General features: G+C 72.0%; 52 protein-coding genes (1 of these 52 only partly in view). 41 read left to right on the plus strand and 11 right to left on the minus strand.

Annotated features, from left to right (window positions below; translation table 11 throughout):
• Together IEJ02_RS21275 and IEJ02_RS21280 are read left to right on the plus strand one after the other, a co-directional pair.
• On the plus strand, positions 1-111 hold the final stretch of the coding sequence (locus tag IEJ02_RS21275; RefSeq protein ID WP_191066314.1) for an adenine phosphoribosyltransferase. Its footprint begins 486 nt before the window's first position; only the last 111 of its 597 coding nucleotides appear in the window; the start codon falls outside the window, past its left edge; it ends in the stop codon at positions 109-111.
• A gap of 284 nt (positions 112-395) precedes the next feature.
• Positions 396-2,930 carry a RelA/SpoT family protein gene (locus tag IEJ02_RS21280; RefSeq protein WP_191066315.1) on the plus strand — a complete coding sequence of 845 codons (2,535 nt, stop codon included), beginning with the start codon at positions 396-398 and terminating at the stop codon, positions 2,928-2,930.
• Positions 2,931-3,037: 107 nt separating this feature from the next.
• On the opposite strand, the gene IEJ02_RS21285 is transcribed toward IEJ02_RS21280, so the two are convergent.
• Together IEJ02_RS21285 and IEJ02_RS21290 are read right to left on the minus strand one after the other, a co-directional pair.
• Positions 3,038-4,267, minus strand: a complete 1,230-nt coding sequence (locus IEJ02_RS21285) for a DUF349 domain-containing protein (protein ID WP_191066316.1) — start codon at positions 4,265-4,267, stop codon at positions 3,038-3,040.
• Positions 4,268-4,478: 211 nt separating this feature from the next.
• Complete coding sequence (locus IEJ02_RS21290) at positions 4,479-5,345, minus strand: peptidylprolyl isomerase (protein ID WP_191066317.1); 867 nt, start codon at positions 5,343-5,345, stop codon at positions 4,479-4,481.
• A 152-nt stretch (positions 5,346-5,497) separates the two neighbouring features.
• On the opposite strand from IEJ02_RS21290, the gene IEJ02_RS21295 reads away from it, so the two are divergent.
• Entirely contained in the window at positions 5,498-6,214 is a 717-nt protein-coding gene (locus IEJ02_RS21295) for an MBL fold metallo-hydrolase (RefSeq protein WP_191066318.1), read from the plus strand.
• Between the two features lie 13 nt (positions 6,215-6,227).
• Positions 6,228-7,490 carry a histidine--tRNA ligase gene (gene hisS / locus IEJ02_RS21300; RefSeq protein ID WP_191066319.1) on the plus strand — a complete coding sequence of 421 codons (1,263 nt, stop codon included), beginning with the start codon at positions 6,228-6,230 and terminating at the stop codon, positions 7,488-7,490.
• Positions 7,491-7,628: 138 nt separating this feature from the next.
• Here the strand turns inward: hisS and IEJ02_RS21305 are convergent, their stop codons facing one another.
• From IEJ02_RS21305 to IEJ02_RS21320, 4 genes are read right to left on the minus strand one after another with little or no spacing between them, the layout of a single operon-like run.
• Positions 7,629-8,249: a response regulator gene (locus IEJ02_RS21305; protein ID WP_191066320.1), complete on the minus strand. Its 621-nt coding sequence runs from the start codon at positions 8,247-8,249 to the stop codon at positions 7,629-7,631.
• Positions 8,246-9,541, minus strand: coding sequence for a sensor histidine kinase (locus IEJ02_RS21310; RefSeq protein WP_191066321.1), 1,296 nt, complete (start codon positions 9,539-9,541; stop codon positions 8,246-8,248). The genes IEJ02_RS21305 and IEJ02_RS21310 overlap by 4 nt, the downstream gene beginning before the upstream one ends.
• A complete protein-coding gene (locus IEJ02_RS21315; RefSeq protein WP_191066322.1) occupies positions 9,499-10,359 on the minus strand; it encodes an ABC transporter permease in 861 nt (286 codons plus the stop codon). The genes IEJ02_RS21310 and IEJ02_RS21315 overlap by 43 nt, the downstream gene beginning before the upstream one ends.
• The gene (locus IEJ02_RS21320; protein WP_191066323.1) at positions 10,356-11,228 is read right to left on the minus strand and encodes an ABC transporter ATP-binding protein; all 873 of its coding nucleotides are present in this window, start codon (positions 11,226-11,228) and stop codon (positions 10,356-10,358) included. Before IEJ02_RS21320 ends, IEJ02_RS21315 begins: the two co-directional genes overlap by 4 nt.
• Before the next feature lie 216 nt (positions 11,229-11,444).
• Here IEJ02_RS21320 and IEJ02_RS21325 point away from each other — a divergent pair, with 216 nt between their 5' ends.
• Together IEJ02_RS21325 and IEJ02_RS21330 are read left to right on the plus strand one after the other, a co-directional pair.
• On the plus strand, positions 11,445-12,086 hold the full coding sequence (locus tag IEJ02_RS21325) for a vitamin K epoxide reductase family protein (RefSeq protein ID WP_223864203.1): 642 nt from the start codon (positions 11,445-11,447) through the stop codon (positions 12,084-12,086).
• 62 nt (positions 12,087-12,148) lie between these two features.
• Complete coding sequence (locus tag IEJ02_RS21330) at positions 12,149-13,537, plus strand: replication-associated recombination protein A (RefSeq protein WP_191066325.1); 1,389 nt, start codon at positions 12,149-12,151, stop codon at positions 13,535-13,537.
• 51 nt (positions 13,538-13,588) lie between these two features.
• Here IEJ02_RS21330 and IEJ02_RS21335 read toward each other — a convergent pair whose 3' ends face one another.
• Positions 13,589-14,353 (minus strand): DUF2470 domain-containing protein, encoded by a 765-nt coding sequence (locus IEJ02_RS21335; protein ID WP_370467097.1) that lies wholly within the window; start codon positions 14,351-14,353, stop codon positions 13,589-13,591.
• A gap of 193 nt (positions 14,354-14,546) precedes the next feature.
• On the opposite strand from IEJ02_RS21335, the gene rpsD reads away from it, so the two are divergent.
• The 14 genes from rpsD (at position 14,547) to nusB (ending at position 28,609) form a co-directional block, all read left to right on the plus strand.
• Positions 14,547-15,158, plus strand: coding sequence for a 30S ribosomal protein S4 (gene rpsD / locus IEJ02_RS21340; protein WP_046087713.1), 612 nt, complete (start codon positions 14,547-14,549; stop codon positions 15,156-15,158).
• A 295-nt stretch (positions 15,159-15,453) separates the two neighbouring features.
• A complete protein-coding gene (locus IEJ02_RS21345) occupies positions 15,454-15,900 on the plus strand; it encodes a DUF948 domain-containing protein (RefSeq protein ID WP_137980352.1) in 447 nt (148 codons plus the stop codon).
• A gap of 8 nt (positions 15,901-15,908) precedes the next feature.
• Positions 15,909-16,238 (plus strand): DUF6167 family protein, encoded by a 330-nt coding sequence (locus tag IEJ02_RS21350; protein ID WP_137980353.1) that lies wholly within the window; start codon positions 15,909-15,911, stop codon positions 16,236-16,238.
• Positions 16,238-18,910, plus strand: coding sequence for an alanine--tRNA ligase (alaS, locus tag IEJ02_RS21355; RefSeq protein ID WP_191066327.1), 2,673 nt, complete (start codon positions 16,238-16,240; stop codon positions 18,908-18,910). Before IEJ02_RS21350 ends, alaS begins: the two co-directional genes overlap by 1 nt.
• A 2-nt stretch (positions 18,911-18,912) precedes the next feature.
• Entirely contained in the window at positions 18,913-19,377 is a 465-nt protein-coding gene (gene ruvX, locus IEJ02_RS21360; RefSeq protein ID WP_191066328.1) for a Holliday junction resolvase RuvX, read from the plus strand.
• A gap of 91 nt (positions 19,378-19,468) precedes the next feature.
• Positions 19,469-21,265, plus strand: coding sequence for an endolytic transglycosylase MltG (gene mltG, locus IEJ02_RS21365; protein WP_191066329.1), 1,797 nt, complete (start codon positions 19,469-19,471; stop codon positions 21,263-21,265).
• 6 nt (positions 21,266-21,271) lie between these two features.
• A complete protein-coding gene (locus IEJ02_RS21370; RefSeq protein ID WP_191066330.1) occupies positions 21,272-22,099 on the plus strand; it encodes a shikimate dehydrogenase in 828 nt (275 codons plus the stop codon).
• Positions 22,100-22,290: 191 nt separating this feature from the next.
• Complete coding sequence (aroC, locus tag IEJ02_RS21375; RefSeq protein ID WP_191066331.1) at positions 22,291-23,475, plus strand: chorismate synthase; 1,185 nt, start codon at positions 22,291-22,293, stop codon at positions 23,473-23,475.
• A gap of 44 nt (positions 23,476-23,519) precedes the next feature.
• Entirely contained in the window at positions 23,520-24,002 is a 483-nt protein-coding gene (locus IEJ02_RS21380; RefSeq protein ID WP_137981040.1) for a shikimate kinase, read from the plus strand.
• Positions 23,999-25,102: a 3-dehydroquinate synthase gene (gene aroB / locus IEJ02_RS21385; RefSeq protein ID WP_191066332.1), complete on the plus strand. Its 1,104-nt coding sequence runs from the start codon at positions 23,999-24,001 to the stop codon at positions 25,100-25,102. The genes IEJ02_RS21380 and aroB overlap by 4 nt, the downstream gene beginning before the upstream one ends.
• Positions 25,103-25,383: 281 nt before the next feature.
• Positions 25,384-26,274, plus strand: a complete 891-nt coding sequence (locus IEJ02_RS21390; RefSeq protein WP_191066333.1) for a Pro-rich N-terminal domain-containing protein — start codon at positions 25,384-25,386, stop codon at positions 26,272-26,274.
• 136 nt (positions 26,275-26,410) lie between these two features.
• Positions 26,411-27,523, plus strand: a complete 1,113-nt coding sequence (locus IEJ02_RS21395) for an aminopeptidase P family protein (protein WP_191066334.1) — start codon at positions 26,411-26,413, stop codon at positions 27,521-27,523.
• A gap of 64 nt (positions 27,524-27,587) precedes the next feature.
• Positions 27,588-28,154 (plus strand): elongation factor P, encoded by a 567-nt coding sequence (gene efp / locus IEJ02_RS21400; RefSeq protein ID WP_037951647.1) that lies wholly within the window; start codon positions 27,588-27,590, stop codon positions 28,152-28,154.
• A 2-nt stretch (positions 28,155-28,156) separates the two neighbouring features.
• Complete coding sequence (gene nusB / locus IEJ02_RS21405) at positions 28,157-28,609, plus strand: transcription antitermination factor NusB (RefSeq protein ID WP_046087725.1); 453 nt, start codon at positions 28,157-28,159, stop codon at positions 28,607-28,609.
• Positions 28,610-28,722: 113 nt separating this feature from the next.
• On the opposite strand, the gene bldD is transcribed toward nusB, so the two are convergent.
• Positions 28,723-29,223, minus strand: a complete 501-nt coding sequence (gene bldD, locus IEJ02_RS21410) for a transcriptional regulator BldD (protein ID WP_014056259.1) — start codon at positions 29,221-29,223, stop codon at positions 28,723-28,725.
• Positions 29,224-29,445: 222 nt separating this feature from the next.
• Between bldD and pyrR the strand changes: the two genes are divergently transcribed.
• From pyrR to IEJ02_RS21480, 14 genes are all read left to right on the plus strand, one after another.
• Positions 29,446-30,027, plus strand: a complete 582-nt coding sequence (pyrR, locus tag IEJ02_RS21415) for a bifunctional pyr operon transcriptional regulator/uracil phosphoribosyltransferase PyrR (protein ID WP_137980357.1) — start codon at positions 29,446-29,448, stop codon at positions 30,025-30,027.
• 139 nt (positions 30,028-30,166) lie between these two features.
• On the plus strand, positions 30,167-31,147 hold the full coding sequence (locus IEJ02_RS21420; RefSeq protein ID WP_191066335.1) for an aspartate carbamoyltransferase catalytic subunit: 981 nt from the start codon (positions 30,167-30,169) through the stop codon (positions 31,145-31,147).
• Between the two features lie 2 nt (positions 31,148-31,149).
• Positions 31,150-32,445, plus strand: coding sequence for a dihydroorotase (locus tag IEJ02_RS21425; RefSeq protein WP_191066336.1), 1,296 nt, complete (start codon positions 31,150-31,152; stop codon positions 32,443-32,445).
• Positions 32,442-33,062 carry a PH-like domain-containing protein gene (locus tag IEJ02_RS21430; RefSeq protein WP_191066337.1) on the plus strand — a complete coding sequence of 207 codons (621 nt, stop codon included), beginning with the start codon at positions 32,442-32,444 and terminating at the stop codon, positions 33,060-33,062. The genes IEJ02_RS21425 and IEJ02_RS21430 overlap by 4 nt, the downstream gene beginning before the upstream one ends.
• Positions 33,059-34,198, plus strand: a complete 1,140-nt coding sequence (gene carA, locus IEJ02_RS21435; protein ID WP_137980360.1) for a glutamine-hydrolyzing carbamoyl-phosphate synthase small subunit — start codon at positions 33,059-33,061, stop codon at positions 34,196-34,198. The genes IEJ02_RS21430 and carA overlap by 4 nt, the downstream gene beginning before the upstream one ends.
• The gene (gene carB / locus IEJ02_RS21440; protein WP_191066338.1) at positions 34,191-37,502 is read left to right on the plus strand and encodes a carbamoyl-phosphate synthase large subunit; all 3,312 of its coding nucleotides are present in this window, start codon (positions 34,191-34,193) and stop codon (positions 37,500-37,502) included. Before carA ends, carB begins: the two co-directional genes overlap by 8 nt.
• A gap of 112 nt (positions 37,503-37,614) precedes the next feature.
• Positions 37,615-38,715 (plus strand): quinone-dependent dihydroorotate dehydrogenase, encoded by a 1,101-nt coding sequence (locus tag IEJ02_RS21445; protein WP_191066339.1) that lies wholly within the window; start codon positions 37,615-37,617, stop codon positions 38,713-38,715.
• A 176-nt stretch (positions 38,716-38,891) separates the two neighbouring features.
• Entirely contained in the window at positions 38,892-39,755 is an 864-nt protein-coding gene (pyrF, locus tag IEJ02_RS21450) for an orotidine-5'-phosphate decarboxylase (RefSeq protein ID WP_191066340.1), read from the plus strand.
• Positions 39,756-39,958: 203 nt separating this feature from the next.
• On the plus strand, positions 39,959-40,282 hold the full coding sequence (locus IEJ02_RS21455) for an integration host factor (protein WP_009713618.1): 324 nt from the start codon (positions 39,959-39,961) through the stop codon (positions 40,280-40,282).
• 48 nt (positions 40,283-40,330) lie between these two features.
• Positions 40,331-40,897, plus strand: a complete 567-nt coding sequence (gene gmk / locus IEJ02_RS21460) for a guanylate kinase (RefSeq protein ID WP_137980362.1) — start codon at positions 40,331-40,333, stop codon at positions 40,895-40,897.
• Positions 40,898-40,955: 58 nt separating this feature from the next.
• A complete protein-coding gene (rpoZ, locus tag IEJ02_RS21465; protein WP_020867048.1) occupies positions 40,956-41,216 on the plus strand; it encodes a DNA-directed RNA polymerase subunit omega in 261 nt (86 codons plus the stop codon).
• Between the two features lie 141 nt (positions 41,217-41,357).
• Positions 41,358-42,566: a bifunctional phosphopantothenoylcysteine decarboxylase/phosphopantothenate--cysteine ligase CoaBC gene (gene coaBC, locus IEJ02_RS21470; RefSeq protein WP_191066341.1), complete on the plus strand. Its 1,209-nt coding sequence runs from the start codon at positions 41,358-41,360 to the stop codon at positions 42,564-42,566.
• A 275-nt stretch (positions 42,567-42,841) separates the two neighbouring features.
• Entirely contained in the window at positions 42,842-44,050 is a 1,209-nt protein-coding gene (gene metK, locus IEJ02_RS21475; protein WP_191066342.1) for a methionine adenosyltransferase, read from the plus strand.
• A gap of 105 nt (positions 44,051-44,155) precedes the next feature.
• The gene (locus IEJ02_RS21480; RefSeq protein WP_191066343.1) at positions 44,156-46,321 is read left to right on the plus strand and encodes a primosomal protein N'; all 2,166 of its coding nucleotides are present in this window, start codon (positions 44,156-44,158) and stop codon (positions 46,319-46,321) included.
• Between the two features lie 140 nt (positions 46,322-46,461).
• Here IEJ02_RS21480 and IEJ02_RS21485 read toward each other — a convergent pair whose 3' ends face one another.
• A complete protein-coding gene (locus tag IEJ02_RS21485) occupies positions 46,462-46,977 on the minus strand; it encodes a hypothetical protein (protein ID WP_191066344.1) in 516 nt (171 codons plus the stop codon).
• 293 nt (positions 46,978-47,270) lie between these two features.
• On the opposite strand from IEJ02_RS21485, the gene fmt reads away from it, so the two are divergent.
• The 3 genes from fmt (at position 47,271) to IEJ02_RS21500 (ending at position 51,957) form a co-directional block, all read left to right on the plus strand.
• Positions 47,271-48,203, plus strand: coding sequence for a methionyl-tRNA formyltransferase (gene fmt / locus IEJ02_RS21490; RefSeq protein ID WP_191066345.1), 933 nt, complete (start codon positions 47,271-47,273; stop codon positions 48,201-48,203).
• A 177-nt stretch (positions 48,204-48,380) separates the two neighbouring features.
• On the plus strand, positions 48,381-50,441 hold the full coding sequence (locus tag IEJ02_RS21495) for an ABC transporter ATP-binding protein (RefSeq protein WP_223864174.1): 2,061 nt from the start codon (positions 48,381-48,383) through the stop codon (positions 50,439-50,441).
• Between the two features lie 43 nt (positions 50,442-50,484).
• Entirely contained in the window at positions 50,485-51,957 is a 1,473-nt protein-coding gene (locus tag IEJ02_RS21500) for an RsmB/NOP family class I SAM-dependent RNA methyltransferase (protein ID WP_191066346.1), read from the plus strand.
• Positions 51,958-52,001: 44 nt separating this feature from the next.
• On the opposite strand, the gene IEJ02_RS21505 is transcribed toward IEJ02_RS21500, so the two are convergent.
• Positions 52,002-52,934, minus strand: coding sequence for a serine hydrolase (locus IEJ02_RS21505; RefSeq protein ID WP_191066347.1), 933 nt, complete (start codon positions 52,932-52,934; stop codon positions 52,002-52,004).
• Positions 52,935-53,148: 214 nt separating this feature from the next.
• On the opposite strand from IEJ02_RS21505, the gene rpe reads away from it, so the two are divergent.
• Positions 53,149-53,823 (plus strand): ribulose-phosphate 3-epimerase, encoded by a 675-nt coding sequence (gene rpe / locus IEJ02_RS21510; RefSeq protein ID WP_137980367.1) that lies wholly within the window; start codon positions 53,149-53,151, stop codon positions 53,821-53,823.
• A 136-nt stretch (positions 53,824-53,959) separates the two neighbouring features.
• On the plus strand, positions 53,960-54,949 hold the full coding sequence (locus IEJ02_RS21515; RefSeq protein ID WP_191066348.1) for a sugar-binding transcriptional regulator: 990 nt from the start codon (positions 53,960-53,962) through the stop codon (positions 54,947-54,949).
• 354 nt (positions 54,950-55,303) lie between these two features.
• On the opposite strand, the gene IEJ02_RS21520 is transcribed toward IEJ02_RS21515, so the two are convergent.
• Positions 55,304-56,209 (minus strand): NADP-dependent oxidoreductase, encoded by a 906-nt coding sequence (locus IEJ02_RS21520; RefSeq protein WP_191066349.1) that lies wholly within the window; start codon positions 56,207-56,209, stop codon positions 55,304-55,306.
• Between the two features lie 239 nt (positions 56,210-56,448).
• On the opposite strand from IEJ02_RS21520, the gene IEJ02_RS21525 reads away from it, so the two are divergent.
• Positions 56,449-56,844, plus strand: coding sequence for a winged helix-turn-helix transcriptional regulator (locus IEJ02_RS21525; RefSeq protein WP_191066350.1), 396 nt, complete (start codon positions 56,449-56,451; stop codon positions 56,842-56,844).
• A gap of 100 nt (positions 56,845-56,944) precedes the next feature.
• Positions 56,945-57,550 carry a TetR/AcrR family transcriptional regulator gene (locus IEJ02_RS21530; protein WP_191066351.1) on the plus strand — a complete coding sequence of 202 codons (606 nt, stop codon included), beginning with the start codon at positions 56,945-56,947 and terminating at the stop codon, positions 57,548-57,550.
• Positions 57,551-57,671 lie beyond the last annotated feature (121 nt).

The following is a 57,671-nucleotide window of genomic DNA, read 5'->3' on the forward strand; positions in this document are numbered from 1 at the left end:
GCCCAGGTCGCCGGGGTCGCCGTGCTGCTGGAGCTCGGCTTCCTCGAGGGCCGCGGCCGCCTGCTGGGCTCGCTCGACAGCGCCCCGCTGGAGGCTCTGATCACGGTCTGAGCCGGGCTTACGGCCCGCGTAGCCGGGCTTACGGACCGTAGCCGGGCTTTACGTTACGGCCGGTGGAACGGCCTGTTGAAACGGCCCGTACACCGGGCCGGGGCCCGTACACCGGGCCGGGAGGACCGCCGGAGGGCGGGGACGCGCAACGCCGGGTCCCCGCCCTCCGCCATGCCGCCCCATGCCCCCGTCATGCCCGGCTTCGCGATCGAGAGGCAAGCGGAGTGGCGGGATCGATACCATGGCAGCCCGACCCTTTCGGGTCCGGACCGCTAGGAGTGCTCTTGCCAGACGAGGCCCAGCCGCTCTCGCCCAAAGTCCGTCCGGGCGGAACCCCCTCCGCACAGCCGGACGCGCCCACCGCCGCCGAGAAGCCGACGGCGGCCCCAGGCGTGCCCAGGAACAGCGGTGACGGCACGGTCCGGCGCGGCCCCGAGCAGACCAGCCCGAAGCCCGCCGCGGGCCGTGGCAACAGCCTGCCCGCCACCACGCCGCCCGCGCGCCCCGTACAGAGCCCCGCGCCCCGCTCGGGCTCGTCCAACCGGGTCCGGGCCCGGCTGGCGCGCCTCGGCGTCCAGCGCTCCAGCCCGTACAACCCGGTGCTGGAGCCGCTGCTGCGCATCGTGCGCGGCAACGACCCCAAGGCGGAGGCCTCGACGCTGCGCCAGATCGAGCGCGCGTACCAGGTGGCCGAGCGCTGGCACCGCGGCCAGAAGCGCAAGAGCGGCGATCCGTACATCACCCACCCCCTCGCGGTGACCACGATCCTGGCCGAGCTGGGTATGGATCCGGCCACTTTGATGGCCGGGCTGCTGCACGACACCGTCGAGGACACCGAGTACGGCCTGGACACCCTGCGTCGTGACTTCGGCGACCAGGTCGCGCTGCTCGTCGACGGCGTCACCAAGCTGGACAAGGTCAAGTTCGGCGAGGCGGCCCAGGCCGAGACCGTGCGCAAGATGGTCGTCGCCATGGCCCGGGACCCCCGGGTGCTGGTGATCAAGCTGGCCGACCGGCTGCACAACATGCGCACCATGCGCTACCTCAAGCGGGAGAAGCAGGAGAAGAAGGCCCGCGAGACGCTTGAGATCTACGCCCCGCTCGCCCACCGCCTGGGCATGAACACCATCAAATGGGAGCTGGAGGACCTCGCCTTCGCGATCCTCTACCCCAAGATGTACGACGAGATCGTGCGGCTGGTCGCCGAGCGGGCCCCCAAGCGCGACGAGTACCTGGCCGTCGTGACCGACCAGGTCCAGGGCGATCTGCGGGCGGCGCGGATCAAGGCGACCGTCACCGGCCGGCCGAAGCACTACTACTCCGTCTACCAGAAGATGATCGTGCGCGGCCGCGACTTCGCCGAGATCTACGACCTGGTGGGCATCCGCGTCCTCGTCGACACCGTCCGCGACTGCTACGCGGCGCTCGGGACCATCCACGCGCGGTGGAACCCGGTGCCCGGGCGGTTCAAGGACTACATCGCGATGCCCAAGTTCAACATGTACCAGTCGCTGCACACGACGGTCATCGGGCCCAGCGGCAAGCCGGTCGAGCTCCAGATCCGCACCTTCGACATGCACCGCCGCGCCGAGTACGGCATCGCCGCGCACTGGAAGTACAAGCAGGAGGCGGTGGCCGGCGCCTCCAAGGTGCGCACCGATGTGCCCCGCAAGGCGGGCAAGGACGACGCCATCAACGACATGGCGTGGCTGCGGCAGCTCCTGGACTGGCAGAAGGAGACCGAGGACCCGGGCGAATTCCTGGAGTCCCTGCGCTTCGACCTGTCCCGCAACGAGGTCTTCGTCTTCACGCCCAAGGGCGATGTCATAGCGCTTCCGGCCGGGGCCACCCCGGTCGACTTCGCCTACGCCGTGCACACCGAGGTCGGTCACCGTACGATCGGCGCCCGGGTCAACGGGCGGCTGGTGCCGCTGGAGTCCACCCTGGACAACGGCGACCTGGTGGAGGTCTTCACCTCCAAGGCGGCGGGCGCCGGGCCGTCCCGCGACTGGCTGGGCTTCGTGAAGTCCCCGCGGGCCCGTAACAAGATCCGCGCCTGGTTCTCCAAGGAGCGCCGCGACGAGGCGATCGAACAGGGCAAGGACGCGATCGTCCGGGCGATGCGCAAGCAGAACCTGCCCATCCAGCGGATCCTGACCGGCGACTCGCTGGTCACCCTCGCCCATGAGATGCGCTACCCCGACATCTCCGCGCTCTACGCGGCGATCGGCGAGGGCCATGTCTCCGCGCAGAACGTGGTGCAGAAGCTCGTCCAGGCGCTCGGCGGCGAGGAGGCCGCCAACGAGGACATCGCCGAGACCGCCCCGCCCATCCGCCGCACCAAGCGCCGCTCCAGCGCCGATCCGGGCGTGGTGGTCAAGGGCGTCGAGGACGTGTGGGTCAAGCTGGCCCGCTGCTGTACGCCGGTCCCCGGCGACCCCATCATCGGCTTCGTCACCCGCGGCAGCGGCGTCTCGGTGCACCGCGCCGACTGCGTCAACGTGGACTCGCTCTCCCAGCAGCCCGAGCGCATCCTCGACGTCGAATGGGCGCCCACCCAGTCGTCGGTCTTCCTGGTGGCCATCCAGGTCGAGGCGCTGGACCGGTCCCGGCTGCTGTCGGACGTCACCCGCGTGCTGTCCGACCAGCACGTCAACATCCTCTCCGCGGCCGTGCAGACCTCCCGCGACCGGGTGGCCACCTCGCGCTTCACCTTCGAGATGGGCGACCCCAAGCACCTGGGCCACGTCCTGAAGGCCGTACGCGGCGTGGAGGGCGTCTACGACGTCTACCGGGTCACCTCGGCCCGCGCCCGCTGAGAACGCGTCCCCACTGAGCACATACGACGACAGCGAGCACATACGACGACAGCGGCCCCCGGCGCCTTCGCACCGGGGGCCGCCGCCGTACGCGGATCAGCGCGCGCTCAGCCGCCGAACTCCTGGAGGCCCTTCAGCGCCTGGTCCAGCAGCGCCTGCCGGCCCTCGAGCTCCTTGGAGAGCTTGTCGGCCTTCGCGTTGTTCCCCGCCGCGCGGGCCGCGTCGATCTGGGACCGCAGCTTGTCCACGGCGTCCTGGAGCTGGCCGGTGAGCCCCTCGGCCCGCGCCCGCGCCTCGGGGTTGGTCCGCCGCCACTCCGTGTCCTCGGCGTCCTGGATGGCGCGCTCCACCGCGTGCATCCGGCCCTCGATACGGGCGCGGGCGTCCCTCGGCACATGGCCGATGGCCTCCCACCGCTCGTTGATCGACCGGAAGGCCGCGCGGGACGCCTTCAGGTCCGAGATCGGCAGCAGCTTCTCGGCCTCGACGACGAGCTCCTCCTTACGGGTGAGATTCTCCCGCTGCTCGGCGTCACGCTCGGCGAAGACCTCGCTACGGGCCTGGAAGAAGATGTCCTGCGCACCGCGGAAGCGGTTCCACAGGTCCTCCTCGGCCTCGCGCTGGGCACGGCCCGCGGCCTTCCAGTCCGACATCAGCTCCCGGTACCGGGCCGCGGTCGGGCCCCAGTCGGTGGAGCCGGAGAGCGCCTCGGCCTCGGCGACCAGCTTCTCCTTGGTCTGCCGGGCCTCCTCGCGCTGCGCGTCCAGGGCCGCGAAGTGGGCCTTGCGCCGCTTGGAGAACGCCGAGCGGGCGTGCGAGAAGCGGTGCCACAGCTCGTCGTCGGTCTTGCGGTCCAGCCGGGGCAGGCCCTTCCAGGTGTCCACCAGGGCGCGCAGCCGCTCCCCGGCCGCCCGCCACTGTTCGCTGGCGGCCAGCTGCTCGGCCTCGGCGACCAGGTCCTCCTTGGCCCTGCGGGCCTCGTCGGTCTGGACCGCCTTGGCCGCCTTGCGCTGCTCGCGGCGGACCTCGACCTCCCCGGCGAGCTTGTCGAGCCGCTTCCTCAGCGCGTCAAGATCTCCGACCGCGTGATGCTCGTCGACCTGGTGACGGATGTGCTCGATGGCCGCCGTCGCGTCCTTGGCCGACAGATCGGTGGTCTTGACCCTGCGCTCGAGGAGGCCGATCTCGACGACCAGACCTTCGTACTTGCGCTCGAAGTAGGCGAGGGCCTCTTCCGGCGATCCCGCCTGCCACGATCCGACGACCTGCTCCCCGTCGGCCGTACGCACGTACACGGTCCCCGCCTCGTCGACGCGGCCCCAAGGCTCGCTGCTCACAGCGCCTCCTCCACATGATGCCGGGGCGGGCGCGCGGCCCGCGGGCATCGTCCACAGTTTCTTCCGGCCGGGATACGCCCTGGCCGGTCTCACGGCAGGGTGGCGGCCACCGGGGCAGGCACCCTACACAACGCCAACATAGGCGACCGGTGCCCCGGCTGTCCGTATCCTGCGCGACCGAAATTTCGCAGTACGGGGCCGCCCGGCGACCTCAGGACTTGGTGACCGTCGCCTTGTTGATCACCACGCTGGCGTTCGGGGCGGTGTTCATCGTCTGGTCCGGCGGGGCCGCCCCGGCATCGGCGATCTTCCGCAGGACCTTCATCCCGGCCTCGTCCACGGTGCCGAAGGGCGTGTAGTCCGGCGGGAGGTCGCTCTTCTTGTAGACCAGGAAGAACTGGCTGCCGCCGGTGTTCCGGCCCTGCTTGGTCTGCGGGTTGTACTGGTTGGCCATGGCGACGGTCCCGGCCGGGTACTTGCCGCCCTTGAGCGAGGCGTCCTTGAGGTTCTCGTCCGGGAGCGTGTAGCCGGGGCCGCCCGCGCCGGTGCCCTGCGGGTCACCGCACTGGAGCACGTAGATCCCCTGGTTCACCAGCCGGTGGCACTTGGTGTGGTCGAAGTAGCCCTTGCCCGCCAGGAAGTCGAAGGAGTTGACCGTGTGCGGCGCCTTGCCCGCGTCCATGGTCACGGAGATGTCCCCGCAGGTCGTCTCCAGCTTCATCGTGTAGGAGGCCGACTTGTCGATCGTGACCGCCGGCTCCTTCTTCCACGACATCTTCTTCGGCTTCTTGTCCGCCACCGCCTTCGCCTCCTTGGCGCAGGGGTCCGGCGCCTTGCTGGTGGGGGCGGCCGAGGGGGTGGCGGAGGCGGCGGCGTCGTCCTTCTTCTTGTCCTTGTCGTTCCCGGACAGCGCGCCCGTGGCCGCGACGGCACCGCCACCGGCCAGGACCACGGCCAGCACGGCGGCGATCACCACATTGCGCTGGCGCGACTTGCGCCGCGCGGTTTCGCGCCGCTGCTGCTGCCGAAGGTACTTCTCCCGGGCGAGTTGCCGCCGCCGCTGCTCGTTACTGACCACCGGGTCGTCTCCTCATGGCGTGTGCCGTCGGTGTGCTGCTGTTGTGTACGAGGGCTCGGCCGTACCGTATACGGGTTCGCTGTGGCCGGGGCGCCGCCGGTAGGCTCTGAAGCCGCCGACAATCTTCCACCGGACGACTTGTAAGGACGATCGTGCTCATTGCCGGGTTCCCCGCCGGGGCCTGGGGGACCAACTGCTATCTGGTCGCCCCCGCCGCCGGTGAGGAGTGCGTGATCATCGACCCGGGCCACCAGGCGGCCCAAGGCGTCGCGGAGGTGGTGGCCAAGCACCGGCTCAAGCCCGTCGCCGTCGTCCTCACCCACGGCCACATCGACCATGTCGCCTCGGTCGTCCCGGTCTGTGGCGCACATGACGTACCGGCGTGGATCCACCCGTCCGACCGCTTCATGATGAGCGACCCCGAGAAGGCCCTCGGCCGCTCCATCGGGATGCCGCTGATGGGCGAACTCACCGTGGGCGAGCCGGACGACGTCAAGGAGCTGGCCGACGGCGCCGAGCTGAGGCTGGCCGGTCTGGAGCTCACCGTCGCGCACGCCCCGGGCCATACCAAGGGGTCGGTGACCTTCCAGATGCCCGAGCAGGCGGACATCCCGTCCGTCTTCTTCTCGGGCGATCTGCTCTTCGCCGGCTCCATCGGACGCACCGATCTGCCCGGCGGCGATCACGCCGAGATCCTCGAGTCGCTGGCCCGTGTGGTCCTGCCGCTCGACGACTCGACCGTGGTGCTGTCCGGCCATGGCCCCCAGACCAGCATCGGCCGTGAGCGCGCCACCAACCCGTTTCTGCGGGAGGTGGCCGCCGGCCCGGGAGACGGCGCCCGGCGCCCGGCTCCGCGACGAGGAATGTGACGAGAGACTTCCGTTGAGCACCTTCAAAGCCCCCCGGGGCACGTATGACCTGATCCCGCCGGCCTCCGCGACGTACCTCGCGGTGCGCGAGGCGATCGCCGCACCGCTCAAGCGCTCCGGCTACGGCTACATCGAGACCCCCGGTTTCGAGAACGTGGAGCTCTTCGCGCGCGGCGTCGGCGAGTCCACCGACATCGTGACCAAGGAGATGTACACCCTCACCACCAAGGGCGGCGACGAACTCGCGCTGCGCCCCGAGGGCACCGCCTCGGTGCTGCGGGCCGCCCTGGAGGCCAATCTCCACAAGGCCGGATCGCTGCCGGTCAAGCTCTGGTACTCGGGCTCGTACTACCGCTACGAGCGGCCGCAGAAGGGCCGTTACCGCCACTTCTCGCAGGTCGGCGCGGAGGCGATCGGCGCCGAGGACCCGGCCCTGGACGCCGAGCTGATCGTCCTGGCCCACGACGCCTACCGCTCGCTGGGGCTGCGGAACTTCCGCATCCTGCTGAACTCGCTGGGCGACGCCACCTGCCGCCCCGTCTACCGGGCCGCACTCCAGGACTTCCTGCGCGCCCTGGACCTGGACGAGGACACCCGGCGGCGCGTGGAGATCAACCCGCTGCGGGTGCTGGACGACAAGCGCGAGGCGGTGCGCGCCCAGCTGGCCGACGCCCCGCTGCTGCGCGACTACCTGTGCGAGGAGTGCAAGGCGTACCACGCGGAGGTCCGCGAGCTGATCACCGCGCGGGGCGTGGAATTCGAGGACGACGCGAGGCTGGTGCGCGGCCTGGACTACTACACCCGCACCACCTTCGAGTTCGTCCACGACGGCCTGGGCTCCCAGTCCGCGGTCGGCGGCGGCGGCCGCTACGACGGCCTGTCCGAGATGATCGGCGGCCCGGCGCTGCCCTCGGTGGGCTGGGCGCTCGGCGTGGACCGTACGGTGCTCGCGCTGGAGGCCGAGGGCGTCGAGCTGAACCTCCCCGCCGCCGTCAGCGTCTTCGCGGTGCCGCTCGGGGAGGAGGCCCGCAAGGTCCTCTTCGGCCTGGTCGGCGAGCTCCGTGCGGCGGGCGTCGCCACGGACTTCGCCTACGGCGGCAAGGGCCTGAAGGCCGCCATGAAGGCCGCCAACCGCAGCGGCGCCCGCTACGCGATCGTGGCGGGGGAGCGCGACCTCGCCGAGGACGTGGTCCAGCTGAAGGACATGGACTCCGGCGAGCAGTCCCCGGTCCCGCTGACCGAGGTGGTCGAGGCGGTCCGCGCACGCCTCGCCTGAGCGCCGCTCGAGCCGCGCTTGCCTCGCCTGCCTCGCCCGAGCGACGCAGCCGGCCTCGCCCGACCGGCGCACGAAGCGACGCACGAACCGACACACGAAAGGGGGCCCGGGAGCTTCCCGGGCCCCCTTTCGCCGTCCCTACAGCAGCCCCAGCCGCATCGCGCTGGTGACCGCCGCGGTGCGGTCGTCCACGCCCAGTTTGCCGAAGGCCCGCAGCAGATGGGTCTTCACCGTCGATTCGCCGATGAAGAGACGGCGGCCGATCTCCGCGTTGGTGCACCCCTCCGCGACCAGCCGCAGCACGGCCGTCTCCCGCTCGGAGAGGCGGGGGCGCTCGGGCCGGTCGCGCAGCTGGTCCATCAGCCGGGCGGCGACGGACGGGGCCAGCACCGTTTCGCCGCGCGCGGCGGAGCGCACGGCCTCGGCCAGCTCGGCGCGGGGCATGTCCTTGAGCAGATAGCCCGCCGCGCCCGCCTCCACCGCGCGCAGGATGTCCCCGTCCGTCTCGTACGTGGTCAGCACGATCACCCGGGACGGCAGCCCGGCGGCGGTCATCCGGGCGATCGACTCCACCCCGTCGCCGTCCGGCATCCGCAGGTCCATCAGCACCACATCGGGCCGCAGCGAGACGCACAGCGCCTCCGCCCTCGGGCCGCTGTCCGCCTCACCGACGACCGCCAGATCGGGTTCGGCGCCGAGCATGCCGCGCAACCCCTCCCGCACCACCGGGTGGTCGTCCGCGATCAGGATCCGGATCACCGTGCACTCCTCGTTCGTACCGTCGGCCGGGAGGGATGGGGGGACGGGGCGGGCGGCCGGACGGGCAGTTCGAGCGCGACCGTCGTGCCCTCGCCCGGGGCGGCGGCCACCTCGGCCGTGCCGCCCACCTCGCCCGCCCGTGCGCGCAGCCCGGCCAGACCGTAGCCCTCGCGCGGGGCGCTCGGGTCGAAGCCGCGGCCGGTGTCCCGGACCCGCAGCCGCAGCGCGTCCTCGCCGTAGCCGAGCGCGATGGTCACCACCGCGCCCGGCCCCGCGTGCCGGCGGGCGTTGGCCAGCGCCTCCTGGCAGCCACGCAGCGCCACCACCTCCACGGCGGCGGGCAGCGGCCGGACCGCCCCCGCGACCTCGACGCGGGCGGGGGCGCCGGTCTGCTCGCCGTGCCGCGCGGCCAGCCGCCGCAGCGCGTCGGGGAGCGAACTGCCGTCCAGGTCCGCCGGGCCCGCCCCGGCGACCAGCGCCCGGGCCTCCGCGAGGTTCTCCCGGGCCGTACGGGCCATGAGGCCCAGGTGGCGGCGGGCCAGCGGCACATCGTGGTCCAGCTCCGACTCCACCGCCTGAACCAGCATCAGCAGGCTGGTGAAGCCCTGGGCGAGGGTGTCATGGATCTCCCGGGTCAGCCGCTCCCGCTCCGCGAGGGCGCCGTGCGCGGCCGACAGCCGGGCCACCTCCTCGCGGCTGGCCTCCAGTTCGGCGATCAGCCGGGCGCGTTCGGAGCTCTGCTGCAGGACCATGATGATCCAGCTGCCGATGAGCAGCGAGAAGGCCCAGGAGACGGCCGCGAAGAGGGAGTTGAAGAACAGATCCCCGGAATCCGGCCGCTCCACGAGCGCCCACACCACCACCGGCACGACGTTGATCACGGTGACCGCGACCAGCGCCCTGCGCATCCGCAGCAGCATGAAGCACTGCGGCGTCAGCGCGAAGATCGCGGTCCGGACCTCGCCGACCAGCGCCGCCGGCACCACGAACAGCAGGAACAGCCCCACCAGATAGACCACCGCGCGGGGCTGGTCCTCGGCTTCCGCGAGCAGCACCGGCCGGCCGACCAGCACGTACCACGGCGCGGTCGCGGCGAAGACGGCCGCCGCGACCGCGCGCGGTCCGGGCCCGGGGTCCGATCCGCCCAGGACGAACAGGAACGTGGCCACGAAGACGATCGCGAAATAGACGTCCCAGCGCCGGTAGGTGCGGTGGTACACGTCCGGATCGCGCGGACCGGCCGGTTCGCTCAGCCGTCCCGGCGGCTCTTCCAGCGGAAGGTCAGCAGACACAGCACCAATCCTCCGACGCACCAGGCGCCCAGCACCAGGGCGATCCGCCCGTACTCCCAGGAGCCCGCCTGCTCCAGCACGGCCGCCGAGTCCGGCAGGAACACCCCGCGGAACCCCTGGCACATCCACTTCAACGGGAAGAGGGCGCCCACGGTCAGCATCCAGTCGGGCAGCGTGTCGATCGAGATGAAGACGCCGGAGATGAACTGGAGCACCAGGAACGGCAGAACGACCACCGAGGTGGCGCTCTTGCCCGAGCGCGGGACGCTGCTGATCGCGATGCCCAGCAGCGCACAGCCGGTCAGCCCGAGGGCGAAGACCCAGGTGAACGTGAGCCAGGTCGCCGCGCCCGTGGGCAGATCGAGGTCGAAGAGCGCCGCGCCGACGACCAGCAGCAGCACCGTCTCGGCGATCCCGGAGACCAGGACCAGCCACAGCTTGCCGAGGAAGTACGCGGCCGGGGGCATCGGCGTACCGCGCAGCCGCCGCAGCACCTTCTCGTCCCGTTCCAGCGCGATGGAGACGCCCAGCGACTGGAAGCTGGTCGACATCACGCCCGACGCGATCATCGCCGCGGCGTACAGCTGGGAGGCGGTCACGCCCGCGCCCCGCACATCGTCCCGGAAGATCGAGGCGAACAGGGCCAGGAAGACGACGGGGAAGGCGAAGGTGAAGACCACCTGTTCGCGTCGGCGGAAGAACTGCCTGAGCTCGAGGACGCCCCGGTGCAGCCCGAGGGTCCAGGCGCCGGGCAGCCGCCCGGGGGCGGCCCCGGAGGCGCGGCGGGCGGTGGAGGAGGTGGTGGTCGTGGTGGTCATCGCGCGCCCTCCCCGGGCTGCTCGTCGAGTTGTCCGGTGAGCCGCAGATAGACGTCCTCCAGGGTCGGCCGGGAGATCCGCAGCCCCGGGATCTCCCCGTCGAAGCGGCGCATCAGCTCCGCGACGGTACGGGTCGGGGTCTCCGTCTCCTCCCGGCGCGCCCCGCCGCCCGGTTCGCTCCAGTGGACCGTCGCCCGGCCGCCGTACCGCTCGCGCAGCTCGGCGGGCGTGCCCCCGGCCACGACCCTGCCCGCGGCGATGACCGCGAGCCGGTCGGACAGCGTTTCCGCCTCGTCCAGGTAGTGCGTGGTGAGCACGATCGTGGTGCCCTCGTCGGCCAGCCGCCGGATCAGCTCCCAGAACCGCCGCCGCGCCGCCGGGTCGAAGCCCGTCGTCGGCTCGTCCAGGAGCAGCAGCTCCGGACCGCCGATCACGCCGAGGGCGACATCCAGCCGGCGCCGCTGGCCGCCCGACAGCGCCTTGATCCGGCTGCCCGCCTTGTCCTCGAGACCGACCAGGCCGATGACCTCCTCGGGGTCGCGCGGCCGGGGGTAGTAGCGGGCGAAATGCCGTACGGTCTCGCGGACCGTCAACTCGGCCGGGGCGGATTCATCCTGCCAAACGATGCCGACCCGGGACCGCCACTCGCGTCCCCCGGAGGCGGGGTCCCGGCCCAGCACCGTGACCTCGCCCGCGTCCCGGCTTCGATGGCCCTGGAGGATCTCCACCGTCGTGCTCTTGCCCGCCCCGTTGGGACCCAGGACGCCGAACACCTCGCCCTGTCGAATGCCCAGGTCGACGCCGTCCAGCGCGGTCACCGCGCCATAGCGCTTACGGAGGCCGCGCACCCGTACCGCTTCGTCTGCCATGCCCCTGAGCGTGCCGGTGCCGCGCCGGTCCCGGGGACGACCGGGAAGCCCGTCTTATGTCCTCCGAACGGGGGACAGGGCACCATGGCATGACCGTGATAAGCGCGCCTTACGGCGACCGCGGGTGCGGCACAATGGCCGTTGCCCGACGGGGCCGGAGACGGTGGGGCTGGAGACGGCGGAGAGCGACGGACGGCGAGTATGGCGACGACAGTGATGGACGACGTGGAGTCCGGCGAGGCGCGGGAGGGCGCGCGGGTCGGGACGGGAGGCAGCCGTGCCTTCGCCCTCCTGCTCGTGATCACCGGAGCGCTGGGACTGCTGGCCGCCTGGGTCATCACCATCGACAAGAACAAGATCCTCGAGTACAAGGCCGACGGTAAGGTCTTCACGCCCGGCTGCAGCCTCAACCCCGTCGTCTCCTGCGGCAACATCATGGAGAGCGACCAGGCGCAGGCGTTCGGCTTCCCGAACCCGATGCTCGGCCTCGTCGCCTACTCCATCGTGATCTGCGTGGGCATGTCCCTGCTGGCCGGGGCGCGCTTCCCGCGCTGGTACTGGCTGACCTTCAACGCGGGCACGCTCTTCGGCGTCGGCTTCGTGACCTGGCTGCAGTACGAGTCGCTGTACGTCATCGGCTCGCTGTGCCTGTGGTGCTGCCTGGCCTGGGTCGCCACCATCGTGATGTTCTGCTACGTCACCGGCCACAACCTCGGGCACGGATACCTCCCCGCGCCGGACGGGCTGCGGCGCGGGCTCATGGAGTTCCACTGGGTGGTCCCGGTGGTGTGGATCGGCGTCATCGGCATGCTGATCCTGACCCGCTGGTGGGACTTCTGGACGGGCGCTCAGGGCTGAGCCCGCACCCTCCGACCCCTGCGCGCGGCGGCGTTGTCGGTGGGTTGGCATAGGCTTCCCGCGTGGAGCCAGACCTGTTCACCGCCGCCGCAGAGGACCGCCAGGAGAAGGATCCGGCCAGCAGTCCGCTGGCCGTGCGGATGCGTCCGCGCACCCTCGACGAGGTCGTGGGCCAGCAGCATCTGCTGCGCCCCGGATCCCCGCTGCGGCGGCTCGTGGGCGAGGGCGGCGGCGGCCCGGCCGGGCCGTCGTCGGTGATCCTCTGGGGCCCGCCGGGCATCGGCAAGACGACGCTGGCGTACGTGGTCAGCCAGGCCACCCAGAAGCGCTTCGTGGAGCTGTCGGCCATCACCGCGGGGGTCAAGGAGGTCCGGGCCGTCATCGACGGCGCGCGCCGCTCCTCCGGGGCGTACGGACGGGACACCGTGCTCTTCCTGGACGAGATCCACCGCTTCAGCAAGGCCCAGCAGGACTCGCTGCTGCCCGCCGTGGAGAACCGCTGGGTGACGCTGATCGCGGCCACCACCGAGAATCCGTACTTCTCCGTGATCTCCCCGCTGCTCTCCCGCTCGCTGCTGCTCACCCTGGAGCCGCTGACCGACGACGATCTGCGCGGGCTGCTGCGGCGCGCGCTCACCGACGAGCGCGGGCTCGGCGGGGCGGTCACCCTCCCCGAGGACGCCGAGGCGCATCTGCTGCGGATAGCGGGCGGCGATGCCCGGCGGGCGCTCACCGCGCTGGAGGCGGGCGCCGGGGCGGCCCTGGACAAGGGAGAATCCGAGGTCACGCTCACCTCGCTGGAGGAGGCGGTCGACCGGGCGGCGGTGAAGTACGACCGCGCCGGGGACCAGCACTACGACGTGGCCAGCGCCCTCATCAAGTCCATCCGCGGCTCGGACGTGGACGCGGCGCTGCACTATCTGGCCCGGATGATCGAGGCGGGGGAGGACCCGCGGTTCATCGCCCGCCGACTGATGATCTCGGCGAGCGAGGACATCGGCCTGGCCGATCCCACCGCGCTGCCCACCGCCGTGGCGGCGGCGCAGGCGGTCGCCCTGATCGGCTTCCCGGAGGCCGCGCTCACCCTGAGCCACGCCACCATCGCCCTGGCGCTGGCGCCGAAGTCCAACGCCGCCACCACCGCGATCGGCGCGGCGCTGGCGGATGTGCGGGCGGGCCTGGCCGGGCCGGTGCCGCCGCATCTGCGCGACGGCCACTACCAGGGCGCCAAGAAGCTCGGCCACGCGCAGGGCTATCTGTATCCGCACGATCTGCCGGGCGGCATCGCGGCGCAGCAGTACGCACCGGACAAGATCCACGGCAAGCGGTACTACGAGCCCACGCGGTACGGGGCCGAGGCGCGGTACGCGGATGTGGTGGAGCGGGTGCGGGCCCGGCTGCGCGGCGACCCGCCGCCGCCCGCCGACGGCCCGGCCGCGCCCTCGTCGTAGCGGCCCCCGGGGGCAGCCCCGCCCCGTCACCCACCCACACCGGGGACGCCCTCAGCTCGCCGCCGCGTCGAACAGGGCGTGCATCGCGTACCGCAGCTCGGACACGTTCCGCACCGGCTCGGGAAAGTCGAAGCGCGCGTCGAACGGCCGGTCCGCCTCGTCCCTGAAGCGCACCCGCAGACCGAAGCGGTCCAGCGCCACCGGGACGGCCGGGCCCCGGGTGCAGACCAGGCCGGAGCGGTCGCCGAGCAGCGCGCACAGCCCGCGCACCTGCTCGCTGTGCGCGGCGTGCAGATGCTGGAGCAGATCGGCCTCGTGCCGGACCAGCGGATCGGGGTCGGCCGAGGTGAAGTCGTCCGGTTCGACGCCGTCCGCGCCCCACAGGTCGTCCACGCACGCCTCGCCGACCTCCAGCCGCAGCAGCGTCCAGGCGGCCCGCCCGGCGGGCCCCACCCCGGCCGCCGGCCCTCCGCGCCGCGGCGGCCGCGGCGCCTGGTCGAGGCCGAGCAGTTCGCCCGCCGGATGCCGCTCGGCCAGCAGCGCCGCCGCGGTGTGCGTGCGCTCGCCGCGGGGGACGGGGGTGAGCCAGCCGGCCACCCGGGCGCGGCCGCGGATCCGGTGGGGCATCGCGACGGGGGCGACGTCGGTGATCTCCATCACGCAGGTCAGCTCGTCGTCCTGGGCGTGCGTGGCGGCGCGGGCGGCGGGGGAGGCGCTGGGCACCAGGAGCAGCACATCCCCGTCCGGGGCGACCGTACGGGCGGCGGGACCGTCCGCCCCCAGGTCGTCCAGGGCCTCGATTCCGGGAATCGTCAACGAAGCCGTAGCCTTGGATTCAACGAGAGTACGTACGCGCTCTGCCGGCGTGGGCCGCAGGGTGCTTTCCATGGGACGCGGCTGACCCTCCTCGGGGCTCTGACCAGTGCTGGGCAGGGGGATCCCAGGTCGAAACATGCGTTCTCCTCGGCTAAGGTAAGGCTCACCTAACTTACATGGAGGTTCGTTCCCCGTGAACCAGTCGCGTCCCAAGGTCAAGAAGTCGCGGGCGCTCGGCATCGCTCTGACCCCGAAGGCCGTCAAGTACTTCGAGGCCCGCCCCTACCCGCCGGGCGAGCACGGCCGTGGCCGCAAGCAGACCAGTGACTACAAGGTCCGGCTGCTGGAGAAGCAGCGGCTGCGCGCCCAGTACGACATCAGCGAGCGCCAGATGGTCCGTGCCTACGACCGCGCCCGGAAGGCCGAGGGCAAGACGGGCGAGGCGCTGGTCGTGGAGCTCGAGCGCCGTCTGGACGCGCTCGTCCTGCGGTCGGGCATCGCCCGCACCATCTACCAGGCCCGCCAGATGGTCACCCACGGCCACATCGAGGTCAACGGCCGCAAGGTCGACAAGCCGTCCTTCCGGGTCCGCCCGGACGACGTGGTGATGGTCCGGGAGCGCAGCCGCGAGAAGGTCCCCTTCCAGGTGGCGCGCGAGGGTGGCTACGCCCCCGACGGCGAGACCCCGCGCTACCTCCAGGTCAACCTGAAGGCGCTCGCCTTCCGCCTGGACCGGGACCCCAACCGCAAGGAGATCCCGGTGATCTGCGACGAGCAGCTCGTCGTCGAGTACTACGCCCGCTGATCCGGCGGAGCGGACCGTACGCACCCAAGCCCGCGGGTTCCCCTCGACACCGGTCGACGGGGAACCCGCGGGCTTGTCCGATGGCGGGTCCGGACCGGGCGTCCGGCGGCCCTTATCCGTTTCGGGTGCGCGTCCGCGGCGCGATAAGGTCGATACCTGCCGCCCGCACCCGGATACCGCCCGAGAGCGGCGGGCGACGGACGAGGCCGAACGACGCGTCATCACGACACGTCAGCGCGCCGAGCACGACCAACACGACACAACGACGACGAGCGGCGACAGGGAGCGGTGCGACGTGTCCGGTGGAGAGGTGGCCGGGATCCTCGTGGCCGTCTTCTGGGCGATCCTGGTGTCCTTCCTGGCGCTGGCGCTGGTGAGGCTGGCCCAGACGCTCAAGGCGGCCACCCGGCTGGTGGCGGAGGTCACCGACCAGGCGGTGCCGCTGCTGAGCGAGGCGTCCGCGACCGTGCGCGAGGCCAACACCCAGCTCGCCCGGGTGGACTCGATCGCCTCCGACGTCCAGGAGGTCACCTCCAACGCCTCCGCGCTCTCCTCGACCGTCTCCACCGCCTTCGGCGGGCCGCTGGTCAAGGTGGCCGCGTTCGGCTACGGGGTCCGGCGGGCGATCGGCCGCAAGGGGCGGGCGGAGGACGAGCCCGCGCCCGCGCGCACCGTCGTCATCGGCAAGTCCCTGCCGTCCGCCCGCTGGGGCGGCCGCCGCAACCGTGGATCGAAGGGCTGACAGACCGGATGTTCCGCCGCACATTCTGGTTCACCACCGGCGTCGCCGCCGGGGTGTGGGCCACGACCAAGGTCAACCGCAAGCTCAACCAGCTCACCCCGGAGAGCCTGGCGGCGCGGGCCGCCGACCGCGCGGTGCTGGCGGGCCGGCGGATGAAGGTCTTCGCCCTCGACGTACGGGACGGCATGGCCGACCGCGAGGCCGCGCTCAAGGACGCGCTCGGGCTCTCCGCGCCACCGCCGGACGACCGCAAGCGGCTCCCGGCCCAGCGGGGCCGGGCCGAGCTCACCCGCACCACCCCCTACAAGCTCCACAAAGCCGGAAATGAGGACCACTGATGGAGTCGGCTGAAATCCGCCGCCGCTGGCTGCGCTTCTTCGAAGAGCGCGGGCACACCGTCGTGCCGTCGGCGTCGCTCATCGCGGACGACCCGACGCTGCTGCTGGTCCCCGCGGGCATGGTGCCCTTCAAGCCGTACTTCCTCGGCGAGGTCAAGCCGCCCTTCGACCGCGCCGTCAGCGTGCAGAAGTGCGTGCGCACCCCGGACATCGAAGAGGTCGGCAAGACCACCCGCCACGGCACCTTCTTCCAGATGTGCGGGAACTTCTCGTTCGGCGACTACTTCAAGGAAGGCGCCATCCGCTACGCCTGGGAGCTGCTGACCAGTTCCCAGGAGGAAGGCGGCTACGGCCTCGACCCCGAGCGGCTGTGGATCACCGTCTACGAGCAGGACGACGAGGCCGAGCGCATCTGGCGCGAGGTGATCGGTGTCCCCTCGACACGGATCCAGCGCCTGGGCATGGGCCCGAACTACTGGTCCATGGGCGTCCCCGGCCCCTGCGGCCCCTGCTCCGAGATCAACTACGACCGCGGTCCGGAGTTCGGCGAGGAGGGCGGCCCGGCCGTCAACGACGAGCGCTACGTGGAGATCTGGAACCTGGTCTTCATGCAGTACGAGCGCGGTCCGGGCGAGGGCAAGGAGAACTTCCCGATCCTCGGCGAGCTCCCCAGCAAGAACATCGACACCGGTCTCGGCCTCGAGCGCCTGGCGATGATCCTGCAAGGCGTGCGGAACATGTACGAGACCGACACCCTGCGCGTCGTCATGGACAAGGCCACCGAGCTGACCGGGGTGGCCTACGGCGCCGCCCATGACACCGACGTCTCGCTGCGCGTGGTCGCCGACCACATGCGCACCTCCGTCATGCTCATCGGCGACGGCGTCACCCCCGGCAACGAGGGCCGCGGCTATGTGCTGCGCCGCATCATGCGCCGCGCCATCCGCAACATGCGCATCCTCGGTGCCACCGAGCCGGTCGTCGGCGAGCTGGTCGACGTCGTCCTCAAGACGATGGGCCAGCAGTACCCGGAGCTGCTGACCGACCGCAAGCGCATCGAGACCGTCGCCCTCGCCGAGGAGTCGGCCTTCCTCAAGACCCTCAAGGCCGGCACCAACATCCTCGACACCGCCGTCACCGACACCAAGGCCGCCGGTGGCAGCGTGCTCCCCGGGGACAAGGCGTTCCTGCTCCACGACACCTGGGGCTTTCCGATCGACCTCACCCTCGAGATGGCCGCCGAACAGGGCCTCTCGGTGGACGAGGAGGGCTTCCGCCGCCTGATGAAGGAGCAGCGGGAGCGCGCCAAGGCCGACGCCAAGGCCAAGAAGACCGGCCACGCCGACCTGTCCGCCTACCGCGAGGTGGCCGACAGCTCCGGGCTGACCGAATTCACCGGCTACACCCACACCGAGGGCGAGTCCACCGTCGTCGGCCTCCTGGTCGACGGGGTCTCCTCGCCCGCCGCCACCGAGGGCGACGAGGTCGAGGTCGTCCTGGACCGCACCCCGTTCTACGCCGAGGGCGGCGGCCAGCTCGCCGACACCGGCCGGATCAAGCTGGACACCGGCGCCGTGGTGGAGGTCCGGGACGTCCAGCAGCCGGTGCCCGGCGTCAGCGTGCACAAGGGCGTCGTCCAGGTCGGCGAGGTGACCGTCGGCGCCGGGGCCCACGCCCGGATCGACATCAAGCGCCGCCGCGCCATCGCCCGCGCCCACAGCGCCACCCACCTCACCCACCAGGCGCTGCGCGACGCCCTGGGCCCGACCGCCGCCCAGGCCGGTTCGGAGAACTCGCCCGGCCGCTTCCGCTTCGACTTCGGCTCGCCGACCGCCGTGCCCGGCGCGGTCCTCACGGACGTCGAGCAGAAGATCAACGAGGTGCTTTCGCGCGAGCTCGACGTCACCGCCGAGGTGATGAGCATGGACGACGCCAAGAAGCAGGGCGCCATCGCCGAGTTCGGCGAGAAGTACGGCGACCGGGTGCGCGTGGTGACCATCGGCGACTTCTCCAAGGAGCTGTGCGGTGGCACGCATGTGCACAACACCGCCCAGCTGGGTCTGGTGAAGCTGCTCGGCGAGTCCTCCATCGGCTCCGGGGTGCGCCGGGTCGAGGCCCTGGTGGGCGTGGACGCCTACAACTTCCTCGCCCGGGAGCACACGGTCGTCTCCCAGCTCACCGACCTGGTCAAGGGCCGCCCCGAGGAGCTCCCGGAGAAGATCTCCGGCATGCTGAGCAAGCTCAAGGAGGCCGAGAAGGAGATCGAGCGGTTCCGCGCCGAGAAGGTGCTCCAGGCCGCCGCCGGTCTCGCCCAGGGCGCCAAGGACGTCCGGGGCGTGGCCCTGGTCGCCGCCAAGGTGCCGGACGGCACCTCCGCCGACGACCTGCGCAAGCTGGTCCTGGACGTGCGTGGCCGCATCCCGGGCGACCGCCCGGCCGTCGTCGCCCTCTTCACCGTGGCGAACAGCCGTCCGCTGACCGTCATCGCCACCAACGAGGCCGCCCGTGAGCGCGGGCTCAAGGCCGGTGACCTGGTCCGCACCGCCGCCAAGACGCTCGGCGGCGGAGGCGGCGGCAAGCCGGACGTGGCCCAGGGCGGCGGTCAGAACCCGGAGGCCGTCGGCGAGGCCATCGAGGCCGTCGAGCGGCTTGTCGCGGAATCGGGCCGGTAGTCGTGCGACGCGGCAGGCGGATCGCCGTCGACGTCGGGGACGCCCGGATCGGGGTCGCCTCGTGCGACCCCGACGGGATCCTCGCCACCCCCGTGGAGACCGTGCCGGGACGCGACATCCCGGCCGCCCACAAGCGGCTCGTGGCGATCGTCGAGGAGTACGAACCGATCGAGGTGGTGGTCGGCCTGCCGCGCTCGCTCAGCGGGCGCGAGGGGCCGGCCGCGGCCAAAGTGCGCACCTTCGCGCGCGAGTTGGCGCGGCGGGTCAACCCGGTGCCGGTGCGGCTCGTCGACGAGCGTATGACCACTGTCACAGCGTCCCAGGGGCTGCGTGCCTCCGGGATGACGTCCAAGAAGGGCCGTTCCGTCGTTGACCAGGCGGCGGCCGTGGTGATCCTGCAGAGCGCGCTGGAGACCGAGCGGGTCTCGGGGAGGGCCCCGGGGGAAGCCGTCGAAGTGGTCATCTGATCGCGATACGGTAACGTTCCGCGCGGCATGGCCGCCGCCGCCCGTGCCACGAACACGCCGAGCGGTGACCACCTCCGTCGCTAGGGGATCGATGACTGAGTACGGCCGGGGACCCGGCTCCCAACCGTGGCACCCCGAGGATCCGCTGTACGGGGACCGGGAGTGGAGCGGCCACCGCGCGGTGGCCGGCCAGGATCCCTACGCACAGGACCCCTACGCGCAGCAGGACACCTACGCACAGGATCCGTACCCGCGGGACGCCTACGGCCAGGATCCCTACGGTCAGGGCGCCTACACCCAGGGCCCGTACGGCCAGGACCCTTACGGGCACCAGCAGTATCCGCACGGCTATCCGCAGGACCCTCAAGCGCAGCATCAGCAGCCCCAGTGGGACGGCCAGGACGCCGGCTACCCGCATCAGCGGGACCCGCAGGAGTACCCCGGCCAGGGCGGCTCCTACCCGGCCCAGGGCTACCCGGCCCAGGACGGCTCGTACGGCGGGACGGACCCGCAGGACCCCTATGGCGGCCAGGGCGCCTCCTACCCGGGCCAGGACCCCTACCAGGGCCAGGGACAGCAGGACCCCTACCCGGGCCAGGGACAGCAGGGCACCCAGCAGATGCCCACGGTGCCCGCGGAGCACCAGGTGCCGCGCCAGCGCGAGGCCCCCGAGGAGCCGCCCCTCCAGGCGGACGACGAGGACGACCACCCGTTCTTCACCGACGGCGGCGGCCGGGGCGACGCGGATGACGCGGACGACGACGGCGAGGACGGCGAGGACGGCGAGCGCTCCGGCGAGAAGGGCAAGCCCAAGAAGCGCCGCAGCGGCGTGGCCTGCCTCTTCGTGACCGTCGTCCTGGTGGGCGCCGTCGGCGGAGGCGGCTACTACGCCTACGACTTCTGGCAGACCCGCTTCGGCCCCGCACCCGACTACTCCGGCAACGGCACCGGCCGGATCGAGGTGGAGGTTCCCTCCGGCTCCGGCAACGCCGAGATCGGCTCGATCCTCGCCGACAAGGGCGTGGTCAAGAGCAGCGGCGCCTTCGTCGAAGCCGTGGAGGACAGCGGCAAGTTCGTCCAGCCGGGCACCTACACCCTGCGCAAGGAGATGTCCGGCGCGGCGGCGGTCAAGCTGATGCTCGACCCCAGCAGCAGCAACGCCCTGATCGTCACCGAGGGCATGCGCGACGCCACGATCTACGCGGCGATCGACAAGAAGATCGGCCTCAAGGCGGGGACCACCGCGGGCGTCGCCAAGAAGGAGGCCAAGAACCTCGGGCTGCCCTCCTGGGCCGACGACAACAGCAAGATCAAGGATCCGCTGGAGGGGTTCCTGTACCCGTCCCGCTACAGCGTGGGCGAGGGCGCCAAGCCCGCGGACGTGCTGCGGAAGATGGTCGCCGAGGCCAATCGGAACTACTCCGGTCTGGATCTGGAGGGCAAGGCGAAGGACTTGGGCCTGAAGTCCCCGCTCCAGCTGATCAGCGTGGCCAGCCTGGTCCAGGCGGAGGGCATCACCCACGACGACTTCCGGAAGATGGCCGAGGTCGTCTACAACCGGCTCAAGCCCGCGAACCCCGAGACCTACGGCAAGGTGGAATTCGACTCCACCTACAACTACATCAAGAACCAGAGCAAGATCGATATCCCGATCAGCGAGATCAAGCAGTACGACAACCCGTACAACACGTACTTCTACAAGGGACTTCCGCCCGGCCCGATCGGAAATCCGGGCCACGACGCGCTGAAAGCGGCGATGAACCCGACCAGCGACGGCTGGTATTACTTCATCTCGCTGGACGGCAAGACGAGCAAGTTCTCCAAGACCTACGCGGATCACCGGAAGTGGGTCGACAAGTTCAATAAGCAGCGCAAGAGCAACGGCTGAGGAAAGATGTCGGAAAACCGCAGGGCAGCGGTGCTCGGCTCGCCGATCGCCCACTCCCTGTCACCGGTACTGCACCGCGCCGCCTACCGCGAGCTGGGCCTGACCGGCTGGACGTACGACCGCTTCGAGGTGGACGAGACCGGACTGCCGGACTTCTTCAAGCGGCTCGGCGAGGACGCGGGCCCGGCCTGGGCCGGGCTGTCCCTGACCATGCCGCTCAAGCGCGCCGTGATCCCGCTGCTGGACGAGATCAGCGACACCGCGGCCTCGGTGGAGGCCGTCAACACGGTGGTCTTCGGTGACGACGGCCGCAGGCGCGGGGACAACACCGACATCCCCGGCATGCTGGCGGCGCTGCGGGAGCGCGGCGTCGGGCGCGTGGAGCGCGCCGCCGTGCTGGGCGCCGGCGCCACCGCCTCCTCGGCGCTGGCCGCGCTCTCCCGGATCTGCGACGGCGAGGTCACCGCGTACGTCCGCAGCGAGGCCCGCGCCGCCGAGATGCGGCAGTGGGGCGAGCGGCTGGGCGTCGCGGTGCGCACGGCGGACTGGGGCGACGCGGCCGGGGCGCTCGGCGCGCCGCTGGTGATCGCCACCACGCCCGCGGGCACCACGGACGCGCTCACCGCGGCCGTACCGGACCGCCCCGGCGCGCTCTTCGACGTCCTCTACGAGCCCTGGCCCACCCCGCTGGCCGCCGCCTGGGCGGCGCGCGGCGGCTCGGTGGTCGGCGGCCTGGACCTCCTGGTGCACCAGGCGGTGCTCCAGGTCGAGCAGATGACGGGCCGCGCCCCGGCGCCGCTGGCCGCGATGCGCGAGGCGCTGGCCGCCCGCTGAGCCCCCGCACGGCCCCTCATCGGGCCCGTCCGGCCCGCCCCCGGCCCCTCCCCGGGGCGCCGCGAGCGTCCACCCCATGGACCACGAACCGAGCGGACGCCCCGGTCGTGGGAGGATCGGGAGTGCGGGCCGGAGTCGCGCGGACCGGGCCGCGCCGCAGGACGTCGAGGCACGCGCATGAGGGAGCACCGTTGAGCAGGTTGCGCTGGCTGACCGCGGGGGAGTCGCACGGCCCCGCACTCGTGGCGACGCTGGAGGGGCTGCCCGCCGGGGTGCCGATCACCACCGACATGGTGGCCGACGCCCTGGCCCGACGGCGGCTGGGTTACGGCCGCGGTGCCCGGATGAAGTTCGAGCGCGACGAGGTCACCTTCATCGGTGGCGTACGCCACGGGCTGACCCTCGGCTCCCCGGTCGCGATCATGGTCGGCAACACGGAGTGGCCCAAGTGGGAGCAGGTCATGGCCGCCGACCCGGTCGACCCCGAGATCCTCGAGGGAGTCGCGCGCAACGCCCCGCTCACCCGCCCCCGCCCCGGCCACGCCGACCTGGCCGGGATGCAGAAGTACGGCTTCGACGAGGCCCGGCCGATCCTGGAGCGCGCCAGCGCCCGCGAGACCGCCGCCCGGGTGGCGCTGGGCACCGTCGCCCGCTCCTACCTCAAGGAGACGGCCGGGATCGAGATCGTCTCGCATGTCGTGGAGCTGGCCGCGGCGAAGGCGCCGTACGGCGTCCACCCCAAGCCCTCCGACGTCGAGAGGCTGGACGCCGACCCGGTGCGCTGCCTGGACGCCGACGCGAGCAAGGCGATGGTGGCCGAGATCGACCAGGCCCACAAGGACGGCGACACGCTCGGCGGCGTCGTCGAGGTGCTCGCGTACGGCGTGCCGGTGGGCCTCGGCTCCCATGTGCACTGGGACCGCCGGCTCGACGCGCGGCTGGCCGCCGCGCTGATGGGCATCCAGGCCATCAAGGGCGTCGAGGTCGGCGACGGCTTCGACCTCGCGCGGGTGCCCGGCTCCAAGGCCCATGACGAGATCGTCTCCACGGACCAGGGCATCCGGCGCTCCTCGGAGCGCTCGGGCGGCACCGAGGGCGGGCTGAGCACCGGCGAGCTGCTGCGCGTCCGGGCCGCGATGAAGCCGATCGCGACCGTGCCGCGGGCGCTGGCCACGGTCGATGTGACCACCGGCGAGGCCACCAAGGCCCACCACCAGCGCTCCGACGTCTGCGCCGTCCCGGCCGCCGGGATCGTCGCCGAGGCGATGGTCGCGCTGGTCCTGGCGGACGCGGTCGCGGAGAAGTTCGGTGGCGACTCGGTCACCGAGACCCGCCGCAATGTGCGGGGCTTCCTCGAGAACCTGGCCATCCGGTGAGCGGGCAGGTCAGCCAGGGCCCCGCCGTCGTGCTGGTCGGGCCCATGGGGGTCGGGAAGACCACCGTCGGGCAGGTGCTCGCGGCGCGGCTCGGCACCACCTTCCGCGACACCGACACCGACATCGTCGCGACGGCGGGCAAGGAGATCTCGGAGATCTTCATCGACGAGGGCGAGCCGCACTTCCGCGAGCTGGAGCGGCAGGCGGTGCGGACCGCCGTCGCCGAGCACGCGGGCGTGCTCGCGCTGGGCGGCGGCGCCGTCCTCGACGAGGGCACCCGGGCGCTGCTCGTCGGCCTCCCGGTCGTCTTCCTGGAGATGGGCGTCGCCGAGGCCGTCAAGCGCACCGGGCTCGACGCCCCGCGCCCGCTGCTCGCGGTCAATCCCCGCCAGCGCTGGCGCGAGCTGATGGAGCAGCGCCGCCCGCTGTACACCGAGGTCGCCCGCGCCGTGGTGTCGACCGAGGACCGCACCCCCGAGGCCGTCGCCGAGGCCGTCCTGGACGTACTGGAGCTGAAGAACGCATGACACCCCCTGTGGCCGACACCCCTACGCGCATCCAGGTCGGAGGCATCGCGGGCACCGCGCCGTACGAGGTGCTGATCGGCCGGCAGCTGCTCGGCGAGCTTCCCGGGCTGATCGGCACGTTGGCCAAGCGCGTCGCCGTCCTGCACCCCGAGGCGCTGGCCGAGACCGGTGAGGCGATCCGCCAGGACCTCGCCGGGCAGGGGTACGACGCCATCGCGATCCAGCTGCCCAACGCGGAGGAGGCCAAGACCGCCGAGGTCGCCGCGTACTGCTGGAAGGCGCTCGGCCAGACCGGCTTCACCCGCACCGATGTGATCGTCGGCGTCGGCGGCGGCGCGACCACCGACCTCGCCGGATTCGTCGCCGCCACCTGGCTGCGCGGAGTGCGCTGGATCGCCGTCCCCACGACCGTGCTCGGCATGGTCGACGCCGCGGTCGGCGGCAAGACCGGGATCAACACGGCCGAGGGCAAGAACCTCGTCGGCGCCTTCCACCCCCCGGCCGGGGTGCTGTGCGATCTGGCCGCGCTGGACTCGCTGCCGGTCAACGACTACGTCAGCGGGCTCGCCGAGATCATCAAGGCGGGTTTCATCGCCGACCCGGAGATCCTGGAGCTGATCGAGCGGGACCCGGCCGCCGCCCGTACGCCCGCCGGACCGCACACCGCCGAGCTCATCGAGCGCTCCATCCGGGTCAAGGCCGAGGTCGTCTCCAGCGACCTCAAGGAGTCCGGGCTGCGGGAGATCCTCAACTACGGGCATACGCTCGCCCACGCCATCGAGAAGAACGAGCGCTACAACTGGCGCCATGGCGCGGCCGTCTCCGTGGGCATGGTGTTCGCCGCCGAGCTGGGCCGGCTGGCGGGCCGTCTGGACGACGCCACGGCCGACCGGCACCGCACCGTCCTGGAGGCCGTGGGCCTGCCGCTCACCTACCGCGGCGACCAGTGGCCCAAGCTGCTGGAGACCATGAAGGTCGACAAGAAGTCCCGCGGTGACCTGCTGCGCTTCATCGTCCTGGACGGTATCGCCAAGCCCACCGTGCTGGAGGGCCCGGACCCGGCGGTGCTGCTCGCGGCGTACGCCGAGGTCTCCGGCTGACCCGGGCCGTAACCGCGGTCTCGCGTCACAACTCTGTCATCGCCTTCGGAAGCCCGCGGCCTCGCCGCGGGCTTTCGAACAGCCCCCAAGCCCTCGCAGTTGCGGCCCTTGCGGGACGAAATGCCTGGCTGACGAGGGGCGGCGGGGACACAGCGGGTTCGCGGTCCGTTCACACAGCGGAGCTTTGGGCAGGTACCGTTCGGTGGGAGCGGCCTCACCGCCGTATCAGCACCTGACAGTTGTCGGACGAGAACTGCCTGTACGAGACGGAGTGCCACCGGATGCAGCATGCAGTGGGAGCTCCGCTGCCACCGCCCCACCAGCCGGGGCCGGTTCCCGGGCCGCAGGGCGCGGGCTGGGCCCAGGGCGCGAGTGCGAGCCATCACCCGGGACCTCACCCCAATCCCCCCGCCCCGCACGCGCCTCCCGTGCCTCCCGCGCCCGGGCACGTGGCACCGCCCGCGCAGCATCCGGTGTCCCCTCCGCCGGCCCCGCCCGCGCCCCCCGGGGCGCCGCTGGAGACGGTGAACACCACCGGCCATGTCCAGCTGCCGCCCGGCGGTCCGGTGCCGCTGCCGAACCCCCCGGCGGACCCGTCGCTCGCCGATGTCTCGCAGGCGACGGTGGCGGTGCTGCTGATCGGACCGGCCGGGGCGGGCAAGACGACGGTCGCGCGCTACTGGGCCGACCGCCGCCGGGTGCCGACCGCGCACATCAGCCTGGACGATGTGCGGGAGTGGGTCCGGTCCGGCTTCGCCAACCCCCAGTCGGGGTGGAACGAGAACTCCGAGGCGCAGTACCGTCTCGCCCGCCGCACCTGCGGCTTCGCCGCCCGCAACTTCCTGGCCAACGGGATCTCCTGCATCCTCGACGACGCCGTCTTCCCCGACCGCCCGGTCGTCGGCCTCGGCGGCTGGAAGCGCCATGTGGGCCCCGGGCTGCTGCCGGTGGTCGTCCTTCCGGGCCTGGAGATCGTCCTGGAGCGGAACGCGGCCCGCACCGGGAACCGCCGCCTCAGCGACGAGGAGGTGGCACGGATCCACGGCCGGATGGCGGGGTGGTACGGCTCCGGCCTGCCCATCATCGACAACTCCACCTACGACGTGGAGACCACGGCCCGCATGCTCGACGAGGTCGTCACCCGCTCCATCGCAAGCCCCCCCAGCTGGTAGAGACCCCCGTCCGGACCCGCTCGACCGGCCCCCCTTTTTTTCCAGGCTCGGTTCTCCCCCGGCTACCGCTGGGAGGTACCCCCGGCTGGAGCCACTGGGGAAGCCGTGGCCCCCGAGTCTGCGTACGCTCGGGGACATGTCCGAGGTGTACGCGGCCCGACGTGCCCGTCTGCACGATCAGTGCACCGCGGCCGGGAGCGCGGCGGCGCTGGTGTCCCGGCCCGCCAATGTGCGCTATCTGTGCGGCGCGGTGCCGCCCGGGGCCGTGCTGCTGCTCGGACCCGTCCAGGACGTGCTGGTGGCCGCCGAGGTCCCGTCCGCGCCGCCGCTCTCCTCGGGCCCGCCGCGTTCCGACGAGCCGCGGCTGCTGGTCGTGCCCGGCGCGGACGGCGACCCGGCCGTGGCCGCCGCCGATCTGGCCGCGGCGGACGGCGCCGAGTCGCTGGCCGTCGAGGAGCACGATCTGACCGTCGCCCGCCATCGGGCGCTCGGCGCCGCCGCCCCCCGCGTCCGCCTCGCCGATCTGGGCCGCGCCGTCGAGCAGTTGCGGCTCATCAAGGACGACGAGGAGATCTCCTGTATGCGGATCGCCGGGGAGCTGGCCGACCAGGCGCTCGGCGAGCTGCTGGAGTCGATCCTGGTGGGCCGCACCGAGCGGCATCTGGCGCTGGAGCTGGAGCGCCGGCTGGTGGACCACGGCGCGGACGGCCCGGCCTTCCCCACCGTGGTCGCGGCGGGGCCGCACGCGGGGCGCCCCGGCCATCTGCCCACCGACCGGAGGGTCGAGGAGGGCGATTTCCTCACCATCTGCCTCGGCGCCGACTACCGCGGCTACCGCTGCCAGGTGGGCCGTACGTTTGTCATCGGGCCCTCGCCCGCGGACTGGCAGGTCGAGCTGTACGATGCCGTCTTCGCCGCTCAGCGGGCCGGGCGGGAGGCGCTGTTGCCGGGCCGGGCGTACCGGGACGTGGACCGGGTGACCCGTCAGGTGCTGGCCGCCGCGGGCTTCGGAGACGCGCTGGAACCGTGCACCGGACACGGTGTGGGCCTGGAAATCGACGAGGACCCTCGGCTCACACCGTCCGCCATGGGTAAACTGGACGCTTGTGTGCCGGTCACCGTCGAGCCGGGGGTCCACCTCCCGGGCCGGGGCGGTGTCCGGATCGATGACACGCTCGTCGTCCGCCCCGAGGCGGACGGCGGACCCGAGCTACTCACCATCACGACCAAAGAGCTGCTCGCGCTCTAGCGGAACCGGGCGCGCCGGCGGCTCTCTGGTCTCCACCAGCTGCAGTCCAGGAGATCCCGCAACCGTGGCATCCACGAACGACCTCAAGAACGGCATGGTGCTCAAGCTCGACGGCGGCCAGCTGTGGTCCGTCGTCGAGTTCCAGCACGTCAAGCCCGGCAAGGGCCCCGCTTTCGTGCGCACCAAGCTCAAGAACGTGCTGTCCGGCAAGGTGGTCGACAAGACCTTCAACGCCGGTGTGAAGGTCGAGACGGCCAATGTCGACAAGCGCGGCATGCAGTTCTCGTACAAGGACGGCGAGAGCTTTGTGTTCATGGACATGGACACCTTCGACCAGATCTACATCACCCCCGAGGTCGTCGGCGACAACGCCCGCTACCTGCTCGAGGGCTTCGAGGCCGTCGTGGCGATGTACGAGGGCAACCCGCTGTACGTCGAGCTGCCCGCCGCCGTCGAGCTGGTGATCGAGTACACCGAGCCGGGCGTCCAGGGCGACCGCTCCACCGGTGGCACCAAGCCCGCCAAGCTGGAGACCGGCTACGAGATCGGCGTGCCGCTGTTCATCACCACCGGTGAGAAGATCAAGGTCGACACCCGCTCCGGTGAGTACCTCGGTCGGGTGAACAACTAACCGTGGCCGCCCGCAACAAGGCCCGTAAGCGTGCCTTCCAGATCCTCTTCGAGGCCGATCAGCGCGGCAGCACCGTGCAGACCGTGCTCGCGGACTGGATCCGGCTCGCCCGGACCGACGACCGGCAGCCCCCGGTCAGCGAATACACGATGCAGCTCGTCGAGGGATATGCCCAGCACATCGACCGGATCGACGAGCTGATCGCCACCTACGCGGTGGGCTGGACGCTGGACCGGATGCCGGTCGTCGACCGGAACATCCTGCGGCTGGGCGCGTATGAGCTGGTGTGGGAGGACGCTACCCCGGACGCGGTGGTGATCGACGAGGCGGTGCAGCTCGCCAAGGAGTTCTCCACCGATGACTCGCCGGCCTTCGTCAACGGTCTGCTGGGCCGTATCAAGGAGCTGAAGCCGAGTCTGCGTCGTGAGCAGGAGCCCCGGGAGCACCAGGCATAGCCGCGTTCCTCATATGACAAAGCCGCCGGGGGCGGTGGCGGACCCAGAAGGGCCCCACCGCCCCCGGCGGCACGTTTCTGCAGGTGAACGCTGATGAACAGGGGAAGAGGGACTCAGACGTCTTCATGCTGGACCGCGCGGCGGGCGTCGGCGCCCAGCACGCCCCAGCTGATCAGCTGTTCGGTCAGCACGGACGGCGACTGGTCGTAGATGACGGCGAGGGTGCGCAGATCGTCCTGGCGGATCGAGAGCACCTTGCCGTTGTAGTCGCCACGCTGGCTCTGGATCGTGGCGGCGTACCGCTGAAGCGGGCCCGCCTTCTCGACCGGCACATGGGCCAGTCGCTCCAGGTCCAGTACCAGCTTCGGCGGCGGCTCGGCGGCTCCGGCCGGGCTCGTGCCCGGAAGCAGCTCCTGCACCGGGACGCCGTAGAAGTCGGCCAGCTCGGCGAGACGCTGCACGGTCACGGCGCGGTCGCCGCGCTCGTACGATCCCACCACCACGGCCTTCCAGCGGCCCTGGGACTTCTCCTCGACACCGTGGAGGGAGAGGCCCTGCTGGGTGCGGATGGCGCGGAGCTTGGCCCCGAGCTGTTTGGCGTATTCGCTGGACATAAAGCTCCCCGGACGCTGTATCGACGTGCGGCTGTGCCGCGCGGCTGGTCACTCACTGTGAGGTTACGCAGCGTAATTTCCATTCGTCAAGCCGAATGGGGCGGAGGGGCTCCGGCCAGGGGTGTTGACGGGGGCACTCGGCACTCCTGCTACTGTGAATGGCGCAAATCCGACCGTCCTTTAAGGTCCGTCCCGTGAGGCGGAGAAGGAGGTCCGTTTCGTATGGACGCACACACCTCGGACGCCGCGCGCTCGGTGCTGGAAGCACCGGATATCGCGCGCGTTCTCACCCGCATCGCCCACGAGATCGTCGAGCGCGCCAAAGGCGCCGATGACGTGGTGCTGCTCGGCATTCCCACCCGTGGTGTCTTTCTCGCCCGGCGGCTGGCCGCCCGGCTCGAAGAGATCACCGGCAAGCCCGGCCGGATCCCGGTCGGCTCGCTCGACATCACGATGTACCGCGACGACCTGAGGCTGCGCCCGGCCCGCGCACTCGCCCGCACCGAGATCCCCGACGACGGCATCGACGGCCGCCTCGTGGTCCTCGTCGACGATGTGCTCTTCTCCGGCCGCACCATCCGCGCCGCCCTCGACGCCCTCGGTGACATCGGGCGGCCGCGCGCGGTCCAGCTCGCGGTCCTCGTCGACCGCGGCCACCGGGAACTGCCGATCCGCGCCGACTACGTCGGCAAGAACCTCCCCACGTCGCTGCGGGAGACGGTCAAGGTCCAGCTCACCGAGGAGGACGGCCGCGACAGCGTGCTCCTCGGGCTGCGCGGGACCACCCCCGCGGACGGGAAGTAGCGCCCCTCACCGACGGCGAGTGCCTCCCCGGCGACCGAAGGGGAACCCGCCCGAAGGACCACCGGTGCCGCCAGGTCACCGGTCCCCGCGCCTGCCCGCCCGCACGCCCGCACACCTCCTTCACCCACGGAGCAACCGGATGAAGCGCCACCTCATCTCGGCCGCCGATCTCTCTCGCGACGACGCCGTCCTGATCCTCGACACCGCCGAGGAACTGGCCCGGCTCGCCGACCGGCCGATCAAGAAACTGCCGACCCTGCGCGGCCGTACCGTCGTCAACCTCTTCTTCGAGGACTCCACCCGCACCCGCATCTCGTTCGAGGCGGCCGCCAAGCGGCTCTCCGCCGACGTGATCAACTTCTCCGCCAAGGGGTCCTCGGTCTCCAAGGGCGAGTCCCTTAAGGACACCGCGCTCACCCTGGAGGCGATGGGCGCCGACGCCGTGGTGATCCGCCACCACGCCTCCGGCGCCCCGCACCGGCTGGCCACCTCCGGCTGGATCAACGGCGCCGTGGTGAACGCGGGCGACGGCACCCATGAGCACCCCACCCAGGCGCTGCTCGACGCCTTCACCATCCGCCGCCATCTGAGCCCGGAGGCCTCCGGCGCCGGGCAGGACCTGGCCGGACGCCGGATCACCATCGTCGGCGACGTCCTGCACAGCCGGGTGGCCCGCTCCAACGTCCATCTGCTGTCCACCCTGGGCGCCGAGGTCACCCTGGTCGCCCCGCCGACGCTGGTCCCCTTCGGCGTGGAGAGCTGGCCCTGCGAGGTCTCCTACGACCTGGACGCGGTGGTCGGCAAGACCGACGCCGTGATGATGCTGCGCGTCCAGCGCGAGCGCATGAACGCCGCGTTCTTCCCCACCGAGCGGGAGTACGCCCGCCGCTACGGCCTGGACGGCGACCGCATGGCGCGGATGCCGGAGCACGCCATCGTGATGCACCCCGGCCCCATGAACCGCGGCATGGAGATCACCGCGGAGGTCGCGGACTCCGACCGCTGCACCGCCGTCGAGCAGGTCGCCAACGGCGTCTCGATCCGCATGGCCGTCCTGTACCTGCTGCTCGGCGGGAACGAGTCCGCCGTCGCCGCCGCCCGCACCGAGGAGAGCAAGTGACCATGAGCGACACCCACAAGACGCTGCTGCGCGGGGCGAAGCCGCTCGGCGGCGAGCCGCGCGACGTGCTGATCGAGGGCGAGCGCATCGCCGCGGTCGGCACCGGCCTCGACGCGGACGGGGCCACCGTGATCGACGCCGCCGGGCAGATCCTGCTCCCGGGCCTGGTCGACCTCCACACCCATCTGCGCGAGCCCGGCCGGGAGGACTCCGAGACGGTCCTCACCGGCACCCGGGCCGCCGCGGTCGGCGGCTTCACCGCGGTCCACGCCATGGCCAACACCTTCCCCGTGGCCGACACCGCCGGCGTCGTCGAGCAGGTGTGGCGGCTGGGCAAGGAGTCCGGCTACTGCGACGTCCAGCCCATCGGGGCGGTGACCGTGGGCCTGGAGGGCAAGAAGCTCGCCGAGCTGGGCGCGATGCACGACTCCGCGGCCGGGGTGCGGGTCTTCTCCGACGACGGCAAGTGCGTGGACGACGCGGTGATCATGCGCCGCGCGCTGGAGTACGTGAAGGCGTTCGACGGCGTCATCGCCCAGCACGCCCAGGAGCCCCGCCTCACCGAGGGCGCCCAGATGAACGAGGGCGTCGTCTCCGCCGAGCTGGGCCTGGGCGGCTGGCCTGCCGTCGCCGAGGAGTCGATCATCGCCCGCGATGTGCTGCTCGCCGCCCACGTCGGCTCCCGGGTGCACATCTGCCACCTGTCCACCGCGGGCTCGGTCGAGATCGTCCGCTGGGCCAAGTCCAAGGGCTGGAACGTCACCGCCGAGGTCACCCCGCACCACCTGCTGCTGACCGACGAGCTCGTGCGCTCCTACGACCCCGTCTACAAGGTGAACCCGCCGCTGCGCACCGAGGCCGATGTGATGGCGCTGCGTGAGGCGCTCGCCGACGGCACCATCGACTGCGTGGCCACCGACCACGCCCCGCATCCGCACGAGGACAAGGACTGCGAGTGGGGCGCCGCGGCCATGGGCATGGTGGGCCTGGAGACGGCGCTGTCCGTCGTCCAGCACACCATGGTGGACACCGGGCTGCTGGACTGGACGGGCGTCGCCGACCGGATGTCGGTGCGGCCCTCGGCCATCGGCCGCCTGACCGGCCACGGCCGTCCCATCGCCGCCGGGGAGCCCGCCAACCTCACCCTGCTCGACTCCGCTTACCGTGGTGTGGTGAACCCCGCGGGCTTCGCCTCCCGCAGCCGCAACACCCCCTACGAGGGCCGCGAACTGCCGGGCCGCGTGACGTACACGTTCCTGCGGGGGCGGGCGACGGTTGTGGACGGGAAGCTGGCGTGACGACTCCGAGTCATCCGGCGGCGGGCCTCGCGGGATTCGCGGGCCTCGCCGCCGAGCAGAAATCGCAGGACGTGACGGACTGGGCGGCCAGGATCGGCTGGGTCGTCGGGCTGCTGCTGGTCATCGCGCTGGTCTACTGGCTGATGCGCGAGGGCTGGAAGTGGCGCGCCACCCTCCAGGGCGACCTCCCCGAGCTGCCCCAGGCCCCGGCCGGGCCCGGCGACCCCAAGGCCACGATGAGCGGCCGCTACCACGGCTCCACCACCGCCGGGCAGTGGCTGGACCGGATCGTCGCCCATGGCCTCGGCACCCGCAGCCGGGTCGAGCTCACCCTCACCGACCAGGGCGTGAGCGTGGTCCGGCCGGGCGCGCGGGACTTCTTCATCCCCGCCGCCGCACTGCGCGGCGCCCGGCTCGACAAGGGCATCGCGGGCAAGGTCCTCGCCGAGGGCGGACTGCTGGTGATCACCTGGAGCCACGGTGACCGGCTGATCGACTCCGGCTTCCGCTCCGACCACGCGGCCGAGCACACCGCGTGGGTGGACGCCCTCACCGAACTCTCCGGCGGCCCCAGCGCAGCGGCCGTCCCCTCGTACGACACGGAAGGCACACGATGACCACCTCCAACAGGGGGGCCACGAGCCCCGCAGTCCTTGTCCTGGAGGACGGCCGCACCTTCCGCGGCCGGGCCTACGGGGCCGTGGGGGAGACCTTCGGCGAGGCCGTGTTCTCCACCGGGATGACCGGCTACCAGGAGACCCTGACCGACCCCTCCTACCACCGCCAGGTCGTCGTGATGACCGCCCCGCACATCGGGAACACCGGCGTCAACGACGAGGACCCGGAGTCGAAGCGGATCTGGGTCTCCGGCTATGTGGTGCGCGACCCGGCCCGTACCCCCTCCAACTGGCGCTCCCGCCGCTCGCTCGACGACGAGCTCAGCGCCCAGGGCGTCGTCGGCATCAGCGGCATCGACACCCGCGCCCTCACCCGCCATCTGCGCGAGCGCGGCGCCATGCGCGTGGGCATCTTCTCCGGCGCGGCCCTCGCCGACGAGGCCACGCTGCTGGCGAAGGTGCGGGAAGCCCCCCAGATGAAGGGCGCCGACCTCAGTGGCGAGGTGGCCACCGAGGAGCGTTACGTCGTCCCGGCGATCGGGACCAAGAAGTTCACCGTCGCCGCGATCGACCTGGGCATCAAGGGCATGACCCCGCACCGGATGGCCGAGCGCGGCATCGAGGTGCACGTGCTGCCCGCGACCGCCACTGCCGAGGACGTCTACGCGGTGAACCCGGACGGCGTCTTCTTCTCCAACGGCCCGGGCGACCCGGCCACCGCCGACCACCCCGTCTCCCTGATGCGGGCCGTGCTGGAGCGCTCCACGCCGCTGTTCGGCATCTGCTTCGGCAACCAGATCCTCGGCCGCGCGCTCGGCTTCGGCACCTTCAAGCTGAAGTACGGCCACCGCGGGATCAACCAGCCGGTGCAGGACCGCACCACCGGCAAGGTGGAGGTCACCGCCCACAACCACGGCTTCGCCGTGGACGCCCCGCTCGACGCGCCGTCCGACACCCCCTTCGGCCGCGCCGAGGTCTCCCACGTCTGCCTCAACGACAACGTGGTCGAGGGGCTGCGGCTGCTCGACCGCCCCGCGTTCAGCGTCCAGTACCACCCCGAAGCCGCCGCCGGTCCGCATGACGCCGCGTACCTTTTCGACCGCTTCGTGTCCCTGATGGAGGGCCAGCGTGCCTAAGCGCACCGACATCCAGTCCGTTCTGGTCATCGGCTCCGGCCCGATCGTCATCGGCCAGGCCGCCGAGTTCGACTACTCCGGCACCCAGGCGTGCCGGGTGCTGAAGGCCGAGGGCCTGCGGGTCATCCTGGTCAACTCCAACCCGGCCACGATCATGACCGACCCGGAGATCGCCGACGCCACCTATGTGGAGCCGATCACCCCGGAGTACGTCGAGAAGATCATCGCCAAGGAGCGCCCCGACGCGCTGCTGCCCACCCTCGGCGGCCAGACCGCGCTCAACACCGCGATCTCGCTGCACGAGGCGGGCACCCTCGAGGAGTACGGCGTCGAGCTGATCGGCGCCAATGTCCAGGCGATCCACAAGGGCGAGGACCGCGACCAGTTCAAGGAGGTCGTCGAGGCCGTCCACGCCAAGATCGGCCACGGAGAGTCCGCCCGCTCGGTCATCTGCCACTCCATGGACGACGTCCTCGCGGGCGTCGAGCAGCTCGGCGGCTACCCCGTCGTGGTCCGCCCCTCCTTCACCATGGGCGGCGCGGGCTCCGGCTTCGCGCACGACGAGGACGAGCTGCGCCGTATCGCCGGCCAGGGCCTGACCCTCTCGCCGACCACCGAGGTGCTTCTGGAGGAGTCCATCCTCGGCTGGAAGGAGTACGAGCTGGAGCTGATGCGCGACCGCAACGACAATGTCGTGGTCGTCTGCTCCATCGAGAACTTCGACCCCATGGGCGTGCACACCGGTGACTCGATCACCGTCGCCCCGGCGATGACGCTCACCGACCGCGAGTACCAGATCCTGCGGGACATCGGCATCGCCGTCATCCGCGAGGTCGGCGTCGACACCGGCGGCTGCAACATCCAGTTCGCGGTCAACCCCGAGGACGGCCGGGTCATCGTCATCGAGATGAACCCGCGCGTCTCCCGCTCCTCGGCGCTCGCCTCCAAGGCCACCGGCTTCCCCATCGCCAAGATCGCCGCGAAGCTGGCCGTCGGCTACACCCTGGACGAGATCCCCAACGACATCACCCAGGAGACCCCGGCGTCCTTCGAGCCCACGCTCGACTACGTCGTGGTCAAGGTGCCGCGCTTCGCCTTCGAGAAGTTCCCGGCCGCCGACGCCCGGCTCACCACCACCATGAAGTCGGTCGGCGAGGCCATGGCCATCGGCCGCAACTTCACCGAGGCGCTGCAGAAGGCGCTGCGCTCGCTGGAGAAGAAGGGCAGCCAGTTCGACTTCACCGGGGAGCCCGGGAGCAAGTCCGAACTGCTCCGGGCGGCCGTCGTCCCCACCGACGGCCGGATCAACACCGTGATGCGGGCCATCCGCGCCGGAGCCACCCCCGAGGAGGTCTTCGACGCCACGAAGATCGACCCGTGGTTCGTGGACCAGCTCTTCCTGATCAAGGAGATCGCGGACGAGCTGGCGGCCGCCGACAAGCTCGGCCCCGAACTGCTCGCCGAGGCCAAGCGGCACGGCTTCTCCGACGCCCAGATCGCCGGGATCCGCTCGCTGCGCGAGGACGTGGTCCGCGAGGTGCGGCACGCGCTGGGCATCCGGCCCGTCTACAAGACGGTCGACACCTGCGCCGCCGAGTTCGCCGCCAGGACCCCGTACTTCTACTCCTCCTACGACGAGGAGTCCGAGGTCGCCCCGCGCGAGACCCCCGCGGTGATCATCCTCGGCTCGGGCCCCAACCGCATCGGGCAGGGCATCGAGTTCGACTACTCCTGTGTCCACGCCTCCTTCGCGCTGCATGACGCGGGCTATGAGACCGTCATGGTCAACTGCAACCCGGAGACCGTCTCCACCGACTACGACACCTCCGACCGGCTCTACTTCGAGCCGCTGACCCTGGAGGACGTGCTGGAGATCGTCCACGCGGAGACGCAGGCGGGCCCGGTCGCCGGGGTGATCGTCCAGCTCGGCGGCCAGACCCCGCTGGGCCTGGCCCAGGCGCTCAAGGACAACGGCGTGCCGATCGTCGGCACCTCACCCGAGGCGATCAACCTCGCCGAGGAGCGCGGCGCCTTCGGCCGGGTGCTCACCGAGGCCGGGCTGCCCGCCCCCAAGTACGGCACCGCCTTCTCCTTCGAGCAGGCCAAGGGCATCGCCGCCGAGATCGGCTACCCGGTCATGGTCCGCCCCTCCTACGTGCTCGGCGGCCGCGGCATGGAGATCGTCTACGACGAGCCCTCGCTCGCCGCGTACCTGGAGCGGCACGCCGGGCTGATCTCCGAGCACCCCGTGCTCATCGACCGCTTCCTCGACGACGCCATAGAAATCGACGTCGACGCGCTCTACGACGGCCAGGAGCTCTACCTCGGCGGCGTCATGGAGCACATCGAGGAGGCCGGGATCCACTCCGGGGACTCGGCCTGCGCGCTGCCCCCGATCACCCTCGGCGGCTTCGACGTCAAGCGGCTGCGCGCCTCGACCGAGGCCATCGCGCGCGGGGTCGGCGTCCGCGGGCTGATCAACATCCAGTTCGCGATGGCCGGGGACATCCTCTACGTGCTGGAGGCCAACCCGCGCGCCTCCCGTACCGTCCCCTTCACCTCCAAGGCCACCGCCGTACCGCTGGCCAAGGCCGCCGCCCGGATCTCGCTGGGCGCCACCATCGCCGAGCTGCGCGCCGAGGGGCTGCTGCCCTCCAGCGGCGACGGCGGCACGCTGCCGATGGACGCGCCGATCTCCGTCAAGGAGGCCGTGATGCCCTGGAGCCGGTTCCGGGACGCCTCCGGGCGCGGCGTGGACACCATCCTGGGCCCGGAGATGCGCTCCACCGGCGAGGTCATGGGCATCGACTCGGTCTTCGGCGCGGCCTACGCCAAGTCGCAGGCCGGGGCGTACGGCGCGCTGCCGACCAAGGGGCGCGCGTTCGTCTCCGTCGCCAACCGCGACAAGCGCTCGATGATCTTCCCGGCCCGGGAGCTGGTCGGCCTCGGCTTCGAGCTGCTGGCCACCTCGGGCACGGCGGAGGTGCTCAAGCGCAACGGGATCAACGCGACCGTGGTGCGCAAGCAGAGCGAGGGCGAGGGCCCGAACGGCGAGAAGACCATCGTCCAGCTCATCCACGAGGGCGAGGTCGACCTGATCGTCAACACCCCGTACGGCACCGGCGGCCGCCTCGACGGCTATGACATCCGTACGGCGTCCGTCGCCCGCGGCGTCCCGTGCCTGACCACCGTCCAGGCGCTCGCCGCCGCCGTCCAGGGCATCGAGGCGCTGGGCCGGGGCGCGGTCGGCGTCCGATCGCTCCAGGAGCACGCGGAACATCTGATCGCCGCCCGCGAGGAGTGAGGCGAGGGAGGGGGACACCGGCCGGTGTCCCCCTCTTCATGAGCCCCACCGCTCTTCATGAGCCCACCCTTCTTCATGAGCCCGCTCGCCCACTGCCGCAGAAAGCCCCCTCATGTATGCGCTCCTCTTCCACCTGATCTTCCGGCGCATGGACCCGGAGAGCGCCCACCACCTGGCCTTTTCCTGGATCCGCCGGGCCGCCCGCATCCCCGTGCTGCGGACGTTCGCCGCCGCCGTCCTCGCCCCCCGCCACCCGGCGCTGCGCACCGAGGCGCTGGGCCTGCGGATGCACGGGCCCTTCGGACTCGCCGCCGGATTCGACAAGAACGCCGCCGGGATCGACGGCATGGCCATGATGGGCTTCGACCACGTCGAGATCGGCACGGTCACCGCCCAGCCGCAGCCCGGCAACCCCAAGCGGCGGCTCTTCCGGCTGGTCGCCGACCGCGCCCTGATCAACCGCATGGGCTTCAACAACGAGGGCTCGGCGGCGGTCGCGGCCCGCCTCGCGGCCCGGCGCCCGGCCTTCCGCACGACGGTCGGCGTCAACATCGGCAAGACCAAGGTCGTCCCGGAGGCGGAGGCCGTCGCCGACTATGTGACGTCCACCGAGCGGCTCGCCGCCCACGCCGACTACCTCGTCGTCAACGTCTCCTCGCCCAATACCCCCGGACTGCGGAACCTCCAGGCCGTGGACCATCTGCGGCCGCTGCTGACCGCGGTCCGCGAGGCCGCGGACCGCACGGTCACCGGCCGCAGGGTGCCCCTTCTGGTCAAAATCGCGCCGGATCTCGCCGACGAGGACGTGGACGCGGTCGCCGATCTGGCGGTCGAGCTCGGCCTGGACGGCATCATCGCCACGAACACCACCATCGCGCGCGACGGCCTCGGCCTCACCTCCCCCTCCCGGCTCACCGCCGAGACCGGCGGCCTGTCCGGCGCGCCCCTGAAGGCGCGCGCCCTGGAGGTGCTGCGCCGCCTGTACGCCCGGGTGGGGGACCGGCTGACCCTGGTCGGGGTCGGCGGGATCGAGACCGCGGACGACGTCTGGGAGCGGATTCTGGCCGGCGCCACGCTGGTGCAGGGCTACAGCGCCTTCATCTACCGGGGCCCGTTCTGGTGCCGTGAGATCCACCGCGGCCTGGCGGCCCGCCTGGCCGCGAGCCCGTACGCCACCCTCGCCGAGGCCGTCGGCGCCGAGGCCGCCGCGTAATGCCCGGGGGCTCCGCCCCCGCCCCCCCGCCGGGGCTCCGCCCCGGACCCCGCTCCTCAAGCTCCCCCAGCCACCGCTGGGAGGTGCCCCCTGGAGGGGCTGGGTTTGGGGCATCTGCGCCCCCATACCGCCGCTCCCCAAACGCCGGAGGGGCTGAATTTCCTGAGGAGAGACCGATGACGACCCCCGCCCCCACCCCCTTCGGCACCCGGCTGCGTGCCGCCATGGACGCCCGTGGCCCGCTGTGCGTGGGCATCGACCCGCACGCCTCCCTGCTCGCCGACTGGGGCCTGGGGGACGATGTGGCCGGTCTGGAGCGGTTCACCCGGACCGTGGTGGACGCCCTCGCCGAGCGGGTGGCCGTCCTGAAGCCGCAGTCGGCCTTCTTCGAGCGGTTCGGCTCCCGCGGCATCGCGGTGCTGGAGCGGGCCGTCGCCGACGCCCGCGCCGCCGGGGCGCTGGTGCTGATGGACGCCAAGCGCGGCGACATCGGCTCCACCATGGCCGCGTACGCCTCCGCCTACCTGGATCCGGCCGGCCCGCTCTTCTCGGACGCGGTCACCGTCAGCCCCTACCTGGGCTTCGGCTCGCTGCGCCCGGCGCTGGACGCGGCGCGGGCGGCCGGGGCGGGCGTCTTCGCGCTGGCGCTGACGTCCAACCCGGAGGGGGCCGAGGTGCAGCACGCGGTACGGCCCGACGGGACGACCGTCGCGGCCACCGTGCTGACCGCGCTGAAGGCCGAGAACGCCGCCGAGGCCGCCGAGGGCCGTCTCGGCTCGTACGGGGCCGTCGTCGGGGCCACCCTCGGCGGCACCGCGCACCGGCTGGGCGCCGATCTGGCGATCGACGGGCCGCTGCTGGCCCCCGGCATCGGGGCCCAGGGCGCGACCCCCGCCGATCTTCCGGCGGTCTTCGGCCCGGCGGTGCGAAATGTTCTTCCGAGCGTCAGCCGGGGGGTGCTCCGGCACGGTCCGGACGCCCCATCGCTGGTCGCCGCGGCCTCCCGAATGGCTGATGAAGTGCGTGCCGTGGCCGAATAACCCGGTTACTTTGTCCGTAAATGTCTGAGTCGAGCGAGTCTGACCAGGACTTTTCGTCTGTTCTCGCTGACTGGAGCGGGATCGGCCGCTAGTCTCCGACGAGAGCGAACGCGCGCTGCGTTGCGCGTTGCTCCCCAGGTGAGGGGCGACTAGGTTCCTCACCGGTCCATATCCGACAGTTCGACATCCGAGGTGACGTAGGCGTGGCTCTTCCGCCCCTTACCCCTGAACAGCGCGCAGCCGCGCTAGAAAAGGCCGCCGCGGCTCGCCGGGAGCGCGCCGAGGTCAAGAATCGACTCAAGCACTCCGGCGCCTCCCTGCACGAGGTCATCAAGCAGGGCCAGGAGAACGATGTCATCGGCAAGATGAAGGTGTCCGCTCTCCTCGAGTCCCTGCCCGGCGTCGGCAAGGTCCGCGCCAAGCAGATCATGGAGCGGCTCGGCATCTCCGAAAGCCGTCGAGTGCGGGGTCTGGGCTCCAACCAGATCGCGTCGCTCGAGCGTGAGTTCGGCGGCGCTGCGGGCTGACCCGGCCCGGCGTTTCCAGGCACTCCCGGGAACCTGGATAATCGCTCCATGGCAGCACACTCCGCACGACCGCGACTGACCGTGCTCTCCGGCCCCTCCGGGGTCGGCAAGAGCACGGTCGTCGCCCATATGCGCAAGGAACACCCCGAGGTCTGGCTCTCGGTCTCCGCCACGACCCGGCGCCCGCGCCCCGGTGAGCGGGACGGCGTCCACTACTTCTTCGTGGACGACGGGGAGTTCGACAAGCTCATAGCCAATGGTGAGCTGCTGGAGTGGGCCGAATTCGCGGGCAATCGCTACGGCACCCCGCGCGAGGCGGTCATGGACCGCCTCGACGCGGGCGAGCCGGTGCTGCTGGAGATCGATCTGCAGGGCGCACGGCAGATCCGCGAGTCCATGCCGGAGGCGCAGCTGGTCTTCCTCGCGCCGCCGAGCTGGGAGGAGCTGGTGCGTCGGCTCACCGGCCGGGGCACCGAGGCGCCCGAGGTGATCGAGCGGCGGCTGGAGGCCGCGCGGACCGAGCTGGCCGCCGAGTCAGAGTTCGATACGACCTTGGTCAATACCTCCGTCGAGGCGGTGGCCAATGAGCTGCTAGCCTTGATGCGAGTGGCTTGATCTTCGATTCACTCTTGCCATCAGGCGAAATAAGGAAGGCTAGAGAGTGTCCTCTCCCATGACCGCGCCCGAGGGGATCATCAACCCTCCGATTGATGAGCTGCTCGAGGCCACCGACTCCAAGTACAGCCTGGTGATCTACGCGGCCAAGCGCGCGCGTCAGATCAACGCGTACTACTCCCAGCTCGGTGAGGGCCTGCTCGAGTACGTCGGTCCCCTCGTGGACACCCACGTCCACGAGAAGCCCCTCTCGATCGCGCTCCGCGAGATCAACGCGGGCCTGCTGACCTCCGAGGCCATCGAGGGCCCCGCTCAGTAGGTTTCGGATCGCTTGAGCCACCGGCCCGGCAGTGATGCCGGGCCCGTGGTGTGTCATGGGTACGTGAGCCGACCCGGCGTACCGTGACTGCACGTACGGCCCGATGCGGCATACGACGTACCCGGTGGGGAGAGCCGAGCGATGGACAAGCCCGAGGTGGTCCTGGGCGTCAGTGGCGGGATCGCCGCCTACAAGGCGTGCGAGCTGCTGCGCCGCCTCACCGAGTCCGGCCATGACGTACGCGTCGTGCCGACCGCCTCGGCGCTGCACTTCGTCGGCGAGGCGACCTGGTCGGCGCTGTCCGGGCATCCGGCGACGACCGAGGTCTGGGAGTCCGTCCACGAGGTGCCCCACGTCCGCATCGGCCAGTCCGCCGATCTGGTCGTGATCGCCCCGGCCACCGCCGATCTGCTCGCCAAGGCCGCCCATGGCCTGGCGGACGACCTGCTCACCAATACGCTGCTCACCGCGCGCTGTCCGGTCGTCTTCGCGCCCGCGATGCACACCGAGATGTGGGAGCACCCCGCCACCCAGGAGAACGTGGCGACGCTGCGCCGCCGCGGCGCCATCGTCATCGAGCCCGCCGTGGGGCGGCTCACCGGCGTGGACACCGGCAAGGGGCGGCTGCCGGACCCCGGGGAGATCTTCGAGGTCTGCCGCCGGGTGCTGGCCCGCGGAGCCGAGGCGCTCACCGCCGATCTGGCCGGCCGCCATGTCGTGGTCAGCGCCGGAGGCACCCGAGAGCCGCTGGACCCGGTGCGCTTCCTCGGCAACCGCTCCACCGGCCGCCAGGGGTACGCCCTGGCCCGTGCCGCCGTTGCCCGGGGCGCGCGGGTGACGCTCGTCTCGGCCAACAGCGAGCTGCCCGACCCGGCGGGCGCCGATGTGGTGCGCGCGGGCACCGCGGCACAGCTGCGGGAGGCCGTCCTCAAGGCCGCCGCGGACGCGGACGCCGTGGTGATGGCGGCCGCCGTCGCCGACTTCCGCCCCGCGCGGTACGCCGAGGGGAAGATCAAGAAGCGTGAGGGCCAGGAGCCCGAGCCGCTCGCCCTGGTACGGAATCCGGACATCCTCGCCGAGATCTCCGCGGAGCGCGCCCGCCCCGGCCAGATCGTGGTCGGCTTCGCCGCCGAGACCGACGACGTGCTCGCGAACGGGCGCGCGAAGCTGGCGCGCAAGGGCTGCGATCTGCTCGTGGTGAACGAGGTCGGGGAGCACAAGACCTTCGGGGCCGAGACCAACGAGGCCGTGGTGCTCGGCGCCGACGGCACCGAGACGCCCGTGCCGTACGGCCCCAAGGGCGCGCTCGCCGACACCGTCTGGGACCTGGTGGCCCGCCGCCTGGGCTGAGCGGGGACCGGGGCTCGACGGGCTCGACAGGGGCAGGACACGGTTGCGGGACACGGCCGATCGGGCTCATGACACATTCCCGCCACGGCGGGGTGGGGCTGTATTTCGGCTTGAGGCAAGGTATGTTCCCGGTCACGGGCCTGCCCGTTCTGTGGGACGGGGATGCTTGACCGGTGGACGTGCCGGATAAACTGGCCCAGGAACCGCATCGGGCGCAGCTCCCGGGCGGTCCCGACCATGATCAGCCAGCAGCCGCTGCAACCCCAGGGAGCGATGTGTCCCGCCGCCTGTTCACCTCGGAATCTGTTACCGAGGGTCACCCCGACAAGATCGCTGACCAGATCAGCGACACCATCCTCGACGCCCTCCTGCGAGAGGACCCGACCTCCCGGGTCGCGGTCGAGACCTTGATCACCACCGGCCTGGTGCACGTGGCCGGCGAGGTGACGACCAAGGCGTACGCCGATATCGCGACGCTCGTGCGGAACAAGATCCTCGACATCGGCTACGACTCGTCGAAGAAGGGCTTCGACGGCGCCTCCTGCGGCGTCTCGGTGTCGATCGGCTCACAGTCCCCCGACATCGCCCAGGGTGTGGACTCCGCCTACGAGCTCCGGGTCGAGGGCGACGAGGACGAGCTGGACAAGCAGGGCGCGGGCGACCAGGGCCTGATGTTCGGGTACGCCTGCGACGAGACGCCCGAGCTGATGCCGCTGCCGATCAACCTGGCGCACCGGCTCTCCCGCCGGCTGTCCGACGTCCGCAAGAACGGGACCATCCCCTACCTGCGCCCGGACGGCAAGACCCAGGTCACCATCGAGTACGACGGCCACAAGGCGGTCCGCCTGGACACCGTCGTCGTCTCCTCGCAGCACGCCTCCGACATCGACCTGGACTCGCTGCTGGCGCCCGACATCCGGGAATTCGTGGTCGAGCACGTGCTGAACGAGCTGGTCGAGGACGGCATCAAGCTCGACACCGAGGGCTACCGCCTGCTGGTCAACCCCACCGGCCGCTTCGAGATCGGCGGCCCGATGGGTGACGCCGGCCTCACCGGCCGCAAGATCATCATCGACACCTACGGCGGCATGTCCCGCCACGGCGGCGGCGCCTTCTCCGGCAAGGACCCCTCCAAGGTCGACCGCTCCGCCGCCTACGCCATGCGCTGGGTCGCCAAGAACGTGGTGGCCGCCGGCCTCGCCCAGCGCTGCGAGGTGCAGGTCGCGTACGCCATCGGCAAGGCCGAACCGGTCGGCCTCTTCGTCGAGACCTTCGGCACGGCGGCGGTCGACGCCGAGAAGATCGAGAAGGCCATCTCCGAGGTCTTCGACCTCCGCCCGGCCGCGATCATCCGCGACCTCGACCTGCTCCGCCCGATCTACGCCCAGACCGCGGCGTACGGCCACTTCGGCCGTGAGCACTCCGACTTCACCTGGGAGCGCACCGACCGCGTCGACGCCCTCCGCGCGGCGGCGGGTCTGTAGGACCCCCGGCTCGATCCACGGCTCCCGACGAAGGCCCGGACGCCCCCGCGGCGTCCGGGCCTTCGTCTGCGTCCGGTGTCCGTGCGGTCTGCTAAGACTTGATCTGTGAGCAGGGACAACGAGCGGCCGAGGGATCCGGCGGAGGCGCCGGAGGGGGAGCAGCTCGCGCTCATTCGGGAGACGGTGCGCAAGGCCAAGGTGCCCAAGGCCAAGCCGCGGACCTGGCGGGGGGCGGCGCTGGCCGCGGAGCGGCCGGTGGCGCGGGTGCTGGTCGACAAGGGGCCGGTCCACCTCGACAAGCTGTGGGACTACGCGGTGCCGGCCGAGATGGATGCCGAGGCCCGGCCCGGGGTGCGGGTGCGGGTGCGGTTCGGGGCCGGGACGGGGAAGGTGCGCGAGGGGCGGCGCGAGGGGGGCGGGCTGCTCGACGGGTACATCATCGAGCGCGTCGCCGAATCCGACTACCGGGGTCCGCTGGCCGCCCTCGCGCAGGTGGTCTCCACGGAGCGGGTGCTGGGGCCGGGGCTGCTGGCGCTGTGCCGGGCGGTCGCCGACCGGTACGCCGGATCGCTCGCCGATGTGCTCCAGCTGGCCCTGCCCAAGCGCAACGCCCGCGCCGAGGGCGAGCCGTCGCCGCCGCCGCTGCCCCCGCCGGGGCCGCCCGCGCCCGGGACCTGGGCACGCTATCCGGCCGGGCCCGGGTTCCTGGAGGCGCTGGTGCGCGGGGACCGGCCGCGGGCCGTATGGACCGCGCTGCCCGGGCCGCACTGGCCCCGGGAGTGGGCCACCGCCGTGGCCGCCACGCTCGCGTCCGGGCGCGGGGCGCTCGTCGTCGTGCCCGACGGGCGGACCGCGGATCGGGTGGACGCCGCGCTCACGGAGGTGCTCGGCGGCCCGGGGCGGCATGTGCTGCTCACCGCCGACCTCGGGCCCGAGGAGCGCTACCGCCGCTGGCTGGCGGTCAGCCGGGGATCGGTGCGCGCGGTGGTGGGCACCCGGGCGGCGATGTTCGCACCGGTCCGGGATCTCGGGCTGGTGGGGATCTGGGACGACGGGGACCGCAGCCACAGCGACGACCGGCTGCCGCAGCCGCATGCCCGCGATGTGCTGCTGCTGCGCGCCGTCCACGAGAAGACCGGCTTCCTGCTGGGCGACCTCGGCCGCACCGTCGAGGCCGCCCAACTGGTGGAGAACGGCTGGGCCCGGCCGCTCGAAGCAGACCGTGAGCGGGTCCGGGCGGCCGCCCCGCTGATCCGTACGGTCGACGAGGGCGAGGTGGCCCGGGACGCGGAGGCCCGCGCCGCCCGGCTGCCCACGCTCGCCTGGCAGACCGTACGGGAGGCGCTGACCCGGGGCCCGGTGCTGGTGCAGGTGCCGCGCCGGGGCTATGTGCCGAAGCTGGCCTGTGAGCGCTGCCGGGAGCCCGCGCGCTGTGCGCAGTGCTCGGGCCCGCTGGAGGCACGCGACGCGGACCACCTGGTGTGTGGTTGGTGCGGGCGGGACGAGCCCGCCTGGCACTGCCGCGCATGCGGGGGCGTCCGGCTGCGGGCGTCCGTCGTCGGCGCCCGGCGCACCGCCGAGGAGCTGGGCCGCGCCTTTCCGTCCGTGCCCGTCCGCACCTCCGGCCGTGATCATGTGCTGACGTCCGTCCCCGACCGTCCGGCGCTCGTCGTGAGCACACCGGGCGCCGAACCGGTCGCGGAGGGCGGCTACGCCGCGGCGCTGCTGCTCGACGGCTGGGCCCTGCTCGGCCGCCCCGACCTGCGCGCGGGCGAGGACGCGCTGCACCACTGGCTGGAGGCGGCCTCGCTGGTCCGTGGCCATGGGGAGGAGGGGGACGACGGCCGGGGCGGCACGGTGGTGATCATGGCCGAGCCGACGCTGCGGCCCGTCCAGGCGCTGGTGCGCTGGGACCCGGCCGGTTACGCGGCGCGCGAGCTGGCCGAGCGGTCCGACCTGGGCTTTCCGCCGATCTCCCGGATGGCGGCCGTGACCGGCCCCGCGGAGGCGGTGGCCGAGCTGATCGCCTCGACCCGGCTCCCCGAGGGGGCCGAGACCCTGGGCCCGGTCCCACTGCCCCCGCCGCCCCCCGGCCGCCCGCGCCGCCCCGGCGACCCGCCCGCGGGCGAGATCTGGGAGCGCGCCCTGCTACGGGTCCGCCCCGGCCAGGGCAGCGCCCTCGCGGCAGCCCTCAAGGAGGCGAAGGCCCGCCGCCTGGCCCGCGGCGACAGGGACCCCGCGGTGCGGGTGGATCCCCTGGACATCGGGTGATCCCGATGCCGTAGAGGATCCGGTGGCTCGGGTCTTCCGGCCGGGGCCCTCCCGGCGGTAGCCGGAGAAGACTCTCGCACCCCGGCGGGGCAGACCTCCCAGCGATGGCCGGGGGAGAACCGAGCCTGTGGACCGAGCTTCTAGAGAGACGGCCGGGGACTCGGGAAAGCGTTCGGGCGGGGGTCCTCGCGGAGGGACGGTGTCGACTGCGGGGGGACCGTGCGGGCGGCGGGCACCGAGGGCAGGGGGGCGGGCTCGGCCGGGCGGCCCGTGGACGGTTCGCCGCCCTCGGTCGCGTTCTGCGCGGCGGCCCGGCGGGCGCCGTAACGGCGGTGCACCGCCTGCTTGGTGACGCCGAGCGCGGAGCCCACCGCGTCCCAGGAGAAGCCGAGCGAGCGGTCGAAGTCGACTGCGGCCGTGACCAGCGTCTCGACGCTGTCCCGCAGTTCCTGGGCGAGCCGCACGGTGGGGGCCGGGGCGCGTCCGTAGACCACGAAACCGGCGGACGGGCCGGTGCGACGGGGGCGGTAGACATTGCCGAGCTGGGCGGTGAGCGTGCGCAGCGCGTCCACCTGGCGGCGGACCCGCTCGATGTCCCGGACCAGGAGGTGCAGGCTGGCCCGTGCCTGGGCGTCATGAGTTGCGTGGTCGGCCATGAACAAGCCTCTCGAACCGGCGTTACGGGGGATGAAGGGGATGGGGCGTGAGGTACGGGGAGTTGGGGGGTAAGGGCTGGGGCTGGATCGGGGAGTCGGACGGACGGCGGGAAATGGATCGGGCCGCGACAGCGGCCCGATGCGGTCAATCTGCCTTGACCAACGCGGCACCCGCCCGTCGGTCACGGTCCGGGGCGTGCGGCAGTCCGCCCGTACGCCCCCTCGGACGGCGGACCATAGACTTCAGACGCTGTTCGCGACGTATCCGCTGTGTGAGAGGTAGTTCGCCACCCATGAGGCTCGTCTTCGCCGGTACCCCCGAGGTCGCCCTGCCCGCTCTGGACGCGCTGATCGCGTCCGGGAAGCACGAGGTGGTGGCCGTGGTGACCCGTCCCGACGCGCCCGCCGGGCGCGGCCGTCGGCTGGTGGCCAGCCCGGTCGCCGAGCGGGCCGAGGAGGCGGGTATCGAGGTGCTCAAGCCCGCCAAGCCGCGCGATCCGGAGTTCCTGGCCCGGCTCACCGAGATCGCGCCGGACTGCTGCCCGGTGGTGGCCTACGGCGCGCTGCTGCCCAAGGCCGCGCTGGAGATCCCCGCGCACGGCTGGGTCAATCTGCACTTCTCGCTGCTCCCGGCCTGGCGGGGCGCGGCTCCCGTGCAGCACTCCCTGCTGGCGGGCGACGAGATGACCGGCGCCTCGACCTTCCAGATCGAGGAAGGGCTGGACTCCGGGCCGGTGTTCGGGGTGGTGACGGAGGAGGTGCGGGCCACCGACACCAGTGGCGATCTGCTGACCCGGCTCGCCTTCGCCGGTGCGGGGCTGCTCGAGGCGACGATGGACGGCATCGAGAACGGCAGCCTGCACCCGGTGCCGCAGTCGGCCGAGGGCGTCTCGCTCGCCCCGAAGATCACCGTCGAGGACGCGGAGATCGACTGGACGGCGCCCGCGCTGCGCGTCGACCGGCTGGTGCGCGCCTGCACCCCCGCCCCGGGCGCGTGGACCACCTTCCGGGGGGAGCGGCTGAAGGTCGTCTCGGCGCGGCCGGTGGCGGACCGTACGGATCTGGGGCCCGGTCTGCTGGCCGCCACCAAGAAGGCCGTGTACGTGGGCACCGGCAGCCATGCCGTCGAGCTGACCTGGGTGCGGCCGCAGGGCAAGAAGCCGATGCTCGCGGCGGACTGGGCACGCGGGGTGCGGATCGCGGAGGGCGAGCGGCTCGGGGCCTGAGCGGGCCGCCGCGCCAACGCCGGCAGCTCCGACGCGCCAATGCCAGCCGCTCCGAAACCAGCCGCCCGATGCCGGCCGCGCCGGAACCAGCCGCGCTGCGGACGCGCCGAGGAGGCGGATGTTGACTTCAATCTATGTTGAAGTCTTACGTTCCTCACGAGACCTCGGAGGTACGTGATGGACATGCAATCGACCGCCTGGCATTCCCTGTATCAGACGGCCAATGCCCAAGACGACCGGCGGCCCTTCTCCCGCGAGACGTTGCGCCGCATCGGCGCCTTCGCCCGTCCGCACCGCCGCCAACTGCTGCTGTTCCTGGTGCTGAGCACGGTCACGGCGGTGCTCGCGGTGGCGACACCGCTGCTGGCCGGCCGGGTGGTGGACGCGATCGTCCACCGTTCGGGACAGGGCACGGTGCTCTGGCTGGCCGGGCTGATCGCCGCGATCGCCGTGGCGGAGGCGGCGCTCGGGCTGCTGACCCGCTGGCTGTCGGCGAACATCGGCGAGGGGCTGATCCTCGATCTGCGCACCGCCGTCTTCGACCACGTCCAGCGGATGCCGGTGGCGTTCTTCACCCGGACCCGCACCGGCGCGCTGGTCAGCAGGCTCAACAACGACGTCATCGGCGCGCAGCGGGCGTTCAGCGACACCCTCTCCGGGGTGGTCGGCAATGTGGTCACGCTGCTGCTCACCTTCGTCGTCATGATCGGGATCTCCTGGCAGATCACCCTGCTGACGCTGCTGCTCCTGCCCGTCTTCCTGCTGCCCGCGCGCCGGGTGGGCGGACGGCTGGCGAAGCTGCGGCGCGAGGCGGCCGCGCACAACGCCGCGATGAGCACCCAGATGACCGAGCGCTTCTCCGCGCCCGGGGCGACCCTGGTCAAGCTGTTCGGACGGCCCGCCGACGAGTCCGCCGAGTTCGCCGCGCGGACCCGGCGGGTGCGGGACATCGGGGTGCGGACCGCGATGGTGCAGGTCTCCTTCGTGACCGCCCTGACCTTCGTCTCCGCCCTGGCCCTCGCCCTGGTCTACGGCCTCGGCGGCTGGTTCGCGCTGCACGGGCGGCTCGACCCCGGCGCCGTCGTCGCGCTCGCGCTGCTCCTCACCCGGCTGTACGCGCCGCTGACCGCGCTGGCCGGGGCGCGGGTCGAGGTGATGAGCGCGCTGGTCAGCTTCGAGCGGGTCTTCGAGGTGCTCGACCTCGAGCCGCTGATCAAGGAGAAGCCGGACGCCCGGGAGGTCCCGGAGGGGCCCGTGTCCGTCGAGTTCGACCGCGTCGACTTCGGCTACCCGGCCGCGGACAAGGTCTCCCTCGCCTCTCTCGAAGAGGTCGCCACCCTGGACACCCGCGGCGGCGTCCCGGTCCTGCACCAGGTGTCCTTCCGCGCCGAACCGGGCCAGATGGTCGCCCTGGTGGGCTCCTCCGGCGCCGGGAAGTCGACCATCGCACAACTGCTGCCGAGGCTCTACGACGCCGACCACGGCGCCGTACGGCTCTCCGGGGTGGACGTCCGCGACCTGACCGCCGCATCGATCCGCGCCACCCTCGGCATGGTCACGCAGGACGGCCATCTCTTCCACGACTCGATCCGCGCCAATCTGCTGCTGGCCCGGCCGGAGGCCACCGACGAGGAGCTGTGGGAGGTGCTGCGCCGGGCCCGTCTTGAGGGGCTGATCGCGGCGCTCCCGGACGGTCTCGACACCGTCGTCGGCGAGCGCGGCTACCGGCTCTCCGGCGGTGAGCGTCAGCGGCTGACCATCGCGCGGCTGCTGCTGGCCCGGCCCCGCGTGGTGATCCTCGACGAGGCCACCGCGCACCTGGACTCCACCTCCGAGGCGGACGTCCAAGAGGCGCTCGGCGAGGCGCTGGACGGGCGCACCGCGGTGGTGATCGCCCACCGGCTGTCCACGGTCCGGGCCGCGGATCTCATTCTCGTCGTGGAGGACGGACGGATCGTGGAGCGCGGTACGCACACCGCGCTGCTGGCCGCCGGGGGCCGCTACGAGGAGCTGTACCGCACCCAGTTCGAGCAGCCGACGGCGGTGGGCGACGGAATCGCCGTGGACGGAGCGAGCGTGTCCGGCGCGGCGGTTGCCCCCACGACCGTGGACGCGACGACTGCGGACGCGACGACCGTGGACGGGACCATCATGGACGCGACGGCCGTGGACCGGGGCCTCGTGGACGGAACCCCCCTGGACGGCGGCCCCACGACCGCCGACGCCCCGGCGACGTAGGCTGGTCCCTTCAGCCCGATCCGTCCCCCGGAGCACATTTCCCGTGACCGACCAGCCCCGTCGTCGCCGTCCCCACGCCCCGAACCGGCCTGGCAAGCCCTACCGCCGCCCGCAGAAGGACCCCGTGCGGATCCTCGCCTTCGAGGCGCTGCGGGCGGTCGACGAGCGGGACGCGTACGCCAACCTCGTTCTCCCGCCCCTGCTGCGCAAGGCGCGGGAGAGCGCGGAGGCCGGCAGCGGGCCGCGGTTCGACTCCCGGGACGCTGCGCTCGCCACCGAGCTGGTCTACGGCACCCTGCGCCACCAGGGCACCTACGACGCGATCATCGCCGAATGCGTGGACCGCCCGCTGCGCGAGGTGGATCCGCCCGTGCTCGACGTACTGAGCCTCGGCGCCCACCAGTTGCTCGGAACCCGCATCCCCACCCACGCCGCCGTCTCGGCGAGCGTCGAGCTGGCCCGGGTGGTGCTCGGCGACGGCCGGGCCAAGTTCGTCAACGCCGTGCTGCGCAAGATCGCCACCCATGACCTCGACGGCTGGCTGGAGCGGGTCGCCCCGCCCTACGACGAGGACCCCGAGGAGCATCTGGGCGTCCGCCACTCGCATCCGCGCTGGGTCGTCTCCGCCCTGTGGGACGCGCTCGGCGGCGGCAGCGCCGGTGTGGAGGAGCTGCTGGCCGCCGACAACGAACGGCCCGAGGTCACCCTCGTCGCCCGGCCCGGCCGGTCCACGCCCGCGGAGCTGCTGGAGGCGGTCGGCGGGCAGGCCGCGGTGCCGGGCCGCTGGTCGCCGTACGCGGTGCGGCTCACCGAGGGCGGCGAGCCCGGTGCGCTGGAGGCGGTGCGCGACGGGCGGGCCGGAGTGCAGGACGAGGGCAGCCAGCTGGTGGCCCTCGCGCTGGCGAACGCCCCGCTGGAGGGGGACGACCGGCGCTGGCTGGACGGCTGCGCGGGCCCCGGCGGCAAGGCCGCGCTGCTCGGCGCGCTCGCCGCGGAGCGCGGCGCCTCGTTGCTGGCCGCCGAGAAGCAGCCGCACCGGGCCCGGCTGGTGGCCAGGGCCCTGGCGGGCAACCCCGGGCCGTACCAGGTGATCGCCGCGGACGGCACCCGGCCGCCGTGGCGCCCGGAGTCCTTCGACCGGGTGCTGGTGGACGTCCCCTGCACCGGCCTGGGCGCCCTGCGGCGCCGCCCCGAGGCGCGCTGGCGGCGCCGCCCCGAGGACCTCGAGGGCTTCGCACCGCTCCAGCGCGGGCTGCTGCGGGAGGCCCTGGCCGCGGCGCGGATCGGCGGGGTGGTCGGCTACGCCACCTGCTCCCCGCATCCGGCCGAGACCCGGGCCGTGGTCGAGGACGTCCTCAAGGGGCGGGGCGGCGCGGCCGTCTCCGCGGAGTGGATCGACGCCCGGCCGCTGCTGCCCGGGGTGCCCGAGCTGGGCGACGGCCCGGACGTCCAGCTGTGGCCGCACCGGCACGGCACGGACGCCATGTATCTGGCCCTGCTGCGCCGCACCGGCTGACCGCGCCCACTGCCCGCTGCCCGGCATGTTCCCGGGCCGGCGGGTCAGTCCTTCGGAACCGCCGGAAGCGCCTCCTCGGGCCGGTCGGTCGGGGCGTAGAGCGTATCGGCCCGGGCGGTCGGGTTGAGGTCCCTGTGCACCGCGCGCGCCACCGCCTCGATGGTGGCCACGCCCGCCTCCATGGTGCGATTGCCCTGGGTGAGCACGGTGAGCGTGTAGTCGTGGCCGCCGCCGGTGAAGGCGCCGACGCTGTGCACCCGCCAGCCGTGGGTGGACCGCTCCAGCCAGCCGTTCTTCACATGGATCCTCGTACCGCCCGGGGCGCCGGCCGGGGTGCCCCAGCGCTGTTCCGGGATGACCTTGCCCATCAGCGAGAGGACGTAGGTGCGGGAGGCGTCGGTGAGCACCGTGTTCGCATGGGTGATCAGATCCAGGAGCCGCTCCTGGTCGTTCGCGGTGATCTGGGTGAGACCCCAGTAGCCGTCCTTGCCGGGCACGGTGGCGTCCATTCCGGCGGCCCGCAGGAACGCCGTGACTCCGGAGGGCTTGAGCTGCTTCCACAGCTTGCTGGTCGAGGCGTTGTCCGACTTGGTGATCATGGCCTTGGCGAGGGTCTTCTCGCGCTTGGTCAGCCCCCGGTGGTGCCGCTGCGCGTCCCACAGCAGCGTCCCCAGGACCGTCACCTTCACCACGCTCGCGGAGTCGAACCTCTGGTTCGCGCGCAGGGTGCAGCGGGTGTGGGTGGCGTGGTCGCGGAGGCTGATCGCGACGGTGCCGGACCGGCCGCGCAGCGCGCCGACGATGTCCTTGGAGATCCTCCCGGCCAGCCCGGACTGGTGGGAGACGCAGACCGGCCGCGGTGCCGTGGCCGCCGCGGAGGCGGGCCAGGTCACGGCGACCGGCGCCGCGACGACGGCCGCTGTCAGCGCCGCGCACACCGCGGTGCGGGGGAGCCGGGGTATTCGATCGCTGGTCATGGTGGGTTGCCTGTTTCCCTTGCCTTGTCACACGAGCCACTTACGTCGCAAGAGCCACTTCTGCGCTCTCGACTCACATGACCTATGCGCGACGGCCAGGGGTTGCTCGACCATCTTCATGATCTCGTCTCCCTCGGCGTCCGTCGATCCGAGCGGGACCGATGATCAGATCCCGGCTCCATGGACCGGTGCCGATCGTGGGAGGCTTGGAGCCATGGCCCCGCAGATCAATCCCAGCATCCTGTCCGCAGACTTCTCCCGCCTGGCGGATGAGGCGAAAGCGGTCGAAGGCGCCGACTGGCTCCACGTCGACGTCATGGACAACCACTTCGTCCCCAACCTCACCCTCGGCGTGCCGGTGGTCGAATCGCTGGGCAAGGCCACGGAGACCCCGCTGGACTGCCATCTCATGATCGAGGACCCGGACCGCTGGGCGCCGCAGTACATCGAGGCGGGCGCCGGCTCCGTCACCTTCCACGTGGAGGCCGCGGCCGCACCGGTGCGGCTGGCGCGCGAGATCCGGGCCAAGGGCGCGCGGGCCTCGATGGCGCTCAAGCCCGCCACGCCCATCGAGCCGTACGAGGATCTGCTGCCCGAGCTGGACATGCTGCTGGTGATGACCGTGGAGCCCGGCTTCGGCGGGCAGGCGTTCCTCGACATCATGCTGCCGAAGATCCGCCGCACCCGGCAGCTCATCGACAAGCACGGCCTTCAGATGTGGTTGCAGGTGGACGGCGGGGTCTCGGCCGAGACCATCGAGCGGTGCGCCGAGGCGGGCGCCGATGTGTTCGTCGCCGGCTCGGCGGTCTACGGCGCCGACGACCCGGCCAAGGCCGTACGGGAGCTGCGCCACCTCGCCGAAAAGGCGACCGGCACCCCCGGTTCATGAGGCGACGCAGCTACCGGTCGGTGAACTCAAAGGGTGAAGGCCAAACCAACTCCGCCGTTTCTGACAGGATGAACGGTGAGTCCGGACAGTGAATAGTGAGGAGACCGCGGTGTCGACGGGCCGTTCAGCCACGCGGATGGGACCCGCCGAACTGGTGCAGGCGGCCGCCATGGCGCGCCGCTTCTACCTCGAGGGCAAGTCCAAGATCCAGATCGCCGAGGAGTTCGGCGTCAGCCGCTTCAAGGTCGCGCGGGTGCTGGAGACGGCGCTCGAGCGCGATCTGGTGCGCATCGAGATCCGGGTTCCCGCCGAGCTCGACGCGGAGCGCTCCGACGCGCTGCGCGCCCGCTACGGGCTGCGCCACGCGGTCGTCGTGGAGTCCCCGGCCGACGCCGAGGCGGACACCCCGGACCCGGAGAACCTCGGCGAGGTCGCCGCGGACCTGCTGGGCGAGCTGGTGACCGAGGGGGATGTGCTGGGGCTGGCCTGGGGACGGTCCACGATCCACATGGCGGCCGCGCTGCACCGGCTGCCCCCGTGCACCGTCGTCCAGCTCACGGGCGTGTACGACGCGGGCACGGCCGAGCGCGGCTCGGTCGAGGCGGTGCGCCGCGCCGCCGCCGTCTCCGGCGGTGAGGCGCATCCCATCTACGCGCCGATGCTGCTGCCGGACACGGCCACCGCGGACGCCCTGCGCGGCCAGACCGGTATCGCCCGCGCCTTTGAGTACTTCGACAAGGTCACCGTGGCCTGCGTCTCCATCGGCTCCTGGGAGGCCGGGATCTCCACGGTCTACGACATGCTGACGGAGGAGGAGCGGGCCCACTACGAGAGCCTGGGCGCCGCCGCCGAGATGTCGGCCCACCTCTTCGACGCCGAGGGCCGCCGCATCGGCCGCGACCTGGGCGAGCGCTGTATCACCGTGGAGGCCGACCGGCTGCGCCGGATCCCCGAGGTGGTGGCCATCGCCGGTGGCCGCCGTAAGGCCGAGGCGATCGGGGCGGTGCTGCGGTCCGGCCTGGTCACCAGCCTGGTGACGGACACCGCCGCCGCGGACTACCTGCTGGCCGAGACCACCCCCGCCGCCCACCCCGCCCTCGACCGCGCCGACCCGGACGGGCCGTAAGCCTCCTCCCCGGCTCGGGGAAGTCCTCGTTGAGCCCCCGCGGCGCGCCCCGGGCCCACTCCGGCCCGGGGCGGCCGCATCGGCCCTGGTCAGAGCCGAACCGAGCGCCGCGGTCGAGAGGTCCACGTCGGCCTCGGCGCCCGCGGAGAGCGTCGCCGACGCCATCATCACCAGGGTGGCCAAGCTGAACGACGCGACCACGGCAGAGTGAGACCCCCGACGTGCCGCCGCCCGGCGGCCTCAATGGCCGAGCGGGGGCGTGGGCTCGTCGAACGTCCTGACCGCTGAGCGGTCAGCGCCAGCCCACCAAGATCATCGCTTGGCGGGCCGGCCCATCTGTGCCATGCCCCCGCTTCAGATGCAGATCACGATCTTTCCGCGTGTGCGTCCGCGCTCGGCGTGCGCATGGGCGTCGGCGACCTGCTCCAGGGGGTAGGTCTGTTCAATGCGGGGCGTGTAGCGGCCTTGCCGGCCCAGTTCCGCGGCCGCGGACAAGAGGGTGGAGTCGTTCTCCGCGTTGACCACATGCGTGCCCAGGCGCTGCCCGCCTGCGTGGTCGGCGACCGTCGCGACGCGCGTCGGGTCGCCCGTGATCGCGACGAGGTCGTCCAGGGATCCGGAGGCCGCGGTGTCGAGCGCGATGTCGACGCCGTGCGGAGCGAGAGCGGAGAGGCGCCGCGCGAGGCCGGGGCCGTAGGTGGTGGGAACGGCGCCGAGAGAGGCGAGGAACTCGTGGTTGCGTTCGCTGGCTGTCCCGATCACGGTGGCACCTTGTGCCACAGCGATCTCGACTGCCGCGCTGCCCACGCCCCCGGCGGCGCCCTCGACGAGAAGGGTGCGCCCCGCGAGGGAGTCGAGCGCGTTCAGGCCACGCATCGCGGTCACGGACGCGAGACCGGCGCCAGCGGCCTGCTCATCGTTCCACGTGTCGGGGGCGTGGGCCCAGGCCGAGAGGATGACCAGCTCTGCGGTTGCGCCAGTGACGCCGCCCAGCCCGAAGACGCGGTCGCCGATGCTCACCCCCTGCACTCCGTCACCGATTTCGTCGACCACGCCGACGGCGTCGCGCCCGGGAATGGCGGGCAGCTCCAGGGGGATCAGCTGGTGCAGGGCGCCGACGCGCAGCTTCCAGTCGATGGGATTGACGCTGGCCGCCGCGACGCGGACACGGATCTCACCAGGCCCGGGGTGGGGGTCGGGGGCCTGCTCGATCACCAGGCTCTCCGCTCCGCCGTATTCATGGAAGCGGGCTGCACGCATAGTGTCCTGCCTTACCTTTGTAGGTCGAAATGGTGGTGTTCGTTCGACGCCCGTTACTCACAACCTGACGCTGATGTGAGGTGCGGATCGGTGAGGTTGCCGAGTAGGCGGGCGGTCACCCGCCCCGAAAACCACGAACTTGCCTACCGTCGGAATACCTTCCGTTGAGTCGATGCTCCGGAAGATATCCAGAGAGTCGGTCACCAGCTGGATACCTAGACCGGAGACGGGAGACCTCGATGACGCAACGGCCACCGCTGCCACCCGACTTGTTCGACGAGCTGTGCCCGTCCCCGCTGCTGCCTTTCCGCTTCGGTGACAAATGGGCACCCATGGTCCTCCGCTGCCTGGACGACGGCCCGCGCAGATACTCCGAACTCCGCGTGCCACTGGGCCGCGTCACCCCGAAGTCGCTCACCCAGTCGCTCCGCGGCTTGGAGCGCGACGGGTTCGTGTCACGCACGGTGTACGCCGACCCGAAACTGCGGGTGGAGTACGCGCTGACACCGCTGGGCCGCAGCGCGCTGGAGCCGCTGGCCGCCGCGTGCCGATGGGCGACCGAGCACTGGGACGAGCTGCTCGACGCCCGCGAGGGCGGCGGGGGCGGCGAGGGCGGCAGCTCCTCCATCGATTGACCCGAACCTGCGTTGGCGCCCGCCGCAGTGCGTGCCTGACCGGGCGGTAAGACGAAACTGCTGGTCAGCGTAGATCTGTACCGAGGGGTACCCTTGTGGCATGGGTGACTCCCGTAGGGCCGTCATGGGTCGGCCTCGAGGATTCGACATCGACCAGGCGCTGGAACGCGCGATGCGGGTGTTCTGGGCGCGAGGTTACGAAGGTGCGAGCCTCGCCGAACTGACCGGCGCCATGGGCATCACCAAGACGAGCATGTATGCGGCCTTCGGCAACAAGGAGCAGTTGTTCCGCAAGGCCCTCCAGCGCTACGGCGCGGGGCCGGCCGCCTACGCCACGCGCGCCCTGGAGGAGCCCACCGCACGGGCTGTGGCCTTGGCGTTCCTCCGCGGAGCGGTCCGCACCACGACCCCTCCCGGCGGCCCCTCCGGGTGCCTGGCCGTGCAGGGTGCGCTGGCGTCGAGCGACGAGGGCCGGGCCGTCCACGACCTGCTTGTCGACTGGCGCAACGACGCGGGGGTCCGCCTTGAGGAGCGCTTCCGGCGTGCCGTCAACGAGGGTGATCTTCCGCGCGACGCCGACCCTCGGCGTCTTGCCCGGTTCGTCATGACGATGGGTTTCGGCATCGCGGTGCAGGCCGCCAACGGCCTCGGTCCCGCTGAGCTCGATGAGATCGTCGACACGGCGTTGCTCGGCTGGCCCGCATAGCGGCTGTACCCCTTCGCTCGCCCCGGTGAGACATTCTCCTCGCATGAGGGCCGTGACGATGCGGCAAAACTTCGGTACCGTTCGGGACAGAAGTTTCGAGCGGTGGTTCCTCCCCCTGCCG

It is taken from the genome of Streptomyces sp. 5-10, from assembly GCF_014712245.1.
Lineage (GTDB): Bacteria > Actinomycetota > Actinomycetes > Streptomycetales > Streptomycetaceae > Streptomyces > Streptomyces violaceusniger.

Coding starts and splice junctions, on each gene's coding strand:
- IEJ02_RS21315 (WP_191066322.1), bottom strand. CDS start 10,359: ATGACCACCACGACCACCACCTCCTCCACCGCCCGCCGCGCCTCCGGG.
- IEJ02_RS21320 (WP_191066323.1), bottom strand. CDS start 11,228: ATGGCAGACGAAGCGGTACGGGTGCGCGGCCTCCGTAAGCGCTATGGC.
- IEJ02_RS21325 (WP_223864203.1), top strand. CDS start 11,445: ATGGACGACGTGGAGTCCGGCGAGGCGCGGGAGGGCGCGCGGGTCGGG.
- IEJ02_RS21350 (WP_137980353.1), top strand. CDS start 15,909: ATGTTCCGCCGCACATTCTGGTTCACCACCGGCGTCGCCGCCGGGGTG.
- alaS (WP_191066327.1), top strand. CDS start 16,238: ATGGAGTCGGCTGAAATCCGCCGCCGCTGGCTGCGCTTCTTCGAAGAG.
- mltG (WP_191066329.1), top strand. CDS start 19,469: ATGACTGAGTACGGCCGGGGACCCGGCTCCCAACCGTGGCACCCCGAG.
- IEJ02_RS21370 (WP_191066330.1), top strand. CDS start 21,272: ATGTCGGAAAACCGCAGGGCAGCGGTGCTCGGCTCGCCGATCGCCCAC.
- IEJ02_RS21380 (WP_137981040.1), top strand. CDS start 23,520: ATGGGGGTCGGGAAGACCACCGTCGGGCAGGTGCTCGCGGCGCGGCTC.
- aroB (WP_191066332.1), top strand. CDS start 23,999: ATGACACCCCCTGTGGCCGACACCCCTACGCGCATCCAGGTCGGAGGC.
- IEJ02_RS21390 (WP_191066333.1), top strand. CDS start 25,384: ATGCAGCATGCAGTGGGAGCTCCGCTGCCACCGCCCCACCAGCCGGGG.
- IEJ02_RS21395 (WP_191066334.1), top strand. CDS start 26,411: ATGTCCGAGGTGTACGCGGCCCGACGTGCCCGTCTGCACGATCAGTGC.
- bldD (WP_014056259.1), bottom strand. CDS start 29,223: ATGTCCAGCGAATACGCCAAACAGCTCGGGGCCAAGCTCCGCGCCATC.
- pyrR (WP_137980357.1), top strand. CDS start 29,446: ATGGACGCACACACCTCGGACGCCGCGCGCTCGGTGCTGGAAGCACCG.
- IEJ02_RS21420 (WP_191066335.1), top strand. CDS start 30,167: ATGAAGCGCCACCTCATCTCGGCCGCCGATCTCTCTCGCGACGACGCC.
- IEJ02_RS21425 (WP_191066336.1), top strand. CDS start 31,150: ATGAGCGACACCCACAAGACGCTGCTGCGCGGGGCGAAGCCGCTCGGC.
- carA (WP_137980360.1), top strand. CDS start 33,059: ATGACCACCTCCAACAGGGGGGCCACGAGCCCCGCAGTCCTTGTCCTG.
- IEJ02_RS21445 (WP_191066339.1), top strand. CDS start 37,615: ATGTATGCGCTCCTCTTCCACCTGATCTTCCGGCGCATGGACCCGGAG.
- pyrF (WP_191066340.1), top strand. CDS start 38,892: ATGACGACCCCCGCCCCCACCCCCTTCGGCACCCGGCTGCGTGCCGCC.
- gmk (WP_137980362.1), top strand. CDS start 40,331: ATGGCAGCACACTCCGCACGACCGCGACTGACCGTGCTCTCCGGCCCC.
- rpoZ (WP_020867048.1), top strand. CDS start 40,956: ATGACCGCGCCCGAGGGGATCATCAACCCTCCGATTGATGAGCTGCTC.
- coaBC (WP_191066341.1), top strand. CDS start 41,358: ATGGACAAGCCCGAGGTGGTCCTGGGCGTCAGTGGCGGGATCGCCGCC.
- IEJ02_RS21485 (WP_191066344.1), bottom strand. CDS start 46,977: ATGGCCGACCACGCAACTCATGACGCCCAGGCACGGGCCAGCCTGCAC.
- fmt (WP_191066345.1), top strand. CDS start 47,271: ATGAGGCTCGTCTTCGCCGGTACCCCCGAGGTCGCCCTGCCCGCTCTG.
- IEJ02_RS21495 (WP_223864174.1), top strand. CDS start 48,381: ATGGACATGCAATCGACCGCCTGGCATTCCCTGTATCAGACGGCCAAT.
- IEJ02_RS21505 (WP_191066347.1), bottom strand. CDS start 52,934: ATGACCAGCGATCGAATACCCCGGCTCCCCCGCACCGCGGTGTGCGCG.
- rpe (WP_137980367.1), top strand. CDS start 53,149: ATGGCCCCGCAGATCAATCCCAGCATCCTGTCCGCAGACTTCTCCCGC.
- IEJ02_RS21515 (WP_191066348.1), top strand. CDS start 53,960: ATGGGACCCGCCGAACTGGTGCAGGCGGCCGCCATGGCGCGCCGCTTC.
- IEJ02_RS21520 (WP_191066349.1), bottom strand. CDS start 56,209: ATGCGTGCAGCCCGCTTCCATGAATACGGCGGAGCGGAGAGCCTGGTG.
- IEJ02_RS21525 (WP_191066350.1), top strand. CDS start 56,449: ATGACGCAACGGCCACCGCTGCCACCCGACTTGTTCGACGAGCTGTGC.
- IEJ02_RS21530 (WP_191066351.1), top strand. CDS start 56,945: ATGGGTGACTCCCGTAGGGCCGTCATGGGTCGGCCTCGAGGATTCGAC.